Source organism: Bacteroides sp. OF03-11BH (assembly GCF_003604005.1).
Taxonomy (GTDB): Bacteria; Bacteroidota; Bacteroidia; order Bacteroidales; family Bacteroidaceae; genus Bacteroides; species Bacteroides ovatus.
Map to the genome: position 1 here is coordinate 1 of NZ_QTMW01000032.1, position 57,671 is coordinate 57,671.

Here is a 57,671-nt window from a genome sequence, read left to right on the forward strand (position 1 = left end):
TGTTGTATATAAAGGTTTAATACCTGTAGTTGGCCGAATACTTACCTATATTCTCCATTCACCGGAACTGAATAGCACGGATTACTTCTCGCCGGATCTTAATTATAGCGATCATAATCCGGTGGTGATGAGGGTAAAGTTGTAAAAGAAAAGCCGAACAGAGTATCTCTCTATCCGGCTTTTCTTTTATTGTTCCTTTTTATTGCCTCTTTTTAGAATATATATCTCAAGCCAAGCTGACATCTCCAACGAGAACTGATGTTTGAGATTTCTTTAAATGGATCATAATCGGCACCTTGTGTATATTGAAACGCTCCATTTCTTGCAGCTGTAATAGGAGTATATGAATTATTAGACATATAACTTTCTAACCCCCACTTTCTATTCAATAAGTTACCAACATTCATTATATCAACAGAGAATTGTAATGTATGCATATCCTTACCCACTTTAAACCTAAAGTCTTGTAAGAAACGAAAATCAAAATGATGCTCAAAAGACATACGGTCAGAGTTTCTTTCATAATATTCACCACGATGATCTTTCAGATACTTTGCATTACCTAAGAAAGCTTTCAGATCAGCCTTCTGTTGCTCAGGCTCCAAACCTCCCGATGCTGTAAATTGCATCGCATCAATCTGCTCGTCTGTAGGAATAAAAATCAGGTCGTTTCCATTACTACCATCACCATTCAAATCACCATAATAAGTAACATTATACGGAGCACCTGATTGTCCCGTGTACACCAAACTAACCGTTGACTTAAAATGTTTTGCATATTCTTTGCCATAAGAAAGAGAAGCCACAATACGATGAGGAATACTATAATCAGATACAGATAATTCTGGAGCATTAGGATTACCCTTTATTTCATTATATCTCCAATTTGAATAAGCTACAGAAGAAGATGCAGAGTTTATTGATTTACTCTCTCCGTAAGTATAAGCCGCCATTACGTCCAAACCAAAATTGAATGATTTCTCAAGCTTTAAAGATACATTATATGTATACCCCTTGCTCGTATTATCCAATAACATTATATCGGTATATCCACTGTTTTGTTTCTTAAACATGGGTCTGTTATCGAAGGAAAGCGATGAGTAAGTAGAACCCACAGTTGCATCACCATCCATTTCATAATTTAAATTACGATAGTATATATCATTCAGTGTTTTTGAATAAAGACCTTCCAATGTCATTCTTACATCTCCAGGGAGAGTATATTCAAAAGCTAAATTTGCACGAAGATTTTGGGCAAATTTAAAATCTTTAGAGAAAACATCGACTTCAGTAGTTGATGCTGTAGCATTTTGTAACATAGCTGCTTGCCCTTTAGGATCTACATTAAAATAGAAAGCATCACCTAAATCCCCAATAGCTTTACTATTCAAAGAATATTTCTCAAATTCAATACCTGTATTCGAAAAACTATTACTCAACCATACAAATGGAATACGTCCTGTGAAAACCCCAAGACCTCCTCGTAACAAAGCTTTGCCATCATCTGTCAACTTCCAGCGGAAGCCCAAACGCGGAGACCACAAAGGTGTACTACTCAATTTACGATTAGTATAAACACCATATTTCTTTGCCATGTCTGTATTATTAAAGTCATCATTCTTTGTAGGGGTATCTAAGAATATGGGAATATCCATACGAATACCATAGGTCAATGTAAAACGATCAGTAGCATTCCATGTATCCTGTGCATAAAGTCCTAACTGCATAGCACCAAAGCTTGGAGCCCAGTCATCTCTTCCTGTCACATCTACCTTTGAACGTCCATAATAATAGTTGTTAACGACTCCATTTTCAAGGTCATCAATACTATTAAAAGTATATGCACCATAGAGATTCTGAATGAATAGATTTTCAAATTGATACAACTCATTATGAGTACCAAATATTAATGAGTGGTTACCCAATAACACAGAAAAGTTATCCGATAATGTAAATATGTCCTGATCCAAACGATTCGCGCATGAAGAATATTCTGTTCCCAAAAGCATAGAAGAAGCCCCTTTTCTTACTGTGATAGCTGGGAATATATCACCTTGAGGTTCGCGATTATCTCGTACACGTACATATGAAATACGAGCTTCATTATTCATATTATCACCAATACGAGAATTTAATTCTGCAGTAAGTGAATGAGTCTTGTTAGAAAAGACAAAAGCAACGTCGGAAGCATTAAGCTTGGAAGCTGAACGAGAGAAATTGTAACGTTGTGCACCTACAAAACTATAGCGAGCCGTAAACTTATTACGATCATTTATGTTCCAGTCTACTTTTGCTCCTACTTTGTCCGAACGAGTATAAATATCTTTTGGATCGAAATTAGCATTATACTTACCATCTGTCTTACTCTTCAGAATGTCTAGCACACGTTTGGTTTCTTCAACTGTAAAATTAGAGCCGTCTCCAACATTATATGCAGTAGGATAAGATTTATCCGTTTTTTCATAATTAGCAAAAAAGAACAGTTTATCTTTAATAATAGGTCCACCAATCGTAACACCCCATTGATAATCATGTTGTTTATCCAATTTAGTGCGCTTCTGCCCCTCTTCCATTTTTCCTGCAGTAGTTCCAATTAATGCTTGTGTATTTCCAAAGAAATATGCCGAACCATGAAACTTATTTGTACCAGATTTAGTGATTGCATTAATTCCACCCCCTGTAAATCCTGACTGACGAACGTCAAATGGTGCAATATTTATTTGAATCTGTTCAATAGTTTCTAATGAAACAGGTTCAACACTTGCTTGACCACCGTTAGTTCCATTTGAAGTAAGTCCAAACACGTCATTATTCATTGCTCCATCAATTTGAAAACTATTATAACGATTATTAGCACCAGCAAATGAAATCGCACCATTAGAGTTTACTGTGGCTTGAGGAGTCAGGCGAGTGATATCATTCAAACTACGACTCATCGTTGGAACTGATTCTATATTCTTCAAAGAAAAACTTGTAGCAGCTCCCGTACGGCTAGCAGTAACACCTTTCTGTCCTGTAACAACAACTTCATCTAAAAGTTCTGACGATTCTTTCAACTCAACATCCAGTTGATAGGTTTCTCCTAATTGAAGAGATATTTTATTGAATATTGCAGTCTTATAACCGACATAGGAGACTTCTACTTTATAAGGACCACCGGCACGCATTCCCTGCATTGTAAACCGACCATCAATATTTGTTATGGCACCATAACGGGTACCAGAAGCTTCATGTACCGCCATTACGGTTGCTCCTATTATTGGCTCGTTTTGCGCTGTTACTTTACCTGCTATACTAGAGGTCGTAACTTGTGCATTTACACTAGCAATAAGCAATAACATTACTAGCACTAAAAAAGATCGCATTCTCTTTAACATAAATGTAGTTGATTAGTTAATATAAATTGTTTGCTTTTAAAAACTGTGCACAAATATAATTAATAATATTTAGAACTACATTACGATTATACTACATTTTTTTAAGAGAGATAAACGTTTTCCCCTGTTATAAAATGATAAAGGCTCCACAATATTTGCAGAGCCTTTTATTTTGAAACAGAAAGCATTAGAAATGCTTCAATCTATTACTTTATACTAGTCAGTCATTAACTTTCTATAACGAACACGTTTTGGTTCTTCATTTCCCAAACGTTTCATTTTATTTTCTTCATATTCTGAATAAGAACCTTCGAAGTAGAATACATTGGAGTCTCCTTCAAAAGCAAGGATATGTGTACAGATACGGTCGAGGAACCAACGGTCGTGCGAGATAACTACTGCACAGCCGGCGAAATCTTCCAAACCTTCTTCCAAAGCACGTAGTGTGTTTACGTCGATATCATTGGTAGGCTCATCGAGCAACAGTACATTACCTTCTTCTTTCAAAGCCATCGCCAAGTGTAAACGGTTTCTTTCACCACCGGACAGTACGCCGCAGAGTTTTTCCTGATCGCCTCCAGAGAAATTGAAACGGGAAAGGTATGCACGCGCATTCACATCACGTCCCCCCATACGGATCAACTCATTACCACCGGAAATTACCTGATATACACTCTTATTCGGATCAATATCTCTGTGCTGCTGGTCTACATACGCCACCTTTACAGTCTCTCCTACTTCAAATTCTCCTTTATCCACTGTTTCCAATCCCATAATCAGGCGGAACAATGTCGTCTTTCCCGCACCATTAGGGCCAATCACACCGACAATACCATTAGGAGGAAGCATAAAGTTCAAATCGTCAAACAGCAATTTATCACCGTATGCTTTAGCCACATGTTTGGCTTCAATGACCTTATTACCCAGACGGGGACCATTCGGAATAAAGATTTCAAGTTTCTCTTCTTTCTCCTTCACGTCCTCATTCAGCAATTTGTCATAAGAGTTAAGACGTGCCTTACCTTTCGCCTGACGGGCTTTCGGAGCCATGCGTACCCATTCCAACTCACGTTCCAGTGTTTTACGACGTTTACTGGCGGTCTTTTCTTCCATTTCCATACGTTTGGTCTTCTGTTCCAACCAGGAAGAGTAGTTACCTTTCCAAGGGATACCTTCACCACGATCCAGTTCAAGAATCCATCCGGCAACGTGATCGAGGAAGTAACGGTCGTGCGTCACAGCAATAACCGTACCTTCATATTGTTGTAGATGTTGTTCCAACCAGTCAATAGACTCTGCATCCAAGTGGTTGGTAGGTTCGTCCAGCAAAAGCACATCCGGTTTCTGCAGCAACAAACGGCAAAGAGCTACCCGGCGACGTTCACCTCCGGAGAGATTTTCTACCGGCTGATCTTCAGGCGGACAACGGAGAGCATCCATTGCACGCTCCAACTTGCTATCCAGATTCCATGCATCAGTTGCATCAATGATATCTTGCAATTCACCCTGGCGAGCAAAAAGAGCATCCATCTTATCCTGATCCTCATAATACTCCGGCAAACCGAATTTCTGATTGATTTCTTCGTATTCTGTCAGTGCGTCAACAATGGGTTGCACACCTTCCATCACTACTTCTTTTACTGTCTTTGTGTTGTCTAAATAAGGTTCCTGTGCCAAATACCCCACGGAATATCCCGGAGAAAACACGACTTCTCCCTGAAAGGATTTCTCCAAACCGGCGATGATCTTCAATAACGTTGATTTACCAGAACCGTTCAAACCGATAATACCGATTTTCGCTCCATAGAAAAACGACAGGTAAATGTCTTTCAGCACATTCTTATTAGGAGTGAAAGCTTTGCTCACTCCTACCATTGAGAAGATAATTTTTTTATCGTCAGCAGCCATAATGTATGATTATATATTGTTGATAATGGCACAAAGATAAGAAAAATGTTTGAATTCTTTTGGAGTTATAAAAAAATGTTCTACCTTTGCACCCGCATTCGAAAGAAAGCACTGAAGGACTGATTCGCTAGCTCAGCAGGTAGAGCACAACACTTTTAATGTTGGGGTCCTGGGTTCGAGCCCCAGGCGGATCACAAAACATAAAATTAATCCCTTGATAATCAGTCGTTATCAAGGGATTTTCTTTTAATATTCTTCACATATACTTATTCTACAAGCATAGAGCGACACGGTAATTCGATTATAAAAGTAGTACCTATCCCCAGTTGGGAATCGACTAATATCCGCCCGTTCATCTTCTCGACGATCAATTTGCAGATAGGTAAGCCCAAACCGGCCCCTTGAGCAAAGGAATCCAATTTCTCAAACCTTTCGAATATCTTTTCAAGCATATTCTGCGGGATGCCCCGACCGGTATCTTTAACACCGATTCTGACAGATTGGTGATCTACCTCATAGAAGATTTCCACGTGTCCGGTGGCAGTGTTCTTTAAGGCATTCGAAAGGAAATTACTCAAGATCTGTTTGATACGCAGTCTATCCAGTTCTACCAGAGAATCATGTGCCGGATAGTTAGTCAGAAGTTCAACGCCGGATGGTACTTGATGAGCATACTCCGCTACACTCTCGTCAAGAAGCTCGGTAAGATTAACCCAGTCCGGACGCAATTCCAGATAACCGGATTCTATTTTAGAAAGATCAATTACATCATTAATCAGATTTAATAATAGTTTGTTGTTATGTCCAATCAGAGAATTATATAGTTCCTTTTCCGCTGCATTTTCCGTACTAGTCAACAGGCTTGAAAAGCCGACAATAGCATTTAAAGGAGTACGGATTTCGTGACTCATATTAGCCAGGAAAGCAGACTTTAACCGATCGGACGCTTCAGCTTTATCACGTGCCTTGACAAGCATTTCTTCTGTCCTTTTCAGTTCTGTGATATCATAATTGATGCTGATAATTTCGATAATCCGGTCTTGCGGGGCATATTTCTTCACTAACAGATTGACATGCGTCCATGTGTATGTGCCATCCTCCCTAAGGACACGCATCTCTTTGCTAAGTTGGGTGGTAAGTCCATTTCGTGCGTCGTCCAGAAAACGAATCAACAAGGCACGGTCATCGGGGTGGAAATGCCGGTATGTGCCAAAGATGTCGGACAACGGAGTTTCATACGCTTCACCCACATTTCTGTACCAACTTTTTTGGGCATAGCCGTGTCCACTCAAAATATTGAAGTGGGCATAACCGACCTTGGCATAATCACCGACCAGTTCAAAGAACTCCTCAAACTCCTGAATCTTATTATAGGCTACCGTTGTTTCTGTCTTATCCGCATTAATCAATAGATAGTTTATTGGTTGGTGTTCGCTATCATATAATGTAGTCACTTTAGTCACTAAATCAATTGTGCCCTGTTTCTGGGTATTCTGATAATACGAACCAACCTTCGAGAAGTCATAACGGAAAGTAAAGTCGGCATCTTCATTTTTCTTCAGCCGTTCTTTCATTTCTTTCGGAAAAATAGGATTATCAAAAATATTGATACCCAATACATCTTCTTTCTTCTCTATATGAAACATTTCTAATTCCTTATCGTTCAGATCCACCAATACCCCATCCATATCGTATAATTCGATACCAATAGGCAAATACTTGAAAATGTTAGATAAAAGACGCTCACTGTATTGCAAAGCTTGGTAAGCAGATGCCATATCAGGACCATCTTGCACTTCGGATATACCATAGATGACTTCGTTTCCGTCTTCATCCGTTTCTTGAAAGCATACCTTGCTACGTACCCAAACAGATCCTTTCACCGTATCAAGCAAATACACCACCTCCGGCCATTGATACACACCAAAGGAATGAAAAGTTGCAGAATGTTGCTCCTCTTTCTGAATACGTTTATTGAAATCGTCAAAACTGATAACTCCGGTCTGATCCAGACCTAATAACTCTACTATAAAGTCAGAACATTCATAATTCGCAGTTGATAAATTGGCTTTCCACCATCCCATATTAGCGTTAGCCATCAACTGCGAGAAAAAGGTAAAATCTTGTAGTCTATTCATAACGCTATTTATCATTTTATTATTTTTCGGGCGCAAAAATACAGATTGGTAACAAATCTAACTTTCAGAAAGACACTTTTTTAGCATATTATAAGAAGATTATTTGTGATTAAACTAAGAAATTTCCGGTTAAAACTTTCTCTAAAAGAGATTATTTCAACCGGAAATTTTACAATCGTCAAGTTCCTTATTTTACTTTTTCAAGGACTGATAAACAGCTTTTGCCATCACTTTAGCCCCTTCTTCATTCGGATGGATCTTATCCGGAAACAATTGGGGCATTCCGTCCATTGCTGCGTGAAGATCGATGACAGACAAGTTATTTTTCTTGGCAACCTTCTTTATCATCGGAATGATTTGTTTAGAGATGATATCATCGTTGATATTATCACCGGTCTGATAGGCTTTAGAAGGATAACAAAGATAAATCTTCGGTTGAGCTGGCAACGCTTTGAAAGCATCGACCATTGTTTGCAGATCTTTCGTGAAGTCGGCCTTATATTTCCAGTTGAATGATTTACTGTCATTCGTACCCAACTTGATAACAACGATATTAGGATTGAAAGCCAGCGCATCCTGATAAGCTTTTTCATTCATATAAGGATGATCGCCCTTGTTCAGCAGAGTGCGGGCACTGACTCCGAAATTCTTTACCCAATAAGCCTCTCCCAACATACGGCTCAACACGGCTGGATAACTGTCACGATCACGATTCTTGATACGTGCTCCATACGTAATACTATTTCCAATGCAAGCTACACGGATAGCATCTTTATGAGGTACTTTGAAACTACGGAGCCAAGACGTCAGTTCGTCCAGCATTTCATTCTTATAGAGGAAACCCTCGCGAATTCCCCATCCATGTCCGCCGGAAGGGTAAATATGAAGCACTGAAGAAACATTGTTCTTGTTCAGCGCCAAATAATAATTAACTCCGTTAGCAGGCGGAACGACTTTATCATCATCACTATATACGATAAAAGCACGCGGTGTATCTTTCGTCACTTGCTTTTCATTAGAATATTCAAGTTCCAATTCAGCAGAAGCATCTTTTCCCAAAAGGTTGTCGTGAGAGCCCCTATGGGTATAAGATTTATCCATCGTAATCACAGGATAAAAAAGAATCTGAAAATTCGGACGAAGTTCGGGCTTAGCATGAGTGGCAATGGTAGAAGCCAGATGTCCACCGGCAGAAGAGCCCATGATACCAATGTCATTCGGGTTCAAATTCCAGACATCAGCACTGTCACGCACCAATTTCATTGCTGCTTCAGCATCCGAAATGGGTAATGTACGATCACCGTTCGGCATCCGGTATTTTAGCACAATCAATGCAATACCTTGTTTATTGAAATAGGGCGCCCAATCACAGCCTTCGTGTTCGAATGCCAAATGTGAATATCCACCTCCCGGACACGCAACCACAGCACGCCCCGTTGCCAGTTCCGGCGCAGGAAGGAATACGCGAAGTGAAGGTTGTTCAATATCAAAAGGTTTCGGAGCATTTTGCGCTACCACTCGTGAACCTGCTAAAAAGAGAAGCAGCAAGATAAAAATAGTAGAAAATTTCTGTTTCATAGTATCTATGTACTTTGATTAATGAATAATTAGATGCGCGAAGATAGTAATTTTGCGTATCTTTGCACCCCATTTTGATTAGAAAAATTATATGCAAGGAATAAAGAATCTGACACAAGGCCCTATCAACCGTCAACTGTTTAATCTGGCAATGCCGATCATGGCAACGTCGTTTATCCAAATGGCATATAGCCTCACAGATATGGCGTGGGTAGGACGACTGGGAAGTGAAGCCGTAGCCGCCATCGGTTCTGTCGGAATCCTGACCTGGATGTCCGGTTCTATCTCCTTATTAAATAAGGTGGGATCTGAAGTGAGTGTCGGACAATCCATCGGTGCGCAAAGCCAGGAAGATGCCCGCAGTTTCGCGTCTCATAACATCACGATTGCTTTGATTATTTCCATCTGTTGGGGCACACTCCTTTTTATATTTGCAGAACCTATCATACGCATCTATGAACTCGAGGATCATATTACGGCCAATGCCATCCAATATCTGCGGATTGTTTCTACCGGATTGCCTTTTATTTTCCTTTCCGCTGCTTTCACCGGAATTTATAATGCGGCAGGGCGCAGTAAAGTCCCGTTCTTTATCAGCGGCACAGGATTGATACTGAACATCATTCTGGACCCACTCTTCATTTTCGGTTTCGGGCTGGGAACCAATGGTGCGGCATACGCTACCTGGATTGCGGAAGCAAGTGTTTTCCTGATTTTCGTCTATCAGTTGCGTTGCCGGGATGCCCTGCTTGGCGGTTTCCCTTTCTTCACGCGGCTAAAGAAAAAATATACACGGAGAATCTTTAAACTGGGATTGCCCGTAGCTACTTTGAATACGCTATTTGCTTTCGTCAATATGTTCCTTTGCCGCACCGCCTCGGAACAGGGAGGACACATCGGACTGATGACTTTTACTACCGGAGGGCAAATTGAAGCAATCACCTGGAATACCTCACAGGGATTTTCCACCGCACTAAGTGCCTTCATCGCCCAAAACTACGCCGCCGGACGAGTGGAACGGGTACTTAGAGCCTGGTATACGACTTTATGGATGACGGGAATCTTCGGAACATTCTGCACATTACTATTCGTTTTCTTCGGGAATGAAGTTTTTGCCATATTCGTCCCCGAACAGGCGGCCTACGAAGCCGGAGGTGTGTTCCTCCGTATCGACGGATATTCGCAACTTTTTATGATGCTCGAAATCACCATGCAGGGAGTATTCTACGGCATCGGACGCACCATCCCTCCTGCCATTATCAGCATCAGTTGCAACTATATGCGTATTCCGCTTGCCATCCTGTTTGTACGGATGGGCATGGGAGTGGAAGGAATCTGGTGGGCAGTCTGCATCACCACGGTTGCCAAAGGGTTAATTCTTTTGAGTTGGTTCATTATTATTAAAAAGAAGTGTTTGAGTGTTCCTTCAACGATAAAAGGATAATTATCATTTCCCTTTATTAACAAACAAAGGGGCTCATCCGAGTTATTTTAACTTAAAAAGTACACGCTTGCCAAATAATATGTATCTTTGCATTGTTATTAATAATGCGAAGTGATTCGTATAAAAACATTTTTTATAAACCAATTAAAAAACATCAACATTATGAACAAGATGAAATTTATGGTTCTCTTCATGAGTATTGCCATGATATTTGGTAGCTGTGGAAGTATGAACAACACTGGTAAAGGTGCTGCTATCGGTGGTGGTTCGGGCGCTGCACTAGGTGCGATCCTGGGAGGTGTTATCGGTAAAGGTAAAGGTGCTGCTATCGGTGCTGCTATTGGTACGGCAGTAGGTGCAGGTACAGGTGCTCTTATCGGTAAAAAGATGGACAAAGCAGCAGCAGAAGCAAAACAAATTGAAGGCGCACAAGTAGAACAGATAACAGACAACAACGGATTGCAAGCCGTGAAAGTAACATTCGACTCGGGTATTCTTTTCACTACCGGTAATGCAAATCTAAGTGCTGCTGCTAAATCTGCTTTAAGCAAGTTTGCCAACAATGTGCTCAACCAGAACCGGGATATGGACGTGTCTATCTACGGATATACCGACAACCAGGGCTGGAAAAACAGTACTGCTGCACAAAGCCAGCAAAAGAACCTGAACTTATCACAAGAACGTGCGCAAAGCGTGTCCAGTTACTTGTTGAGTTGTGGTGTTTCCACCAATCAAATCAAGAGTGTACAAGGAATGGGTGAAAGCGATCCCGTTGCAAGCAATGACACTGCTGCCGGTCGCGAACAAAACCGTCGTGTAGAAGTATACATGTACGCAAGTGAACAAATGATTAGAGATGCACAAGCAGCTACTCATTAAAAAATTACTGCGCTATACGCGCAACCTGCTGATTTTCTTCTTTACATCAACACTACTGGCAGTGATTATTTATCGTTTCATGCCGGTTTATGTAACTCCATTGATGGTTATCCGAAGCGTTCAGCAAGTTTTTTCAGGAGATAAACCCACGTGGAAGCACACGTGGGTTTCTTTTGATAAGATATCTCCCAACCTGCCGATGGCGGTCATAGCCTCCGAAGACAACCGTTTTGCCGAACACAACGGGTTCGACCTCGTAGAAATCAAGAAAGCGATGAAAGAAAACGAAACACGCAAACGGAAACGGGGAGCAAGCACCATCAGTCAGCAGACAGCCAAGAATGTGTTCTTATGGCCGCAATCTTCGTGGGTACGCAAAGGGCTCGAAGTCTACTTTACGTTTCTCATCGAACTCTTCTGGTCGAAAGAGCGAATCATGGAAGTCTATCTCAACTCTATAGAAATGGGAAATGGCATCTACGGCGCACAAGCAACCGCAAAAAATAAGTTCGGAACAACAGCCGACAAACTGACCCGGGGACAATGTGCACTCATCGCCGCCACCCTCCCCAACCCGATACGATTTAACTCGGCGAAACCTTCGTCATACATACTAAAACGACAAAGTCAGATATTACGGCTAATGAATCTAGTTCCTAAATTCCCACCGGAAGAGAAGGCCGTTGAAAAGAAAAAAAGCAAAAAAAAGAAAAGCAAATAACAAGAAAGAATTTATAACCTAGTTTAATTTACGATTAGACGATTTACAATGTACGATTGAAATAACTATTGGAATCATAAGTACTTATCTTTGCATGAGTATTCCCTCATTCACAATTCAAACTTCAATCGTACATCGTAAATCATCTAATCGTAAATAAAATAGGTTATAAAAAAGGAAGGAGCAATGAGAATCTATCTTTTTGCTCCTTCTGCTAATAAACTTGTTTGTATGCGTTATCCTCATTTATACAAAATCTTTCAATTCCTGTTGTAAACGTTGACGTGTGAAGAATATGCGGCTCTTCACTGTGCCTAATGGTAATCCTAGTTTCTCTGCGATTTCGCGGTATTTAAAACCAGATACGTGCATAGAGAAAGGAATCTTATACTCCCGGGGGAGTCCGTTGACGATGCGGTGCATTTCTTTCAGGTCGTAAGCACCTTCCGTACTTTCAAATCCTGAATCTTGTGGCAGATTTAAGTGATAATAATTATCGGTTGTGTCAACAAAAGTTTGATCGCGTACTACTTTACGGTAGTTATTTATAAAGATGTTACGCATAATAGTGTACATCCATCCTTTGAAATTTGTGTCCGGAACATATTTTTCTTCATTATCTAATGCTTTTAAAGATGTTTCCTGCAATAAGTCATTTGCTTCTTCACGGTTGGCCGTCAATTTATAAGCAAAACGAAGCAACTCTTCCTGTACTCCAATTAAATCTTTTCTGAAACTTAAACTTTTCATACTTTAATGGTTTTATGGTTAATATTTCGTTTTTCTCGATGTTTGCAAGTTTAAAGGTATTTTGCTTATCAAGCAGGGTAGGATCCGTTATTTTTTAGGGTGAAATTCTATCAATTGACAGATTTTGGGTGCTTTCTGACAGTTTTTAGGTGGTATTAGCGAAATTTACCCCCTACTACTTGGTTAAAAGAACCAAATAGATTACTTTTGATTTTATATTATTAAATAAAACAAAAAGCTATGACCATACTTATTATTGTAGGGATTATTGTATTGCTGGGCATCTTCTTTGCTTCCATGTACAACTCATTAGTGAAATTGAGAAACAATCGTGAAAATGCGTTCGCCGACATCGATGTACAGTTGAAACAACGCCATGATCTCATTCCCCAACTGGTAGACACCGTGAAAGGATATGCCGCACACGAAAAGGAAACGCTCGACCGGGTGATTCAGGCACGTAACGGTGCAGTCAGCGCAAAAACGATTGATGATAAGATAGCTGCCGAAAACCAGTTAAGCTCTGCTCTTGCAGGATTGAAAATCACTCTCGAGGCTTATCCCGATTTGAAAGCTAATCAGAATTTCCTGCAATTACAGGAAGAAATTGCTGATGTAGAGAATAAACTGGCTGCTGTCCGCCGTTACTTCAACTCGGCAACTAAAGAATATAATAACGCCGTACAGACATTCCCATCGAATATAGTAGCAGGAATGACCGGATTCCAAAGAGAAATCATGTTCGACCTAGGGAAGAATGAACGTGCGAATCTGGATCAAGCACCTAAAATAAGTTTCTAAACTCATTATTCACACCGTCCACTCAATTACAAAAGTTGAACACGCATGCAATACGTCGGAATCCAAACACAGCAGAGCCGGAATAATCTGCGCTCTGCGTTTCTACTGTTCCTGTTTCCCTGTCTCGTGGCAGCACTCCTCTATTTATCCTGCTACCTGTTGGTTCTTTTTGGATACGGAAAGAGTATGGAAATAGAAATAATGCCAATGGTCAATCATTTCTTCCTCTCTTCATTGCCATACACCATGGGAATCGTAATCATCTGGTTTCTGATTGCCTACTGGGCCAACACAAGCATTATCAATTCTGCCACCGGTTCCAAACCGCTGGATCGTATAGAGAATAAACGCGTTTACAACCTGGTAGAAAACCTATGCATGTCGCAAGGCATGAAGATGCCGAAAATCAATATCATCTATGACAGTTCTCTGAATGCATTTGCAAGCGGCATCAATGAACGTACATACACTGTTACCCTCTCGGAAGGTATCATCAAAAAACTGAATGATGAAGAACTGGAAGCAGTGATTGCGCATGAGCTAAGTCATATCCGCAACCGTGACGTGCGCTTGCTGATAATATCCATCGTCTTTGTCGGTATCTTCTCCATGCTGACAGAAATCACATTATATACCATCACGCACATACGTGTACGCAGCAACAGCAAAGGTAGTGGCGGTATTTTTCTTTTCATTCTACTCGCTTTAGTGATAGCCGCCATCGGTTATCTTTTCTCAAGTCTGATGCGTTTTGCCATTTCACGCAAACGCGAATACATTGCAGACGCGGGATCGGCAGAAATGACGAAGAATCCGTTGGCACTGGCCAGCGCTCTCCGCAAAATATCGGCAGATCCTGCCATCGAGGCAGTAGAAAGGAAAGACGTGGCGCAATTATTTATACAGAATCCTAAAAAGAAATCGAGAAGTATATTCAGCGGAATCAACGGATTGTTTGCCACTCATCCTCCCATTGAAAAACGAATTGAAATACTGGAACAGTTCTAAAAGCCTGTTCTAATTTTCTTCCCAAGCGTTTTTATTCAAAAGTTGATTATGCCCTTAATTGGTCTAAACTTATAAATAACAGGGATTTCTGTTTAATTTTCATTAAAGGAAACAGAACTATCCCTGTCTTTTTCTTATATTTGGTTGTTATACATATATACATCAACCTAAATACAACTGATATGAGAACGAAGAAACAAATCTTTATGCTGTTACTAGCCTTGCTAGTGGGCATCCCTACCCTTTCGGCTCAAAGTAAAAAGGAAAAGAAAGAACAGAAGAAAGAAGCCGTAAAGAAGCTGATTGAATCTGAAAACTACAAGATAGATGTCAACACCGCCATGCCGATGCGCGGACGCTCCATCCCTTTGACATCTTCCTACTCACTGGAAATCAGAAACGATTCGGTCATTTCTTATCTGCCTTATTATGGACGGGCTTACAGCATCCCCTATGGCGGAGGCGACGGGCTAAATTTTAAAGCTGTGCTCAAAGAATACAGTATGAAAATGGATAAGAAAGGAAATGCCGTCATCGAGTTTATCGCACGCAATCCCGAAGACAGGTATGAATACAGAGTCAAAGTATTCCCCAATGGTTCGGCAAGCATTGATGTCAATATGCAAAACCGTCAGTCCATTAGTTTTCAGGGGGAGCTGTATATAAAGGAAGAGAAGTAAGTAAGAAACAAAAACAAGTAAGAGAAACGGGCTAAATAATTTTGTATTATTAGGTGTGGATTGCACGGATTACACGGTTTTTAGAATGATGATTACCATACAGCAACCGTGTAATCCGTGCCTAATTTTATAATATAAACTATTAATTCTTAGCTATCCGATAGAAACAATATGAACACATTCACTCGGGCAATATCTTTTTTATTCTTCCGGCTCTTCCCCACCTTTTAATATAGGCAGGCAAATGTGATATTTCACAGCTAAGATGCGAGTCAGAAATACGGCTGATCCGCCAATCAACTGACAAGCGTAGGACTCCATACCTGCGAGATCGCAAATCCAATATGCAATACCGCCTACGACACAAGCCATTGCGTAAATCTCCTTTCGGAAGATAAGAGGTATTTCATTGATAAATACGTCACGAATGACCCCACCGGCCGCTCCCGTAATGCTACCCATGATAATCGCCACCCAGAAAGGATAACCCAAAGCAATGCTCTTGCCTACACCTACCACGGTAAACAGTGCCAGACCGATGGTATCGAAAATGAAGAAAGTATTATTGAGCCGGATGAGCCAGCGTCCGAAACAGATGACCCATAACAAAGCCAGTCCTGTACAAATCAGATAGATAGGGTCGGTCATCCATCCCGGTGTCACGTCGAGCAGTACATCACGGATAGTACCGCCGCCGATAGCCGTAGCAAGTCCTACCACATAAGCGCCGAACCAGTCGAAACGTTTCGCCGAAGCTAGTCGGATACCACTAATAGCAAAGGCAAATGTGCCTATAAAATCAAGAATTTGAACGAATGTGGGCATATATTTGTTATTTTGTATGCAAAGTAACGAATAAATTCCGTAAGAAAATGTACTTTTGCTTCACGAATTAAACCGAATTAGGTAGAAACAATATGAAAATAACAATTGTTGCGGGGGCACGCCCCAATTTTATGAAGATAGCTCCCATTACACGCGCTATTGAAGCCGCACGGGCGCTGGGTAAAAGTATCTCTTACCGACTGGTTTATACAGGAAGGAAAGATGATACAAGTCTGGATGCTTCTCTCTTTTCGGATCTCGATATGAAAGCTCCCGATGTGTATCTGGGAGTGGAAAGCAGTAATCCAACGAGTTTGACAGCCGGAATCATGGTAGCCTTCGAACAAGAACTGACGGAGAATCCGGCACACGTAGTCCTTGTGGTAGACGACTTGACCGCAACCATGAGTTGTGCCATCGTTGCCAAGAAACAAGGCATCAAGGTAGCACATCTCGTAGCCGGAACCCGTTCTTTCGATATGAAAATGCCGAAAGAAGTCAACCGCATGATTACAGACGGACTATCCGACTATCTGTTCACAGCCGGCATGGTTGCCAACCGCAACCTGAACCAGACGGGAACGGAAAGCGAAAACGTATATTATGTAGGTAACATTCTGATTGATGCCATCCGCTATAACCGGAACCGCTTGCTCAAACCGATATGGTTCTCCGTCTTGGGACTGCAAGAAGGAAATTATCTCCTATTTACTCTCAACCGTCGTGTATTACTCGGCAATAAGGAGAATCTGCGTCAGTTGATGAAAACAATCATCGACAAGTCCGCCGGTATGCCTATCGTTGCACCGCTACATACCTACGTACGTAATGCCATTAAAGAGTTGGACATCGAAGCTCCGAATCTCCATATCATGCCGCCGCAGAACTACCTGTTCTTCGGTTATCTGATAAACAAGGCGAAAGGAATCATAACAGATTCGGGAAACGTAGCCGAAGAAGCGACCTTCCTGGGTATTCCTTGTATCACACTCAACACGTATGCCGAACATCCGGAAACGTGGCGCATGGGAACCAACGAACTTGTCGGAGAAGATCCTGCCCTGCTTGCCAAAACAATGGATACACTGATGCACGGTGAATGGAAACGTGGCGAACTTCCCGAACGTTGGGACGGACGTACCGCAGAGCGTATTGTACAGATACTTACGAGCAAATAACATTTACCCGGCATGTTCCATTCCGTTTCCCGGCATGGGACTGTTAGTTTCACGCCTTGAAACTAATAGTTTCACACCGAGAAACAAAGTGTTTCACACCGAGAAACCAACAGTTTCATGCCGGGAAACAAAAAGTTTCAAATGTCGAAACAAAAAGTGCCCTACAACGGGAGCAAAGGTTTCAAATACCGAAACTGGGAGAACGAAATGCGGAAATGCCCTTATCAAAAGGATTAACAGCGGGATGTTCCTTGAATTATCGGACGATATATGCTTGTAAACAACCAAAAACGATGGGTAAAAAAAGTTATATATTCTGTTATCCTTAGAGTTATTTGTTAACTTTGCAGCCCTACTACGAACGTTATGATACAACGATATAACAAAATACTTATACTGTTCTTACTCGTATTGGTAGCTTCCAATGCTTTTGCGCAGCAAATTAAAGGGGTAGTCACTGATTCGATTACCCACGAGCCATTGATGTATATCTCTGTTTACTACCAAGAAAAGAGAGATATGGGTACCATCACCAATATTGACGGAGAATACAGTCTTGACACCCGCAGAAACGGAGGAACACTGGTGTTCTCCGCTGTAGGTTATATCAGTAAAACGGTTCGGGTTGGTTCCAACAATCAGACAGTGAACGTTAAGTTAGCTCCGGATAATGTGCTCCTGAACGAGGTTGTCGTGAAACCTCAAAAGGAGAAATATTCCCGCAAAAACAATCCGGCAGTGGAATTCATGAAGAAGGTAATCGAACACAAAAAGGCACAAGTCCTCGAAGTGAACGAGTACTATCAGTACGACAAGTACGAGAAGATGAAAATGTCTATCAACGACCTCACACCGGAAAAGCTTGAAAAAGGTATCTACAAAAAATATTCATTCTTAAGAGACCAAGTGGAAGTGTCGGAAACAACCAATAAGTTGATTCTCCCAATTTCCGTACAGGAAACGTCCTCGCAAACCATCTACCGCAAAAATCCCGAAAACAAGAAAACGATTATCAAAGGAAAGAACTCCAATGGTATAGAAGAATTTTTCTCTACGGGAGATATGCTCGGTACCGTATTGAAAGACGTATTTGCCGACATCAATATCTACGATGATGATATCCGGTTGCTTCAGCAGCGTTTCGTCAGTCCGATCGGTAACAATGCCATCTCATTTTATAAATATTATCTGATGGATACATTGATGGTAAACAAACGCGAATGTGTCCACCTTACTTTTGTTCCGCAAAACTCGCAGGACTTCGGATTCACCGGCCATCTGTATGTATTGAATGATTCTACATACGCCGTTCAGAAATGTACAATGAACCTGCCTAAAAAGACCGGAGTCAACTTTGTCAACCGCATGGACATCACGCAACAGTATGAGCAACTGCCCAACGGCAACTGGGTGTTGGCGGATGATGACATGACCGTAGACCTTTCCTGGAATTCCAACAAAACAGCAGGTGGATTGCAGGTGGAACGAACCACGAAATATAGTAACTATAAATTCGATCCTATTGAACAACGACTGTTCCGGTTGAAAGGCAGCGTGATAAAAGAAGCGGATATGCTCTCGAAAAGCGATGAGTACTGGGCGAGTGTCCGTCAAGTACCATTGACAAAGAAAGAAAGTTCGATGGATGTATTCGTCAACCGTCTCGAACAGATTCCGGGATTCAAATACATCATCTTCGGAGCGAAAGCACTGATTGAGAACTTTGTAGAAACAGGAAGCAAAGAGCATCCGAGCAAAGTGGACATCGGCCCTATCAACACCATGATTTCGAGCAATTACATTGATGGTACCCGTTTCCGGTTGAGCGGTATGACTACGGCTCATTTCGACAAGCACTGGTTCTTGAGCGGATACGGAGCGTACGGTCTGAAAGACGAACGCTGGAAATATAGCGGAACGGTGACTTATTCGTTCAACAAACGCGATTATGTGGTCTGGGAGTTCCCGAAACATTATCTTTCGGCAACGTACAGTTATGACGTAATGTCTCCGATGGACAAATTCCTGTTTACGGATAAAGATAATATCTTCCTGTCGGTCAAAACAACGACAGTAGACCAAATGTCGTATATGCGCGACGCCACCATTAATTATGAACTCGAAACGCTGACCGGATTCGGAGTGAAAGCCATGTTGCGACACCGTAACGACGAACCGACCGGCAAACTGGAATATCTGCGTAATGATGCCGCACAAACCCGTGTGCACGATGTCACAACTTCCGAAGCAAGTCTGACGCTGCGCTATGCGCCGGGCGAATCATTTGTCAATTCCAAGCAACGCCGCGTGCCTGTGTCGCTGGACGCTCCTATCTTTACGCTCACTCATGCCATGGGTTTCAAAGGCGTATTGGGTGGAGATTACAACTTTAACCGTACGGAAGCAAGTGTGTGGAAACGTTTCTGGCTCCCGGCTTCCTGGGGAAAGATTGATTGCAGCGTGAAAGCAGGTGCAGAATGGAACACAGTTCCTTTCCCGTTGTTAATCCTGCCGGAAGCCAACTTGTCCTACATCACCCAGCGCGAAACGTTCAACTTGATTAATAACATGGAATTCCTGAACGACCGTTACGCTTCCATGTCATTATCCTACGACATGAATGGAAAACTCTTCAACCGTATTCCTCTTATCAAGAACCTGAAATGGAGGGAAATGTTCCGTGTACGTGCTTTGTGGGGAACATTGACGGACAAGAACAATCCGTTCAAGAGCAACAATCCCGATTTGTTCCGTTTCCCGACACGTGACGGTAAGTTCACCAGTTTCGTGATGGACCCGAAAGTGCCGTATGTCGAAGCAAGTGTAGGTATCTACAACATTTTCAAGTTGCTGCACGTTGAGTATGTACATCGTTTCACTTATCGTGATAATCCGGGTATCAACAAAAACGGTATCCGCTTCATGGTATTAATGGTATTCTAAAAAATTATGCAACCACTAGCAGAACGGTTACGGCCAAAGACTTTGGATGATTATATCGGTCAGAAACATTTAGTTGGACCGGGGGCTATCTTGCGGAAAATGATTGACGCAGGACGCATCTCTTCGTTTATTCTCTGGGGACCTCCCGGAGTGGGTAAAACAACCCTTGCGCAAATCATTGCCAACAAACTGGAAACACCTTTCTATACGTTAAGTGCCGTGACTTCCGGTGTGAAGGATGTGCGCGAAGTGATAGAACGTGCCAAGAGCAACCGCTTCTTTTCACAGTCCAGCCCGATTCTGTTTATCGATGAAATCCATCGGTTCAGCAAGTCGCAGCAGGATTCTCTGTTGGGAGCGGTAGAGAACGGAACAGTCACACTGATTGGCGCAACAACGGAGAATCCGTCGTTTGAGGTCATCCGCCCTCTCCTGTCCCGCTGCCAGCTTTATGTGCTCAAATCTTTGGAAAAAGAAGATTTGCTGGAACTTCTGCAACGTGCCATCACCACAGATGCCATACTGAAGGAACGAAAAATTGAATTGAAAGAAACAACAGCTATGTTGCGCTTCTCCGGTGGAGATGCCCGCAAGCTGCTTAATATATTGGAACTTGTTGTGCAATCGGAGACGGAGGAAACAGTTGTCATCACCGATGAAATGGTGACCGAACGCTTGCAACAGAATCCACTGGCTTATGACAAGGATGGAGAGATGCATTATGACATTATCTCGGCTTTCATCAAGTCTATCCGCGGCAGCGATCCTGACGGAGCGATCTACTGGCTTGCCCGTATGGTGGAAGGAGGCGAAGATCCGGCTTTCATTGCCCGCCGACTGGTGATCTCGGCTGCCGAGGATATTGGTCTGGCAAACCCGAATGCATTGCTTCTCGCTAATGCGTGCTTTGATACATTGATGAAAATCGGTTGGCCCGAAGGACGGATTCCTTTGGCTGAAACAACGATTTATCTGGCTACCAGTCCAAAAAGTAATTCGGCATACAGTGCGATTAACGATGCATTAGAGCTAGTCCGGTCAACCGGTAATCTGCCTGTGCCCTTGCATCTGCGCAATGCTCCGACCAAACTGATGAAACAGTTGGGATACGGACAGGAATATAAATATGCGCACAGCTATGAAGGTAACTTTGTCAAACAGCAATTTCTTCCGGACGAGCTGAAAGACAAACGGATATGGCAACCGCAAAACAATCCGGCAGAACAGAAACATGCCGAGCGAATGATACAGTTGTGGGGAGACAAATTTAAGAAATAAGCGTTCCTAAAATAAGTCACTCCCTTCTGTAAGAAAAGCTAAAAGCACAATAAAGCAGTAGGAAACATTATAACATACTAATAATATTGAAATTGAAATGAAGATTGTAGTTTTAGACGGCTATGCCGCCAATCCCGGAGATTTATCCTGGGAAGGTATGAAGGTGCTTGGAGAATGTACAATTTATGATCGTACAGCTCCGGAAGAGGTATTAGAACGTGCAGCCGGTGCAGAAGCAATTCTGACTAACAAGGTAATCATCAATGCAGACCACATGGCTGCACTGCCCGAACTGAAATATATCGGTGTGTTGGCTACCGGATACAATGTGGTAGACACAGCTGCTGCAAAAGAACGGGGAATCGTCGTTACTAATATTCCTTCATACAGCACTGCTTCCGTTGCTCAAATGGTATTTGCGCATATCCTGAACATCACTCAACAAGTGCAACACCACTCTGAAGAAGTGCATAAAGGTCGTTGGGCTAATAACAAGGATTTCTGTTTTTGGGATACTCCATTGATGGAACTACGGGAAAAGAAAATCGGTCTGGTAGGACTGGGAAATACCGGATATACCACAGCGCGCGTTGCTATCGGTTTCGGTATGCAAGTGTATGCATTGACTTCTAAATCTCACTTCCAGTTGCCACCGGAAATCAAGAAGATGGATTTAGATCAGTTGTTCAGCGAATGTGATATTATCAGTTTGCACTGCCCGCTTACTCCGGAGACACGCGAAATGGTAAATGCACGCCGTTTGGGTATGATGAAGCCGACAGCTATTTTAATCAACACCGGTCGCGGCCCGCTTATCAACGAACAAGACCTTGCAGACGCTTTGAACAGTGGCAAGATTTATGCAGCCGGAGTAGACGTGCTTTCTACTGAACCACCTTGTGCCGACAATCCATTACTTACTGCAAAGAACTGCTACATCACTCCGCACATTGCCTGGGCAACCATCGAGGCTCGTGAACGTCTGATGAATATTGCAATCAGTAACCTTCAGGCTTACATTACCGGAAAACCGGAGAATATAGTCAATAAATAAAAAGCGATATATCCGAAAAGATAGAAAAGGCTTATATATAAAACTCCCCTCATTTAACTTCTCTACCATGACATAAAGAATTAAATAAGGGGAGTTTATTTGTTCCTACAAGAATCTCAATTCGAAATTCTATGTGGACAAAGTATTAATATGAGTGTCCTCCTTCATCCATTTCTTTCTCGGTAATTTTGTGACGATCGATACTACGCCAAGCATAGAAAATATATGCAATTACGAATGGAACAAGAATAGAGACATAGGCCATTGTCTTTAGTGTAAATTCGCTGGAACAGCTATTGGCTAAAGTTAATGAGCTTTGCAGGTCTGTATATGACGGATAATAAGCGGTATTGTTGTACCCTGCTACCAGCAATAAAGATAAAACAGTCAGTACCGTACCGATTCCCGTAAACCAGATTCCTTTATCAAACGTCTTTTTAAGCAATGTCTTTCCAATGCCGAAAAGAACCAGTACCACACCAATCAGGAATAAAGCCAGCACTACCGGCATTTCGATAAAGTTAGTGAAATACTTGTATGGCTGCATATAAATTTCCTGTGTATCCGGATTAACGGCAAAACCATCAGATACCAATGTACGAATGACAAATGCTAAAAAGAATACAAGGAACAAAACTGTATTATTTCGTACTGCACGACGACATTTATCGGTCAGCTCTTTATCATCAATATTATTAATGAAATAGAGAGATCCCAACACACGGGCAAGGAAGAAGACAGCCAATCCAAGAATAACATTCCAAATGTTGGTCAGTGCATCCAATCCGTGCCAGCCATTTCCCCAATGACTGATTACCGGCATAATGGTATCTGTCATATTGGTCTTATTAATATAGAAATCAGAACCGGTAAAGAAAGTAGCCACTGCCCCACCAAGTAACACAGGACCTACCACTCCATTAATCACCAAAAAAGTCCGGTATGTCTTTTTACCTAACAGATTTCCGGCTTTACTCTGAAACTCATAACTGACAGCCTGCAATACAAAACTGAAAAGTATAATCATCCAAAGCCAATATGCACCGCCGAAACTGGTACTGTAAAACAAGGGGAAAGAAGCGAAGAAAGCTCCTCCAAATGTAACCAATGTAGTAAACGTAAACTCCCACTTACGTCCGGTAGAATTCACCATCATCTTACGATGTTCCTCGGTTTTACCCAAGCAGAACAACAAAGAATTACCTCCTTGTACAAACAATAAGAACACGAGTATGGCTCCTAACAAGGAAACGACAAGCCACCAATATTGTTGCAAAAATATATACATATAGCTAAAATATTAAGTAATGAGTAATAGGTAATTATCAATTCTCCGGTCCTTTTTTAATAGCCTTTACCATAATTCCGACACCTGCAATCAGCATCACTGTAAACAGGAGCAGGAAGATAAAGAAAGTCGTTTGTACAGAGCTTACATCCAGTTTGGAGATGGCAGCCATTGTCGGCAGCATATCACGGATAGCCCACGGTTGACGCCCACATTCGGCAACCACCCATCCGGCTTGTCCGGCGATGTATCCCAAAGGAATTGTCAGCAGAGCAATCCAGTGCATCCAACGCATCTGGCTTAAATCTTTCTTATAGATAAAGAAGAGAACGACAATAAAGAACAGGATGAAGTATCCGCCCAAGATTACCATTACACGGAATGCATAAAAGTTCAGAGGAACATTCGGAACCAGTTGGTTCACATCTTTGATATATCCGTAACCGAAATATGGAATATTTTCCTGTAATACTTTATATGCAATTTGAGCATCTTCCTCATGTCCTGCACTCTTTGCTGCACGATAGGCAGCCAATGCACCGATAGCCGTTTTTCCACGTTCTATCTTCTCGGCAGCAGAAAGAGCTGTCGATCCGTCTTTCTGTTGATAACCACCCTCGATGATATTTGTAATACCAGGAACGTAGCCGTCTACATTACGTTCTGCAAGGAAAGAAAGCATGCTGGGGATTTCAAAACGGAAGAGAAAAGGATCTTTCCCATCGTTGTAAGTCTTCTTTTCCGGGTTCAACACTCCTATTCCAACCAGACCTACATTAGTGCCGCCTTCATACAGACCTTCCACAGCAGCCAGTTTCATCGGTTGCGTCTGGGCAATCTGATAACCGGAACCATCACCTGTCCAAACAGAAAGCAACGATGCTACTAATCCAAAAATCGCCCCAATCTTGATGCTGGCAAGCGCAAACTCACGATTACGTTTCTTCAGCAGATACCAACAACTGATGCCGACTACAAAAATAGCACCCAACACCCAGCCGGACAATACCGTATGGAAGAATTTATTGACCGCTACAGGTGACGTAGCCACTGCCCAGAAATCTACCATCTCATTACGAACTGTATCAGGATTGAATTCCATGCCTACCGGATGCTGCATCCATGCGTTGGCTACGAGAATCCACCAGGCAGAAATCGTAGCTCCCAAGCCTGTGAGCCAGGTAGAAGTCAAATGGAAACGTTTACTTACTTTGCCCCACCCAAAGAACATGACGGCGATAAATGTGGCTTCCATAAAGAATGCCAAAATTCCTTCAATAGCCAACGGAGCACCGAAGATATCTCCTACAAACCACGAATAATTGCTCCAGTTCGTACCGAACTCAAACTCCAGAATCAAACCGGTTGCCACACCAATGGCAAAGTTTATACCGAAGAGTTTCATCCAAAACTGGGCAGTCTTTTTCCAAAATTCATTGCCTGTTTTATAATACAGCGTCTCCATGATTCCCATCACCACTGCCAGTCCGAGTGTGAGAGGAACAAAAATCCAGTGGTACATGGCTGTCATCGCAAATTGGGCTCTCGACCAATCGATCAGCGAGGTGTCAATACTTTCAATCATAATCCTATGTAGTTTAAGAGTTAAAAATCAGTAGATTTACCGGGGATGGCACGTTCTATCAGTTCGTTTCCCACGTATGTTCCCTTGTCGTCATCCGTAGGATGGTCACGGAGGAAATCAGGGAAAAAGAACATTTTGAGGATGAAGAACATAACGAATAATTTCAGCAGAATGATAACCCACAGGGTACGCCCCAAGGTCATACTACGGAAGCCCTCCAAATAGAAGTTCCAGATCGTAAGCAGTGTATTCTTCATATGTTGACGTTATAATTTGTAATGAGTACAAATATACATTTTTTATAATTAAAACAAACAACTAGTCAAAAAAGTTGTGTGATTTGTTGTGTTTTTCTTCAAAAACCTGCCTATCGACAGAAAAAAAACATTTAACGGCGAAATTACGTCATCCGTCTATCGTTTTTGCGGCATATATAATATGTACGTACCTTCGCTAACAGTAAATCAATAGAAGTATGAATATGATAAATGTAAGAAGATTGACAGTGATGACATTTCTTGAAGCAGGTATGCTGTCCGGCATATCTGCCCAAGTTTCTCCGCTGCAAGTCGATACGCTGAAAGAAACGAAAATTCCGGCTCAATGGGATTTGCAGTCATGCATCGACTACGCAAAAGAGCAGAACATCACGATTCGCAAGAACCGGATCACTGCGGCCAGCACGCAGATTGATGTAAAGACAGCTAAGGCTGCCTTGTTTCCCAGTCTTTCGTTCTCTACCAGCCAGCAGGTGGTGAATCGTCCGTATCAGGAGACGAGTAGTCGGGTAAGCGGCAGCGAAATTATCAGTAGCAATAGTAAAACGAGCTACAATGGTAATTATGGACTGAATGCGTCGTGGACTCTATATAATGGTAATAAAAGACTGAAAACCATCCAGCAGGAAAAGTTGAACAATCAGGTAGCCGAACTGGACGTAGCGACTTCCGAAAATAACATTCAGGAATCTATCGCCCAAGTGTATATCCAGATTCTTTATGCAGCCGAGTCTGTCAAAGTAAACGAAAGTACCCTGCAAGTCTCTATTGCGCAGCGTGACCGCGGACAGGAACTTCTGAACGCCGGAAGTATTGCTAAAAGCGACTTCGCCCAACTGGAAGCGCAGGTGAGCACAGACCGATACCAACTTGTCACAGCGCAAGCCACTCTTGAAGATTACAAATTACAACTGAAACAATTGCTCGAACTGGATGGGGAGAATGAAATGAACATCTACCTCCCTGCCCTGTCCGACGAAAATGTACTGGCTCCGTTGCCTACCAAAAAAGATGTGTACATTAGTGCATTGAGTCTTCGCCCGGAGATTGAAGCTAGCAAACTTAATGTAGAGGCTTCCGAACTGGGTATCGGTATTGCCAAATCAAGTTATTTGCCCACAATCAGCCTTAGCGCAGGAATCGGAACCAACCACACCAGCGGCAGCGACTTCACTTTCGGAGAGCAAGTGAAAAACGGATGGAACAATTCGATCGGATTGTCTGTCAGTGTGCCGATCTTCAATAACCGTCAAACTAAAAGTGCCGTACAGAAAGCAAAATTGCAATACGAGACGAGCATGTTATCCTTGCTTGACGAACAAAAAACTCTGTACAAGACCATCGAAGGACTCTGGCTGGATGCTAACAGTGCACAGCAACGTTATGCAGCAGCAAACGAGAAGTTGAAGAGTACACAAATCAGCTATGAGTTGATTAGCGAACAGTTTAATCTGGGAATGAAGAATACCATAGAACTTCTTACTGAAAAGAACAACTTGCTACAAGCACAGCAGGAACAGCTTCAAGCCAAATATATGGCCATACTGAATACGCAGTTGCTGAAGTTCTATCAGGGAGATCAATTAGCATTATAAATAAAAGCATAATAAACGAATGAAAACGAAAAAGATTATCTTAATCGCTGTGGCAGTCGTTGTGGTAGCAGGTGCAGGAATCTGGTTCTTTGCAGGTTCACCGGCCAAGCACAAAGTCACCTACGCCACTGCCTACGTGAGCAAAGGCGATATTTCAAATTCGGTCACTGCTACCGGAACCATCGAACCGGTGACGGAAGTAGAAGTCGGTACGCAGGTTTCCGGTATCATCGACAAGATTTACGTAGATTACAACTCGGTAGTAACCAAAGGACAGTTGATTGCCGAAATGGACCGTGCCACATTGCAAAGTGAATTGGCATCACAACAGGCAACGTACGATGGTGCAAAAGCCGAATATGAATATCAGAAGAAGAATTATGAACGTAGCAAAGGCTTACACGAAAAGTCACTGATTAGTGATACGGATTTCGAACAGGCCCTCTACAACTATCAGAAAGCGAAAAGTAGCTATGATAGCAGTAAGGCATCGCTCGCAAAAGCAGAACGTAACCTGGCTTATGCTACTATCACCTCACCGATTGACGGAGTAGTCATCAGCCGTGATGTGGAAGCAGGACAAACCGTTGCTTCCGGATTCGAAACTCCGACACTGTTCACTATTGCTGCCGACCTGACACAGATGCAGGTAGTAGCCGATGTGGATGAAGCTGATATAGGCGGTGTAGTAGAAGGCCAGCGTGCCAGCTTCACGGTAGATGCTTATCCGAATGATGTATTCGAAGGCGTAGTTACACAAATTCGTCTGGGAGATGCAAGCAGTACGAGCAGTACAAGCACCACCACTACAGTAGTTACTTATGAAGTTGTAATCTCTGCTCCCAACCCTGATTTGAAACTGAAACCTCGTTTGACAGCTAATGTCACGATCTATATTCTTGATAAAAAGGATGTGTTGTCTGTCCCGAACAAAGCACTGCGATTCACACCTGAAAAACCGTTAATCGGTAATAATGACATCGTAAAAGATTGCGAAGGCGAACATAAACTCTGGACTCGTGAAGGAACCACATTCACCGCTCATCCGGTAGAAGTAGGAATCAGCAACGGTATATCTACAGAAATTATCAGTGGCATTTCCGAAGGAACAAAAGTAGTGACCGAAGCTACCATAGGAGCAATGCCCGGTGAAAATGTGGCTGCTGAAGGAAATCAGGAAAGTGGCGGAGAAAGAAGTCCGTTCATGCCTGGCCCTCCGGGAAGTAAGAAGAAAAAATAATTATTCAATGTGCCAATCCGTTATTGGCACATTAACACATTATTTACGATGAAAAAAGTAATTGAAATACAAAATATCAAACGTAACTTTCAGGTAGGCGACGAAACCGTCCACGCATTGCGGGGCGTTTCGTTCAATATCAATGAAGGAGAGTTTGTTACCATCATGGGGACTTCCGGTTCGGGAAAATCCACGCTGCTTAATATATTAGGCTGCCTGGACACCCCGACCAGTGGAGAATATCTGCTCGACGATATTCCCGTACGTACGATGAGCAAGCCTCAACGTGCAGTACTAAGAAACCGGAAGATTGGCTTCGTGTTCCAAAGCTACAACTTGTTACCTAAAACGACGGCTGTAGAAAATGTGGAACTACCGCTTATGTACAACTCTGCCGTGAGCGCTTCCGAACGCCGTCGCCGCGCCATCGAATCCCTACAGGCTGTAGGATTGGGGGACCGTCTGGAACATAAATCCAACCAGATGTCCGGTGGACAGATGCAGCGCGTTGCCATCGCACGCGCATTGGTCAACAATCCGGCAGTGATTCTTGCCGACGAAGCGACCGGAAACCTCGATAGCCGTACCTCTTTCGAAATACTTGTACTGTTTCAAAAGCTTCATGCAGAGGGACGTACGATTATCTTTGTAACACATAATCCCGAACTTTCGCAATATAGCAGCCGGAATATCCGTCTGCGTGACGGTCAGGTTATAGAAGATACAACCAATCCGAAAATTCTGTCTGCTGCCGAAGCGCTGGCCGCATTGCCGAAAAACGACGAGGATTAATAATTATTCAATGTGCCGATATACTAATGTGCCGATTGCTGTACAATAAACAGGTTGGGTGACTATACCTTCAGGAAATTGCCCCATTAGTATATAGACAAATTAGCAAATTATTCATTATGAATGGAACTAATTTATTTAAGATAGCTCTCCGGGCATTGGCGAACAATAAGCTGCGTGCTTTTCTCACCATGCTCGGTATCATTATCGGTGTTGCTTCTGTCATCACGATGCTGGCTATCGGACAAGGTTCGAAGAAAAGCATCCAGCAGCAGATTTCCGAAATGGGATCGAACATGATTATGATTCATCCGGGAGCCGATATGCGTGGAGGTGTCCGCCAAGACCCGTCTGCTATGCAAACCTTGAAGCTTGCCGACTACGAAGCCTTGCGTGATGAGACAAGTTTCCTGTCCGCCATCAGTCCCAATGTTTCATCATCGGGGCAACTCATTGCCGGAAACAACAACTACCCAGCTTCCGTGAACGGTGTCGGAACAGAATACCTCGACATCCGCCAGCTGACTGTTGAAAACGGAGAGATGTTCACAGAGGCCGACATACAGAGTTCGGCGAAAGTATGTGTGATTGGAAAGACTATAGTAGACAATCTTTTTCCGGACGGAAGTGATCCGGTAGGTAAGATTATTCGTTTCAGTAAAATACCGCTTCGTGTGGTAGGTGTGCTTAAAGCCAAAGGCTACAACTCCATGGGACAAGACCAGGATGCAGTAGTGCTTGCACCATACACCACAGTGATGAAACGTCTGCTTGCCGTCACGTATTTGCAGGGAGTGTTTGCCTCTGCCCTTACCGAAGATATGACGGATTATGCTACTGACGAAATCAGTACGATCCTCCGTCGCAACCATAAGCTGAAAGCCTCGGATGACGATGATTTTACCATCCGTACCCAACAGGAATTGAGTACAATGCTCAACTCAACCACCGATTTGATGACAACCCTGCTGGCTTGTATCGCAGGTATTTCATTGGTAGTAGGTGGTATCGGAATTATGAATATCATGTATGTATCCGTTACGGAACGTACCCGTGAAATCGGTCTGCGTATGTCTGTCGGTGCACGTGGAGTCGATATTCTAAGCCAATTCCTTATCGAGGCCATCATGATTAGTATCACGGGAGGTATCATCGGAGTGATTATCGGTTGCGGGGCTAGCTGGATTGTCAAGAGCGTAGCGCATTGGCCTATCTATATCCAGCCGTGGAGTGTATTCCTTTCCTTCGCAGTATGTACCGTTACGGGCGTCTTCTTCGGATGGTATCCGGCTAAGAAAGCAGCTGATTTAGACCCGATAGAAGCCATCAGATACGAATAATTGATTGACAACCGTCGGTTGTCAATTAAAAAAATTATCTTTGTCTTTATGAAACAAACCTTTACATCCGCACGTCGTCCCCTGGAGATACTGATACACATTATCAGCTGGGGGATTATGTTCGGTTTCCCGTTCTTCTTCGTTGAACGTGGAAACGGGAACATTAACTGGATGGCCTATATACGCCATCTTGCTGTACCACTCTCTTTTATGATTGCGTTCTACGTGAATTATTTCATTCTTGTTCCTCGTTATCTGTTTCAGAGTCAGGCCAAAAGATATATCGTCTACAACATTATCTTTTTATGTGTCATCGGCATTTTGTTACATCTCTGGCAAAGCCTGACATTCGATCCGTCATTTGCACCCAAAGCCAAAAGACCGGGTATGCCTCCGGGATGGCTATTCTTCCTTAGAGATATGTTGAGCCTCGTATTTACTATCGGCCTAAGTGCCGCTATCCGTATGAGCGCGCGATGGACGCAAAATGAAGCTGCCCGCAAAGAGGCGGAACGAAACCGTGCGGAAGCGGAACTGAAAAATCTGCGAAACCAACTGAACCCTCACTTTCTGCTGAATACCCTGAATAATATCTATGCACTGATTGCATTTGATTCGGACAAAGCGCAACAAGCAGTTCAGGAGTTGAGCAAACTGCTTCGTTATGTGTTATATGATAACCAACAAACGTACGTTCCTCTCTGTAAAGAGGTTGATTTTATCCGAAATTACATTGAACTGATGCGCATCCGCCTGTCGGCCAATGTACAGATGATTACTAAATTTGATATTCAGCCTGACAGTCAGACGCTTATTGCTCCGCTTATCTTTATCTCATTGATAGAGAATGCTTTCAAGCATGGCATCTCCCCTACTGAATCGAGTTTCATCAGTATTCATCTTTCGGAGAATGATAAGGAAGTGATTTGCGAAATTCGCAACAGTAATCATCCAAAGACAGTGGAGGATAAAAGTGGCTCGGGTGTGGGACTGGAGCAAGTCAGCCGCCGGTTGGAGATTCTTTATCCCGGGGCTTATACCTGGTCGAAAGGTATCTCAAAAGATGAAAAAGTATATGAATCGAAATTAAGTATCAAGATCAGAGAGTAGATTTCAAAACATTGAATATAAAAACTTTAGATATAAAATAGTATGATGTTACGTTGTGCAATTGTTGACGATGAGCCGTTAGCTCTTAGCTTGTTAGAGAGTTACGTGAATAAAACCCCGTTCCTGCAACTCGTAGGAAAGTATTCCAGTGCGGTTCAGGCAATGAAAGAATTGCCTGGCGAAGAGGTCGATCTCCTGTTTCTGGACATCCAGATGCCGGAGCTTAATGGTTTGGAGTTTTCGAAGATGGTAGATCCGCACACCCGCATTGTGTTTACTACCGCTTTCGGACAGTATGCCATCGACGGTTATCGTGTCAATGCACTCGATTACCTGCTGAAACCAATCTCCTACGTCGATTTCCTGCAAGCTGCCAACAAGGCCCTTCAATGGTTCGAACTTGTACAGAAACCGGAAGAGATAGACAGTATTTTTGTGAAAAGTGACTACAAACTGGTGCAAGTGGACTTGAAGAAAATCATGTATATCGAAGGACTGAAAGATTATATTAAAATATATACGGAAGATGCTTCCAAACCTATTCTATCACTGATGAGTATGAAAGCAATGGAGGAACTTTTACCTTCCAGCCGTTTCATACGCGTGCACCGCTCATTCATCGTACAAAAAGATAAGATACGTGTGATCGATCGCGGGCGTATTGTTTTTGACAAGACATATATTCCTATCAGCGATAGTTACAAGCAAGTTTTTCAGACTTTTCTTGACGAAAGGAGCTAATTATTCATGAATTTATCGGTAAAAAAGTGAATTTTGTCGATTATAGTTTGTCAAAACCCGTTTTATATCTACCTTTGCAACGAACAGAAAGGGATTGTGAAATTCCAAGAATAGAATAGTTTAGTTAAGTCTAGTTTAGTTTTTGTGTTAATAGCTCCCTCGTCGGCGGACGAACTAGGGAGCTATTTTTTTTATTTATTACAGGAATATAATTGCACAAAATATACATATTTTCCATAACTTTGCAGCGACAAAGGATCACACAAATGGAATATAGCGTAGAAGAACTAAAAAGTGCATTAATAGAGAAATGCGAGAGTGAAGGTATCCTGTATGCAACGGTTGCAATGGACCGTCGTACTAAAGAAATGATTCTTCCTGATACTTTACAAGGAGCTCTGAAACATCCGGAATTCTTCGTATGTACCTGCAAGAAAGTAAAAGACCAATATGTAGTGGAGGAGATTACTAAAGTGTAATACTCCCCCAGTCTTTTATTTTTTATTCGCCCAGTTCACCTAGCAAATCGTAGGAAGGAGCAAAGAAAAGTGTTCCCGTAACTGCTGTACTAAAGTCCAGTAAACGGTCGGTATTGCCTACCGGATTGCCAATAAACATACTTTCCAACATCTGCCGGGTAGTAGTGAACGTACTTGCATAGCCGATGAAGTAAGTACCATATTCTCCCTTAGACGTATTGGCGAACGGCATATTGGCACGCACTATTTTCAGGTCATCACCAATATTAGTGACGGCATTATGCGCATTTTGAGGTTTCTCCTCGTCAGACAGTTCGACATCGTTAAACTTACGACGCCCGATCACTTTCTCCTGTTCTTCCACAGGTAAGGAGTTCCACGCAACCATATCGTGAATATACTTCTGCACAAAGACATAGCTGCCTCCTGCAAAATCAGCATCTTCCTCTCCTACAACTGCAAAATGATAGGGATTTTCATCAACCGCCGGATTCTCCGTTCCATCCACAAAGCCGATAATGGCCTTGCCATCCATATATCTGAAACCGTGAGTTTCGTCGACAGGTTCAACCACGCCTTGAAGTTTCTCATCGATGATAGATGCAAACTCAAAACATAATCCCATCTGTTTTGCACGGATGTGAAACAATAAGTCGCCCGGAGTAGAAACTGCCGTATGCTTCTCGCCTTTTATCTCTTCGAAAGTTTTCAGTTCTTTGGGTTTTCCCTGTTCCGGGAAAAGACGGCTCCAGGCATCGGCTCCAAATCCCATGGTACAACTGAACATCATATCAGGAAAACGGTTACGCATACTGCGAATCAGGGCCGAGAAATTGGCACACACATCTTTTACTTTGTCAAGAGTTTCAGGCGAATCTTTTAAAGTATAAACAATAAAAATAACATTTTCGCCTTGTTTCCCCGCTACGTCTTGTGGGATATTACCACCAAATGAATGTTGATAAGGATTCATATTTTTCTTTTTTTTCTATTAGTTTCGTCAATGAAATAGTTCTGTTCTAACTCATCTTTTTATTAGGATCTTCAATATATGCGGCAGCCCCTTTATCCATAAACAGTTCTACATTTTGCGCATGATGAGCCACATAGGCTGCGGGACCAGTGTCTCCCGAATTACAGATTTCTTCTACTACATCGGCTTTGTTTTTTCCGGTAATCAGGAAAATGACATAGCGGGCATTCTGAATGGGGTATCCCGTCATTGCGATACGCTTCTGCCCGTTACGGGGATGTGCACTGACCACATAAATAGAGTTTGAAGTCAGCAAATCTTCTTGCCCGGGAAAGATCGAAGAAGTGTGTCCGTCATCTCCGGCTCCCAACAGTATAATATCGAATTCCGGCCAACCACGCTTAAACGGCACTTGCTGCCGGACTAACTCCGAATAACGAACCGCCTCTTTCGCAGGCTTTGCCTCTCCACGGATACGGAATACATTCTCATAGAGAATAGGAGTGATACCCAAAAGAAGGTTGCGCATCATTCCGTAATTACTGTCCGAATCATCGGGAGGCACACAACGTTCATCCACCCAATAAATCCGCATACGGTCCCAAGGAGTAATTTCCATATATTCATTCGCCCATAAATCGAACATCAGAGCAGGGGTATTACCACCACTAACTGCGATATTGAACACTCTGTCTGGCTCTTCATTCATGATTTCCACCAGGCGGAGTATCAATGCTCGTGAAGTTTCAATTGATGAGGGAAAAACTGATAGTTTCATAATTCACAATATTGATCTGTATTTGTCAAATTCTTACAAGGATTCGTCCAGTCAGCCCCATGTTCGTGCGTCATTGCTTCGCTTTCCAAAGGTCCCCACGTACCTGCGGGATAACCGTAAAGAGGCGCATCAGGGTTATCTTTCCAATAGCGGAGCACCGGATCGAAGAATTTCCATGAGGCTTCTACTGCATCACTTCGAGTAAATAAAGTCGGATCGCCCTGGATACAATCATCTATCAGACGGGCATAAGCGTCACCACTAGGCACACCGCCCAACTGTGCATAACTGAAATCCATCGTCACCTGGCGGACTTCGAAACCTGCACCGGGGACTTTCATTCCGATTTTGAGCACAATTCCTTCATTCGGTTGCAAACGAAGGATCAATTTATTAGCCCGTGGACAGTTGCCACTAGCACAATGAAACATCTGGTGAGGTGTTTCCCGGAAATGCACAACGATTTCCGTTACTTTCGTCGGCATTTGTTTACCTGTACGAATGTAGAACGGAACGCCACTCCAGCGCCAGTTACTAATGCCCAGTTTCATGGCAATATAAGTTTCCGTACGCGAATCGGGAGCCACTCCTTTTTCTTCACGGTATCCTTTTTTACTACCGGAGGCTGTATATTGTCCGCGAACAATATGTTCGTTCAAATCTACATCATTCAATGGAGTAAGAGATTCGTAGACCTTCACCACTTCATTACGGAAATTGTCTGCATTGAAAACAGCAGGCGGTTCCATAGCCGTAAGGGCCACGAGCTGTATCAGATGATTCTGCACCATATCCCGCAGCGCACCTGCCGTTTCATAGAACCCGCCTCGTTGCTCGATACCCAGATTTTCTACGGCTGTAATTTCTACGTAGTCAATATAGTTACGATTCCAAAGAGGTTCGAAGATACCGTTGGCAAAACGGAAAGCCAGTACATTCTGGGCCGTTTCCTTACCGAGAAAATGGTCGATACGGTAAATCTGATGCTCATTGAAAACAGAGGCATACGTTTTATTCAGTTCAAGTGCCGACTCGAGATCATAGCCGAAAGGTTTCTCAACGATGATGCGCGAGTGGGGAGTGTTAAGTCCGGCAGCTTTCAAATAGATGGGCACTACTCCGTAAAGTGATGGCGGAGTGGCAAGATAGAACAGCAGATTGTCTGGATCTACCTCGTTAGTCAATTCAACCAGACGTTGGCGGAGTTGCGGGTAACCTTCTTCTTTTGCCGGGTCCATCGGTAAATAGTAGAGATGGAAGACAAATGAAGCCATAAGAGCTGTGTCCTGTTCTTCAGACTTGACGAACTGTTGCAGTTCTTCTAATATATAGGAACGGTAGTTATCGTCAGAATAGATCGTACGCCCGATACCCAATATGGAAAACTCTCCGGTCAACCGTTTTTCACGGTAGAGGGAGTAAAGGGCAGGCATCAGCTTACGCTTGGTCAAATCACCTGACGCACCGAAAATTATCATTGCAAATTTATCCACTTTATTAATTTCTAAATATGAATTATAGGTTTACTCAAACATTATAGGTGCCCGATTTCGTATCTCCTCCGTGGCCTGTCCAGTTCTCATGAAAGAACTGTCCGCGCAACTCATCCTTACGCTCAAAAGTGTGCGCACCAAAATAATCGCGTTGTGCCTGTACAAGGTTGGCGGGCAGATCGGCAGAAGTGAGCGAATAGAAATAGTTGAGGGCAGAGGAGAAAGCAGGAACGGGAAGTTCTTCTTTCATGGATTCCGCCACCAGGCTCTTCCATCCGGGAAGCAATGTCTTCATTTCTTCTTTAAAATAAGGAGCCAACAACAAGTGTTTAGGCTTGTCGGTGGCTTCGAAGGCAGCAGCAATATCGTTCAGGAATATACTGCGGATGATGCATCCCCCACGCCACATACGTGCAATGGAAGCCAGGTCGAGATGCCAGCCGAAAGCGTCGGAAGCACGTTGCAACACGGCGAATCCCTGGGCATAAGAGACGAGTTTGGAAGCATAAAGAGCAGAAAAAATATTCTTTACGAGTTCCGCCTTATTATATATAGGTTGTGTATGTTGACACTGGAATTGCTTGGAAGCCAAGTGACGCAAGTCTTTCTGTGAAGAAAGGCTTCGTTCGAATACCGCCGTGGCAATTAGCCCTAACGGCATACCGAGTTCCATCGCATTGATAACCGACCATTTACCGGTTCCTTTCTGTCCGGCTGCATCCAGAATTTTATCAATGAGATAACCTCCGGATTTGTCTTTATGCCGCAGAATGTTGGCGGTGATTTCAATCAGATAACTGCGAAGTTTGCCTTCGTTCCAACGGGCAAAGACATCAGCCATTTCCTCATTGGTCAGATCAAGCAACTTTTTCATCACCCAATAGGCTTCGGCAATCAGTTGCATATCACCATATTCGATACCGTTGTGAATCATCTTCACAAAATGACCGGAGCCGGCAGGACCCACCCATTGGCAACAAGGAGTGCCGTCCGGAGCTTTTGCCGCAATACTCTGAAGAATCGGTTTCACTTCCGGCCATGCTTTTTCCGAACCGCCGGGCATAATAGAAGCGCCATTCAAGGCTCCCTCCTCACCACCGGACACACCGCTACCGACGAAAAGAAATCCCTTTGATTCCGCCAGTTGGACACGACGGTTGGTATCTTCGTAATTAGAATTACCGCCATCAATAAGAATGTCTCCCGGTGAAAGCAACGGGAAAAGCTGATCCATCAGTTCGTCTACCGGACTTCCGGCACGAACCATCATCATAATCTTACGGGGAATAGCTATCGAATCTACAAATGCCTTTATATCCGTGAATCCTTCGATGTTTTTACCTTTTGCACGACCATTCAGGAAGCGCTCTACCACCCCCTCTTCTACTCCGGGAACAGTACGGTTATATACCGACACGTGCCATCCCTTACTCTCCATGTTTAAAGCAAGATTCTCGCCCATCACAGCCAAGCCGATAAGTCCGATATCTGTTTTATTCTGATTTGCCATAACTTGTATATTTTGAATATTCTTTATCTTAGTAACATTTAAAATGCACATTTGTTCGCAAGATTTTAGATTAAAACATTATTTTTGTAGTCTACAAATAAAATCAAGGATGAAGAAGATCAAAATCGGTTTGTTGGCACGCATCGTTATCGCCATCATTTTGGGTATTGCCATCGGCACAGTTTTCCCGGCTCCGCTAGTGCGAATATTTGTTACGTTCAATGGTATTTTCAGTGAATTTCTCAATTTCTCTATCCCATTGATTATCGTCGGGCTGGTCACTGTGGCTATTGCCGACATCGGGAAAGGTGCAGGAAAAATGCTGCTCCTGACTGCTTTGATCGCTTACTTCGCTACTCTTTTTTCCGGCTTTCTCTCCTACTTCACAGGAGTCACAATATTTCCCTCACTTATCGAACCGGGTGCACCACTTGAAGAAGTAAGCGCAGCGCAGGGAATCCTCCCCTACTTCTCCGTTTCCATTCCGCCACTGATGAACGTGATGACAGCCCTGGTTTTAGCTTTCACACTGGGGTTAGGACTGGCGTCACTCAACAGCGACGCATTGAAAAATGTGGCACGTGATTTTCAGGAAATTATCGTACGAATGATAAGTGCCGTCATTCTGCCTTTGCTGCCGCTTTATATTTTCGGCATATTCCTCAACATGACACATTCGGGACAAGTATATTCTATCCTGATGGTGTTTATTAAAATTATCGGAGTCATCTTCGTTCTTCATATTTTCCTGTTGGTTTTTCAGTATTCCATTGCGGCATTGTTTGTGCATAAAAATCCATTCAAATTGCTTATCAAAATGCTGCCGGCTTACTTCACGGCATTGGGCACACAATCATCCGCAGCCACCATCCCCGTGACGCTGGAACAGGCCAAAAAGAACGGAGTATCTGCCGAAGTGGCCGGATTCGTGATTCCGCTATGTGCCACCATCCATCTATCGGGCAGCACATTGAAAATCGTAGCCTGCGCACTGGCATTGATGATGATGCAGGGAATGCCGTTCGACTTCCCCCTGTTCGCCGGGTTTATCTTTATGCTGGGTATCACAATGGTAGCCGCTCCGGGAGTTCCGGGTGGAGCAATCATGGCTTCCCTGGGGATTCTGCAATCCATGCTCGGTTTCGACGAATCGGCACAAGCTTTGATGATTGCGCTTTACATCGCCATGGACAGTTTCGGCACTGCCTGCAATGTGACGGGAGACGGAGCTATCGCTTTGATTATCGACAAAATAATGGGAAAAAGCCGTGCTGAATGACTGTGCTGAAAAATAATTGGAAAGTCACTTGGCTGGGTCACAAAAAATGCCGACATTTGCACCCACATTTTCAATTATATAAATAATTAGCGTATGAAAAAAGCCCTAATTTCAGGCATCACCGGGCAAGATGGTTCTTATCTTGCCGAATTTCTATTGCAAAAAGGTTACGAAGTACACGGTATACTCCGTCGTTCTTCTTCGTTCAATACAGGACGTATTGAACATTTGTATTTTGACGAGTGGGTGCGCGACATGAAACAGAAACGTACGATTAATCTGCATTATGGGGATATGACAGATTCTAGTTCGTTAATTCGTATTATTCAACAGGTGCAACCGGATGAAATCTACAATCTCGCAGCTCAAAGCCACGTGAAGGTTTCGTTCGACGTTCCGGAATACACTGCCGAAGCAGATGCTATCGGCACGTTGCGTATGCTCGAAGCTGTACGCATCCTGGGACTGGAAAAGAAAACCCGCATCTATCAGGCTTCTACTTCCGAATTGTTCGGTAAGGTGCAGGAAGTTCCACAAAAAGAGACAACTCCATTCTATCCCCGTTCTCCGTATGGGGTAGCCAAACAATATGGTTTCTGGATTACTAAAAACTACCGCGAAAGCTATGGTATGTTTGCAGTAAACGGTATTTTGTTCAATCACGAGAGCGAACGCCGTGGTGAGACGTTCGTTACCCGTAAAATTTCGCTTGCTGCCGCACGTATCGCACAGGGCGAACAGGACAAACTGTACCTGGGTAATCTGGATTCTCTTCGCGACTGGGGATATGCCAAGGATTACATCGAATGTATGTGGCTGATCCTGCAACATGATGTTCCCGAAGATTTCGTTATTGCTACTGGAGAAATGCACACGGTGCGCGAATTCGCAACGTTAGCATTCAAAGAAGCAGGGATCGAGCTTCGTTGGGAAGGTGAAGGCGTAAATGAAAAAGGTATCGACGTAGCTACCGGAAAATCTCTGGTAGAAGTTGATCCGAAGTATTTCCGTCCATCGGAAGTAGAACAATTGCTGGGCGACCCGACTAAAGCTAAAACACTGTTGGGCTGGGATCCACGTAAAACATCATTCGAAGAACTGGTAAGTATCATGGTTCGCCACGATATGGAGAAAGTGAGACGAATGATTGCTACCAAACATTAAAACTTGCTTTACTAATAGAATGGAAAAGAATGCAAAGATATATGTAGCAGGACACCGCGGACTTGTGGGATCTGCTATCTGGAAGAATTTGCAGGATAAAGGATACACCAATCTGGTAGGCCGCACTCACAAAGAGCTTGATCTGCTGGATGGCACGGCTGTCCGTAATTTTTTCGATGAAGAACAACCGGAATATGTATTCCTTGCTGCTGCCTTTGTGGGTGGTATCATGGCGAACAGCATCTACCGTGCCGACTTTATCTATAAGAATCTGCAAATTCAACAGAATATCATCGGAGAGAGCTTCCGTCACCATGTAAAGAAGTTGCTCTTCCTTGGTAGCACGTGTATTTATCCACGCGATGCCGAACAGCCGATGAAAGAAGATGTATTGCTTACTTCACCGTTAGAATATACCAACGAGCCGTATGCAATCGCCAAAATTGCCGGACTGAAAATGTGCGAGAGCTTCAACCTGCAATATGGAACGAACTACATCGCTGTGATGCCGACAAACCTTTACGGACCGAATGATAATTTCGACTTGGAACGCAGTCATGTACTGCCTGCCATGATCCGAAAGATTCATCTGGCACACTGTCTGAAAGAAGGAAACTGGGAAGCTGTACGCAAGGATATGAATCTGCGTCCGGTGGAAGGTGTAAATGGCGACAGTCCGAAAGAAGAAATCCTGGCTATTCTGCAAAAATACGGAATCAGCGAAACAGAAGTCACTCTTTGGGGGACAGGTACTCCACTCCGCGAGTTCCTTTGGAGCGAAGAAATGGCAGATGCCAGCGTCTTCGTAATGGAGCACGTAGACTTCAAAGATACCTATAAAGAAGGCAGCAAAGATATCCGCAACTGCCATATCAACATCGGCACCGGTAAGGAAATCACCATCCGTCAGCTGGCCGAACATATTGTAGAAACTGTAGGGTATCAAGGAAAACTGACCTTCGACAGCAGCAAACCGGACGGCACTATGCGCAAGCTGACCGATCCTTCGAAACTGCACTCTTTGGGGTGGCACCATAAAATTGAAATCGAGGAAGGCGTACAAAGAATGTACGAATGGTACTTGAAATAAGAATTTAAAGAATCAATCAATATGCTATGAGCAGAATTATTTTTGCTTATAGCATATTTTTTTTTGATTATAGCATAATGATTTTTGGTTATAGCATAATGAAATTAGCTATAAGCATAATCTTTCCTCCTACCAGCCTGTCGCAATCTCACTACATCGCCCTTCCCCCATTTCCAAAAATTCTTCCCTCTTAATTCTTCATTCTTAATATAATTGCTATATTTGCACAAATTAATACCAAATGTGCAAAACAATGGAACAAAGTTTTATAGCCTACATTGAGAATAGTATCAAAAATAATTGGGACCTGGATGCCCTGACCGATTATAAAGGTGCAACTTTACAGTATAAAGACGTAGCTCGCAAGATCGAAAAACTCCATATCATTTTTGAAGAAAGTGGAATCCGCAAAGGAGATAAAATCGCTGTTTGCGGAAGAAACAGCTCTCATTGGGGAGTCACTTTCCTTGCTACACTGACGTATGGGGCAGTTGTTGTACCCATCCTCCATGAATTTAAAGCGGACAATATACATAACATCGTCAACCATTCCGAAGCAAAATTACTGCTTGTAGGAGATATGGTATGGGAAAACCTGAATGAGTCGGCAATGCCGCTACTGGAGGGTATCCTGATGATGAATGACTTCACCCTGCTAGTGTCACGCAGCGAACGACTGACTTATGCACGCGAGCATCTGAACGAAATGTTCGGCAAAAAATATCCGAAGAATTTCCGCACAGAGCATATCGCTTATCATAAGGATGAACCGGAAGAACTGGCTGTTATCAATTATACTTCAGGAACAACAAGTTACTCGAAAGGAGTAATGCTCCCCTATCGCAGTCTGTGGTCGAATACCAAATTTGCTTTTGAAGTGTTAGACCTGCAAGCCGGAGATAAGATCGTATCCATGCTCCCTATGGCACACATGTACGGACTGGCTTTCGAATTCCTTTATGAGTTCTCCGTGGGTTGCCACATCTACTTCCTTACTCGCATGCCGAGTCCGAAAATCATTTTCCAGGCTTTCGAAGAGGTGAAACCTAATCTGATTGTTGCCGTACCGCTTATCATCGAAAAAATCATCAAGAAGAGCGTACTTCCGAAACTGGAAACTCCTGCAATGAAGATCTTACTAAAAGTACCTATCATCAATGACAAGATAAAAGCAACGGTACGCGAAGAAATGATTAAAGCATTTGGCGGAAACTTCAAAGCTGTTATTGTAGGAGGTGCTGCTTTCAATCAGGAAGTAGAACAGTTCTTGAAAATGATTGATTTCCCTTATACAGTAGGATATGGAATGACGGAATGTGGTCCGATTATCTGTTACGAGGATTGGAGAAGATTCAAACCAGGTTCATGCGGAAAAGCTGTACCACGTATGGATGTGAAAGTGTTGTCATCTGATCCCGAGAACATTGTTGGCGAAATCGTATGTAAGGGTCCGAATGTGATGTTGGGATATTACAAAAACGAAGAAGCCACCCAGAAAGTTATCGACAAAGACGGATGGCTGCATACAGGTGACCTGGCTTTGATGGATGCTGAAGGAAATGTTACGATCAAAGGACGCAGCAAGAACCTGTTATTGAGTGCTAGCGGACAGAATATCTACCCGGAAGAAATTGAAGATAAATTGAACAACCTGCCATACGTGGCTGAAAGTATTATCGTTCAGCAAAACGAAAAACTTGTCGGACTTGTTTATCCTGATTTTGACGACGCTTTCGCTCATGGCCTGAAGAATGAAGACATCGAGCAAATAATGGAAGAAAACCGTGTGGCACTGAATGATACGCTACCGGCTTACAGCCAAATATCCAAGATGAAAATCTATCCGGAAGAATTCGAAAAGACACCGAAGAAGAGCATCAAACGTTATTTATACCAGGAAGCAAAAGGCTAATATAAAGTTAGTTGCATAGAGATATTACTTAAACCGAAAAGAGAAAGGAATGAAGATAAAGAAAACAATATTCACGGCAGCTATACTAATGGCTGCCGTTTGTTTACCGGCACAGAACAAGAGTGCAGGTATTAATATATCTATCTGGAAAGATATTTGTACGCAACCGCATGACAGTACACAGACGACTTATGTGAACATCGGCCTCCTGTCTACAATGAATCGCTTGAACGGTGTGGGTATCAATGCATTGGGGAGTGTGGTACATGGTGACATGAACGGAGTACAAATCACCGGATTAGCCAATCTAGCAGGTGGAACAATGAGGGGTGTCCAGCTGGCCGGTATCAGTAATATCAGTGGTAACAACACCGTAGGACTTTCTGCTGCCGGACTGGTAAATATCACCGGCGACAGAACTCAGGGAGTAATCATATCCGGTTTAACCAGTATCGGAGGAGATAATACCTCGGGGTTAATGATTAGCGGTTTCATGAATGTGACGGGCAATATGGCTTCGGGACTACACTTTTCCGGAGCGGCAAATATTACAGGACAGAGTTTCGGCGGCTTGATGGCTTCCGGACTTTTGAATGTAGTAGGCGAACACATGAACGGCTTGCAGATTGCAGGAATTGCCAACATAACTGCATCGAAACTGAATGGGGTGCAAATAGCATTATGTAATTATGTAACGCAGGCTCGCGGACTTCAAATTGGCCTTGTCAATTATTACAAAGAAGATATGAAGGGATTCCAACTCGGATTGGTTAATGCGAATCCTGATACAAGAGTGCAGATGATGGTGTATGGTGGAAATGCTACGCCTGTCAATATAGGTGTACGCTTCAAGAACCAATTGTTTTATACCATTCTGGGAGTCGGCTCCATGTATCAGGGGTTGAATGATAAGTTTTCGGCAAGTGCATCCTATCGTGCCGGTTTGTCCTTCCCTCTTTACAAAGGCTTATCCATCAGCGGAGACCTTGGCTACCAGCATATCGAGGCGTTCGATAACAAAGACGAGGTGATTCCGAAACGCTTATATGCATTGCAGGCACGTGCCAATCTGGAATATCAATTTACCAGGAAGTTCGGCATCTATGCAACAGGTGGTTATGGGTTAACCAGATTCTATAATAAATCAAGCAATTACGATAAAGGAGCGATTATAGAAGCAGGCATTGTTCTTTTCTAAATAAAATTACAATGAACGTTGAGATGAACATAACTACAATTAGAGAATACCAGCCAACAGATAAGAATGCTGTAATAGATTTAATCAGACAGAACACGCCTGCATATTTTGCACCGAAAGAAGAAGCTGATTTTAGTAACTATCTGGATAGCGAACGTGAACTTTATTTTGTTCTATTACTCAACAAGAAGGTTGTAGGCTGTGGCGGAATAAATTTTACAAAGGATAAAGCCAGCGGAAAAATAAGTTGGGATATCATACATCCCCAGTACCAAGGCAAATCGTTAGGAGCACAATTATTAAAATATAGAATTGAAATATTAAAGTCCATTGATGGTATTCAAAAAATAACCGTTAGAACTTCACAATTAGCCTATAAATTCTACGAAAAGCAAGGATTCACTGAAAGAAATCCAAAGAGACTATTGGGCCAAAGGCTTTGATATGTATAGTATGGAATATAGCGGGCATTAATAATAAAAGTGCAATTCAAAATAAATAATGAATTGCACTTTTTCCTTATATATCAAGTAAATAAAGACACTATATTTTAAGCATTACTTAAGCTATCAAATGATGAATGATGGCTTTAAGCCCTTATCATTTCGATCTATCATATCTTTTCCTTTATCAGACCAGTACGATAAGCAACAAGGAGTTTCTTCAAATCCTGTATTTGAGTCACCAGTTCTTTTCCCTTATCGGTATCTTTCACCATCATTCGTTGCGAATTAAATTCGAGAACGAAGTTGGTCGATTTGATATCAAGCCCCTCTTCAATGGCTTTCTGACGAGACTGGAACGGTTCGTGCTGTACGAGTTGCATACCATGAGAATGATAAACAAGCGTATATCCCGCAATTCCCGTTTCCGGCTGATAAGCTTTTGAAAAACCACCATCAATAACGAAAAGCTTGCCATTGGCTTTCATAGGTTGTTCTCCCTGAATCGTCTTCACAGGCACATGACCGTTGATTATATGCGAATGAGGCCCTGAAGCTCCAAACTCTGTCAAAATCTGGTCACAAATATCTTCCCGGTTACGCAATGTGTAATAATAGCCTTTCTTTTCTTTATGTAACTCTTTATCTTCTACAAAATAGCGCTCAAAAGTCGCCATCTTATCTTTATCGAACAAAGGAGCTTCCGGACCACACCACATATACCAGATATAATCCATAGCAAATTCCTTATCCTCCTCTCCTTCTTCATCGAAATAAGCGGTACGGATCAATTGATCGGCTTTATCCAGCAATTTATGTCCCCAGTATTCCTTACCACGTATTTTGACATGTTTAAAGCTGCCATCCTCATTCAGAGGAACAGAAGCATGATAAAGAAGATTCGAGTTTGAAACCAGATACATACCGCCATAGGTAAACAGACAACGCATGTGCTTCTTCAATTTCTCACTATTCATAAATGAATAATGAATCTTTTCTACCAATTCGCGTTCTTCTTCAGTCAGTCGGTAAGGATCTGCCGGGTCTACAGTCGGGAAGTTGGTATCACGCAAAGCATATTCTTTTCCTTCATATACAAAGACGCCGCGTTCAAAATCAATCTTCTCCAGAAGTTTACGATTAGCCATTCCGAATTCCGGACGGCGGTCGATGATTTCAGCTTCCAGCTTAAACTGGATAATGGTAATGGCTTTATGCATTTGAGTAATCAAACGCAAAGTCTTCTCATTATAATGAGCATCGGCAAAGTTCATTTTCGGCATGAAGATTGCGCAAGGATCATCGGCATACGTATCCATTGCAAAAGTAGCCAATGGAAGCAAATTGATTCCGTATCCGTCTTCAAGTGTACCCAGATTACCATAGCGCATGGACATACGTATCACGTTAGCGATACAACTATCATTACCGGAAGCTGCTCCCATCCAAAGAATATCATGATTTCCCCATTGAATATCGAAATTGTGGTAATTACACAATGTATCCATAATGATATGCGCACCGGGACCACGGTCGTAAATATCACCTACGATATGAAGAGAATCAATAGTCAAGCGCTGAATCAGATTACACATAGCGATAATGAAATCGTCGGCACGCTTCGTAGTGATAATTGTGCTGATAATTACATTAATATAAGCATGCTTATTCGGTTCGATAGACGATTCGTGCAATAACTCCTGAATGATATAAGAGAATTCGGCAGGCAGTGATTTACGAACCTTCGAACGAGTATATTTGGAAGACACGTTCTGACAGACTTTCACCAGTTGGTTCAGCGTAATCAGATACCAATCATCCAGATCCTTTTCACGGGCCTTCACCAATTGCAGTTTCTCTTCGGGATAATAAATCAAAGTACAGATTTCTTTCTTTTCAGCTTCACGAAGAGTGTTGCCGAATATTTCATTTACTTTACGTTTTACCGCACCGGAAGCATTTTTCAGTACATGCTGAAAAGCTTCATATTCTCCATGAATATCAGTCAGGAAATGCTCCGTCCCTTTAGGTAGATTTAAGATAGCCTCTAAGTTGATTATTTCCGTACTGGCATCGGCAATGGTAGGAAAACTTCGGGAAAGCAGTTGTAGGTAACGGAGATCACTCACAATGCTTTCAGGAGTTATGTTACTTTGAGCAGTCATTCTATTTACAATTTTACTATTTACAATTATTTCTCAATTCAACAAGAACATTAACAACACTTGAGCGATAATTACCCGCAGAAACATACACAGCGGATAAACGGTCGCATAGGCCACGGATGGGTTGTCGCCGGGAATTGTATCGTTTACATAGTTCAGTGCCATCGGATTTGCCATACTTCCGCACAACATGCCAGATACAGTACCGAAATCAATCTTCATCATCTTGAAAGCCACAAAACCCACCAGTACGGTTGGAACAATAGTCAATCCGGCTCCTAAAGCGATCCATAACAAACCTTCCGGACGGAATACGGTGTCGAAAAAATGAGCTCCGGCATCCAGTCCCAGACAAGCAAGGTACATGGAAAGTCCCAAGGCACGTAACATCAGATTCGCACTACGGGTGGTATAAGTAATCATGTGTATCCGTGGTCCAAAAGTTCCCAGAAGGATACCAACGATAATCGGTCCACCCGCTAATCCCAGCTTCACAGGAGTACTGACACCCGGAAAAGAGAAAGGAATCGCCCCCAATGCCAAACCGAGTACGATGCCGATAAACACAACAACCAGATTGGGTTCTTTCAAACTTTTTACAGCATTTCCAAGTACTTTCTCCACATTCTGAATAGCAGCAGCCTCTCCCACTACCGTCAGGCGGTCTCCTAATTGAAGTACCAATCCCGGAGTAGCAAGCAACTGTACACCCGACCGGTAAACGCGACTAATGTTAATCCCATAATGATTTCTCAACCGGAGTGAACCGAGTTTCTTACCATTCAGTTCAGGGCGGGTAACGACAATACGTTGCGAAATCAATTCACTATCAATCGCATTCCAGTCAATGTCCTCTTTATTCCAATCCGTATTTTCCTGTTCACCAAAAAGCACGGTCAAGGCCAAAGCATCTTTCTCCGCAGCTACCACCAGTAAACGGTCACCTTCCTTCAATATCTTGTCAGAAGTCGGAATACTTACATGTCCGTCACGCCATAAGCGGGAGATGACAAACTTCGGGTAACTCATGCGAGCTATATCCTTGATGCTTTTATTGAAAATAGCAGGATTGTGTACTTGAAACGCTGCAATGTAGGTTTTGTTCGCATCATCTTTCTCTTTTATCTCCAAGTCTTCTTTGTGAACCAGCACTTTGCGAATTAATAAAACGGCAAGGATTACACCAACTACCCCCATCGGATAGGCTACCGCACATCCTAAAGCAGGAGTACTGCTGTCCATTCCCATCTGTTTCAATGTTTGTTGTGCGGCTCCCAACGCTGGAGTATTCGTCGTTGCTCCACAAAGGATACCGACCATATCAGGAAGAGAGACACCTGTTGCATAACTAGCCACCACGGTCAACAACGTTCCCAACAGAACAACTCCCAATGCCAGCATATTCAATGTTACCCCTCCTTTGCGGAAAGAGCTAAAGAAACCGGGACCGACTTGCAAACCGAGAGAATAAACGAAAATGACCAGTCCGAAACTTTCTGCGTAGTTCAACATCTGCGGATCGACCGAAAGCCCGAGATGGCCGGCGAGGATGCCTGCAAAAAAAACAAAAGTGACTCCCAGGGAAACTCCCCAGAAATGCACTCTTCCCAAGCCCAGACCAATGGCAGAAATCAATGAAAGTACCACAACAGCCTGTAAGGCAGAATGTTCGAGAAATAGACTATATAACCACTCCATGTATATAAAAACTAATAGGGCGCAAAGATAAAAACTATTTAGTCCGGTTCAAAACTTTTAAGCTTTCATTTCGCGCCCTATTTATACCCTGAATCATATATCTTGAAATCTTATTGATTACCCTTTTACTCCGTTACCTATTATTTTGTTCCTAATAACTATCCTATTTCTATCTTAACTATCTTATCCTTCTCTTTTCACCTGCATCTTGTTATCCCTCAAACGATCTTTTTCCCTCTGTTTCTTTCCGTTTTATCTTTCATCATTTCCCCTGAAACTCCACAAAGTTATTTCGTCCGTCCAGATAACCGCTTAACCTGTTTCCACCGATGTACACATCATCCAGGTATGAAACATCATTCGGTCCGTATGACATACGAATGGAAGTCTGCGCATAATTCTCCCAGCTCCAACGGAAATTATATTCATACTGCTCTACTGTCCCGTTAGGATATTCCACCCGTATATAGTCAATTCCCGTACGATCTAAAAAGAAATCCAGTTCCTGACGGCAATAGTTACCGTCCATGTCCCGGTAGAAACTAACCCAGGTACGGCTACACAAATCAGCCGAACGATTATAGTATCCTGCACCATTATTATCATCATCATAGAAACTGTCTATTTCCACTTCGCAAGAGGTAAAACTTACCATCAATATAGCCATCAAAGCCAAACCGAAGTATTTAAATGTGTTCGTTTTCATATTCCTTTATTTTTAACGGTTCTCTAATTATTATCTATCATTTATCTTTCGATAGAACAAAAGTAGAGAATGAATTTTCCTTATGAAACTGAAAACTCCTACTTATCGGGAGGAAATTGCCTAAATCTAGGGGTAAATCCCCCCAATGAAGTCTATTTCAAAGAATTCTTGTATCTTTGCCTCCTGTTAACAACACATGAAATCATCTGTCGCATGAAGTCAATCAAATCCCATATCACCCAACTGCTGAAATCCCTCAATGAGGGAGTATTCGAAAAAGAACATACCATCGCACTCTCCCTATTATCTGCCATGGCAGGTGAAAGTATCTTTCTATTGGGCCCTCCGGGAGTAGCCAAGAGCTTAGTGGCGCGCAGGCTCAAACTGGCTTTTAAAGATGCGGATGCTTTTGAATATCTGATGTCTCGTTTCAGTACACCGGATGAAATATTCGGCCCCGTCTCCATCTCAAAATTGAAAGATGAAGATACATACGAACGTATTACAAAAGGATACTTGCCGACAGCATCGATTGTCTTCCTGGATGAAATATGGAAAGCCGGTCCTGCTATCCAAAATTCTCTTTTGACAGTAATCAATGAAAAGATATATCGCAACGGACAATTTACGGTGCGTGTTCCTCTGAAAGCGCTGATTGCCGCGTCCAACGAACTACCCGCAAAAGGTGAAGGACTGGAAGCCCTATACGACCGTTTCCTGATCCGCCAGTTTGTCGGATGCATTGAACAGGAATATGCTTTCGACCAGATGATTTCTTCTACACGGGAAGTAGAACCTGAAATCCCGGCAAAACTCCAGGTAGACGATGAATTATACAATCAAATACAAGCTGAAAGTGAGAAAGTAGGTATCCACTATACCATCTTCGAGCTGATTCACAATATCAAACGAGAAATCGAACAATATAATACAGGGCGGGATGAAAACACCCCTCCGATCTATATATCCGACCGCCGTTGGAAAAAAATAGTAGGTCTGCTCCGCACCTCGGCCTATCTGAACGAATCTCCGGGAATTCACTTCTCCGACTGCTTGCTGATGAGTGCCTGTCTGTGGGATGAAGTTTCGCAGCTCCCCATCATCGAAAACATAGTGGAACAGTCGATTGCACGGGGAATCAATACATATTTATTGGGAGAAAAACGACTGGAACAGAAACTGGATACATTGAAAGAAAACATGAAGTCCGAACACAGCCTACGGGAACTTAGCGATCCGGGAATCCAGGTCGTAGATACCTTCTATCATCGCATAGAAGGTTACCACATTGCCGGAAATTTACTCATCTTTGCTTCGGATTACCAGTCTTTGAGGAAAGACAGCAACCGGTTGTTTTATATCCAACAGGATAAATTCCGTCCGGTCAACAAAATCCTGAAAGCCTACGATTTCGTAAAGAACAGGAATATCGCACAAAAGAATATTTATTCCCTCCGAAAAGGGAAACGATCTGTTTTCGTCAACAATCAGGAGTATCCACTACTATGTTATGATAATTGCGAACCTTTGCCAACACAGCAGGACGGCAGTACTCCGTTCGAATTTACATTGCAGGAAGTGATAGATTTACTTCATCAAATGGAGGTAGAATATAAAACAATCTCCGAGCGGGAAACAGCATATACAAAGGAACATTTTTTCTTAAGTTCATCGCAAAAAAGCAAAATTAAGCGAATCTTAGGGGAAACTGCACATATCATAGAGAACTACCGGAACGAACTTCGCATCATCGCTCATGCCCATGAACAAGAGAACAGAGAGTATTAGGCTCAAGCACCTGCAAGACATTTATTACGAAAAATTGCAGGGAATAGCCTATGATGTGTACGACGAACAACTACACAATCTGATTATCCGTCCCGAAGAACTGGATGCGGACATTCATCTGTATTTTCGTCACACACAACCCTCCCTGCAAGATTTCTACTCCCGTTATGCATCGCAATGGGAATACTTTCATGAAATGAATGAAGCATCGGACGCAAAGTTTCTTCAATTCCTGAAAAACAGCGCATACCCCTTCTCCATGAAATATCACCTGGTAGACCTCAACGTAAAATACTACCTCCAACGTTTTAATGCAATCAGCCCGCGTTCCAAAGAATGGAAAGCGTTGCGGACTCTTTTTTTCGACAAGTGGCATACGCTACTCTCGAACAATGAGTTCAACTATCAGATGGAACATATCGAGCAACTCTGTGAGGATTTCTACCGTATTCAACTGGCATTAGCCAAAAATCTTCCGGTACGCGGTGGCTCACGCCTCGTCTGGCTACTTCGCAATCATAAACAGATAGCGGAACAGATTTTAGAATACGAAGAAACGATCAAACGAAATCCCGTTATCCGCGAACTGGTAGAAATCTTAGGCAAAAAACACCAAAGTAGCCGGAAACGTTTCAAAATGACCGCAGGTATTCACCGGGAACAAATTATATCTCATGCCACCCGAAGTGATATTGCAGGCATTTGTGAAGGAAACGATTTGAATAGTCTTCTCCCTCTGGAATATTGTTATCTGGCGGAAAAGAACCTGCAACCCATATTTTTCGAGCGTTTCATAGAGAAGAGACTACAAGTCATCGATTATCAATCGCACGAGAAACAAACCATCAATGATAAGAAAACAGTAGGAAATGAAGTTTCCGAAGAAGCTGAAGGCCCTTTCATCGTTTGCCTGGACACTTCCGGTTCTATGGCAGGCGAACGGGAAAGAATCGCAAAATCTACTCTACTTGCCATTGCCGAATTGACAGAAGTACAACATCGGAAATGTTACGTCATCCTCTTCTCCGATGATATCGAGTGTATTGAAATAACCGATTTAGGGAGTAGTTTCGATCGCCTTGTCGATTTTCTAAGCCAATCTTTTCATGGTGGCACAGATATGGAACCAGTCATCACACATGCTTTGCGAAAGATCAGCGAAGAAGGATATATGGAAGCAGACATCATCACCGTATCGGATTTTGAGATGCGTCCAGTCGATAAACTGCTATCCCGGACCATAGAACATGCAAAAGCAAAACAGACAAAAATGTATGCCATTTCTTTAGGAGGCAAAAGTGCCGAGACCAGTTATCTGAAATTATGTGATAAATATTGGGAATATAGTGTTCAAAACGCTGAAAGTCTTAATAAAAATAGAATTGAAGAATCAAATATTTAATCAATGTTATAAAACATCTCTTTTTTCTTGTTTTATTTGCAAATTCGACAGAAGTCCGTATATTTGTACTGTGTTTTTCATAGTATTAGATTTAAGGTTAACAAAAGATTGGCTGTCTGGGATAGATAGCCTTTTTTTATGTTCTTTTCTCACGTCAAATATACCGTCACTATCCCATCCGGATGTTTACCCTATCCCATGAAGATACCGTCACTATAATAAGCGGATAGCGTCAATATGTTTCAAGTTCCCATTCCATCGATAAAAATTAAAAGCTTTCGAAAAAAATTTCTTCCGTTTAACATTTGAAACATAGCAGGTTATCTCATTTCACAAAAAACAGGTAAAAAAAATCTTGCTAAAAGATTTGCGTAGTCCAAAAGTTCCCCCTATATTTGCACCGCATTTGAGAGAGAATGCGGGTTCAAGGAAGTTTGGGTGAGTGGCTGAAACCACCAGTTTGCTAAACTGACGTACTCGTAAGGGTACCGGGGGTTCGAATCCCCCAGCTTCCGCAAAATCTCAAAATAAAAAGAGCTAAGTTTTATAGACTTGGCTCTTTTTAAATCTATCAAACTCCGGTGGGTTCGTCTAACGGTTAGGACACATGCCTCTCACGCATGTAATACGAGTTCGATTCTCGTACCCACTACCAAAGAAAAAAGAGGAAATGCAGTTTAACTACATTTCCTCTTTTTCTTTATAGATCTCGAAATAAGATTCCTTATCAATCCTCAACCGGACTCTATCCTCCCTTTTCTGTCCTGCCAGATTCACAAACAGATTGAAATACAGTTGGCTGAAAGAAAGGTTGGAACGATCATAAGTAATATCAAATGTCCAGGTTCTACGAAAAGAATCGAACGTTGCATACGATTGCTCACCCCCTTTACACATAAACACTTCCGGGAAAGACGTAGGAGGATAAGGCTGGAATAAACCCGCTAATTGAGCATAAATATAGTCAATCATCCATTCGTCTCCTGTTAAAGTCAATTCTCCCTTTAAACGAAGTTTAATGGCATAACTGGCAGTCACGTCGGACGAAGTATAAACAGGAACCTGGCTTTCTGCCGGATAGTTGCCGTCTTTATATCCAAGACTCATCGTTAGTTTGGATAGACCGACACCATTAAAGCCACTCACCTCCTGATCTGCCAACCGGTTTTTCAGACTGACCATGAATGTCAGTTTACCAAGCGTCGGATCACCCGGATATTGCGCAAGCGTGTCCAGCACATAATCTTCGGTATTGTAACTACGGGTTATTAAATCACCCTTTCCAGCCTCCAAAGCCGGACCGCCTCTTTCCACATCTACGTTGCCAACCGGATAATAAATAGCATCATTATCCCTTACGCAACCACTCAAACAGAACAGCAACACTGCCAAGCCTATTATCTTATTCATTATCATCTTACCTCTTGATTTTGCGGACAAAGATACATCTTTTTTATACCACACTTGATTTATGTCAACCGTTTTTAGTATTTTTGCACACATCAAGACAGAAAAGACATGGATACATTATTAAGAGAGACTGTAAATGCTGTTGTAAATTCCCGCTTTCCGGAAATGAGTATAGAAGGAAGACGACAGATAGAAAGTATACTGATTCGTGAAGAATTTCCCAAAGGAGCAATAGCGCTGAATGAAGGAGAAGTAGCTCATGAAATCGTATTTGTCGGCAAAGGGATGCTTAGGCAGTACTATTACAAGAATGGGAAAGACGTGACCGAACATTTCTCATACGAAGGATGTATCGTGATGTGCATTGAGAGTTTTCTGAAACAAGTACCCACCCGGCTAATCGTGGAAACCCTCGAACCTTCCATTATCTACCTGTTCCCTCGCGACATGATACAAAAATTGGCAAAAGAGAACTGGGAAATCAATATGTTCTACCAAAAGATACTGGAATACTCCTTGATTGTGTCACAGATTAAAGCAGACTCCTGGCGCTTTGAATCCGCCCGCGAACGCTATAACCTCCTGCTCGAAACACATCCGGAAATTATCAAACGTGCACCTCTGGCACACATTGCCTCTTATCTTTTGATGACACCGGAAACACTAAGCCGTGTGCGCTCCGGTGTTCTATGATTTTAGCGGCTTTTCCGGTATTCTTTAGGAGACATACCAGTGTAATGCTTGAAATACTTTCCAAAGAACGACTGGTTGGCAAAATTCAGCCGATCGGCAATCTCTTGTATATTCATACTTGAAGAATTCAGAAGTGCTTTCGCTTCCAGAATCACCAGTTCGTCTATCCACTCCCCCACCGTTTTTCCGCTGACCTCTTTTACTACTCCCGAAAGATGCTTCGGCGTCAGACACAACTGGTCAGCATAGAATTTCACGCTCCGTTCAGACTGGTAAGACTCCACTAAAGACTCATAAAAACGTTCGAAAATATATTCTTTCCGGCTTTTATTTTTCATGGTAGTAGCATTGGCTGGCACATGATTGGTAAAGATATTACAAAGTTCAAAAAAGAACCCTTGCATCAAGCCCATTACCACTTCTTTACGATATAAAGCCTCCTTATTCTTCAACCGTTTTCTGATAAATGCATGATATTCCTTCACAGTCTCCTGCTCCTGCGGTGTAAGATTGAAACACGGGTAATCTTTCAGATAAAAGAATAAGGAAAGCACATTACTGATCTTAGGCAATGTCTCCAACAAGTTCTTCGACACAGCAAAGAATATCGCTTTAAAGTCGGAACTGAAACACCGCTGTTCGACAATCTGATTAGGCAGCGCGATCACCATTAATCCGGGGAACAGTTGGAACTCACGTAAACTAATATTAAAAGTACCAGTACCTTCCAGGCAAAGACCTACCGTCAACACCTCCAGTTTAGTCGGTCCATTATACAACGATATAATGCTCTCCGTATCGAAGAGCGCTATATCATTATCAACAACATCAATGTTGCCAGAATCTATATGTTTAGAATGAACTACCGAAGAAATACCTACTTTGGGAACATTTTGAATATACATACTCTCTCTTTTTTGCGACAAATATACCAGCATTTAATCAGATATACAAGCCGTTCAAGAGTATTATCAGACATAATGAACACTTTTAGTTACTTATTGAACAGACCGGAATAAATATACAGAATCACGTTGGGCAGCCGGCACTGTCCATTTCTCCGGAACAAACTTCCACTGATTCAGGGCTTTGGGGTTCATCGTACCTTTCTTTTCGATATAATTCATCAAATAGAAACGAAGATCTTTATCTGTAGAGAAAATTATGCGGTCCTTCAAATCCTCCTGCGGAATACCCGATCCTTTCGTCAACAGTTCTCCACCACCATTACCACGATAAGAATTTAAGGCCACTTTATATATCTTATCCATACGGAAAGGAGAACCGTCCGCCATGCTCGTAATCGTAATCTTTTCTCCCTTCGGTTTTGTCACGTCCACCGTATAAATAATGCCGGAAGCCGAGTCGAAATTAAAACTGAAGTTCTGGAAAGAAGCCCTGTCTTCCGCACCTTCCCGAGGTTTCTTCTTGAACCAGAGCAGATGATCTTCCGGTGACTTCATCTGGTTCGTCCACATATAATAAGACATCTCCAGAAAATCCTTAATCTCCTTTCCGGACAACGTCATCACATACAGCATATTCTCATACTTATACAAGTTGAACATATCACTGACAAACACATCCCCTTTCTTTATCTCCGCATCAAACGAAAGCGGAGCGGCAAAAGAGATGTCAGCTCCGGTTATATCGAGCTGTAAAGTATGTATCAAATCAATAAAAGCAGAAGGACCGAAGAAAGCAGGATGAGTAGAGATACTCTCGGTAAAAGTGCCGATCTTCTTGGATACAAACTTCTGCACCGTCTCATATTGCGGAGCAAAACGCTTCATGAAATCCTCGCTGATTCCGTAAGCTTCCGTTTCTGTCAACTCCCCTTTGACGTCCTTGCTCTGCACCTTTCCATCTTTCAGTTTCAAGGTCACATCGACATTAGACAATACAATTCCATTGCTGGCCGGATCGATAATCAACACCGAATCTCCGGCTACATTCATCACCTTCTTACATTCGCGGGCATGATCGTGCCCCATTAACACGATATCGAATCCCGGCACATTCTTCGCTACGTTAAGAGAAGCATTCTCATTGTATTTGCCCGACATTTTGAAAGCCTCCTGTCCGGCATGAAAAAACCCGATCACCAAATCCGGATTCTCTTTTTCACGGATAATCTTCATCCATTTGCGTGCCGTCTCTTCCATATCGTCGAAACGCAAGCCTTTCCACAGATTTTCAGAAAGCCATGCAGGGATGGCAGGAGTAATCATACCCAATACCACAATCTTCACGCCATCACGTTCCAACACCTTATAAGGAGCCAGATGGGGTTTTCCCGTAGACGTATCAATGATGTTGGCACCCAACACAGGGAAGTCACAAGTGGCTATCCAACGGTCGAACACAGCACGTCCCGTTTCCACATCATGGTTCCCCATATTACCGGCATCATATTTCATGAAATTCATCATTTCCGAACAAAGATGAGGAGACACCGTATCTATATAATTATAGTAATAGGCAGTAGGCTGTCCCTGCAAAATATCACCATTATCCAGCAATATCAGATTCTCTTTATACTGTTCACGCTCTTTCTGCACGAAAGAATAAATACGTGCCAGACTACCCTTCCACTCGTGGCGGGTTATAAAATTGTAAGGATAATAATTACCATGTACGTCACTCGTTTCCACAATCTTCAGCTTCACCACCTTTTCCTGCGCCGCAACAGACAGTACGAGACAGAAAAGCAAGCCATAAATAAATCCTATTCGTTTCATTCTTTTTCTATATTTAGCGGATGCGAAAATACGAACCGTGCCCCACCGGTATAGTCAGGATCGATCCATATACTTCCTCTCCATTTATGCACAATCAATTTACAGATAGACAATCCCAATCCGGTTCCCTGGGCGTACTCATTCAGCTTTTCAAAACGCTCGAACACAAGTCCCTGTTTTTCTTTCGGGATACCGCATCCGGTATCCGTTACCGAGAA

At 42.7% G+C, this 57,671-nt stretch carries 45 protein-coding genes, 3 tRNA genes and 1 pseudogene (1 of these 49 running past the window's edge); 29 read left to right on the forward strand and 20 right to left on the reverse strand.

All coding sequences use genetic code 11. The features are described 5' to 3' along the window. Nucleotides 1-212 precede the first annotated feature (212 nt). The gene (locus DXA54_RS19445) at nucleotides 213-3,377 is read right to left on the reverse strand and encodes a TonB-dependent receptor domain-containing protein (RefSeq protein WP_120080451.1); all 3,165 of its coding nucleotides are present in this window, start codon (nucleotides 3,375-3,377) and stop codon (nucleotides 213-215) included. Nucleotides 3,378-3,593: 216 nt separating this feature from the next. Continuing rightward, nucleotides 3,594-5,285, reverse strand: a complete 1,692-nt coding sequence (ettA, locus tag DXA54_RS19450; protein WP_004311592.1) for an energy-dependent translational throttle protein EttA — start codon at nucleotides 5,283-5,285, stop codon at nucleotides 3,594-3,596. A gap of 121 nt (nucleotides 5,286-5,406) precedes the next feature. Between ettA and DXA54_RS19455 the strand changes: the two genes are divergently transcribed. After that, a tRNA-Lys gene (locus DXA54_RS19455) sits at nucleotides 5,407-5,479 on the forward strand. Nucleotides 5,480-5,551: 72 nt separating this feature from the next. On the opposite strand, the gene DXA54_RS19460 is transcribed toward DXA54_RS19455, so the two are convergent. Together DXA54_RS19460 and DXA54_RS19465 are read right to left on the reverse strand one after the other, a co-directional pair. Further along, nucleotides 5,552-7,423, reverse strand: a complete 1,872-nt coding sequence (locus DXA54_RS19460; RefSeq protein ID WP_120080453.1) for a PAS domain-containing sensor histidine kinase — start codon at nucleotides 7,421-7,423, stop codon at nucleotides 5,552-5,554. Between the two features lie 192 nt (nucleotides 7,424-7,615). After that, a complete protein-coding gene (locus DXA54_RS19465) occupies nucleotides 7,616-9,001 on the reverse strand; it encodes a GDSL-type esterase/lipase family protein (RefSeq protein WP_120080455.1) in 1,386 nt (461 codons plus the stop codon). 91 nt (nucleotides 9,002-9,092) lie between these two features. Here DXA54_RS19465 and DXA54_RS19470 point away from each other — a divergent pair, with 91 nt between their 5' ends. The 3 genes from DXA54_RS19470 to mtgA all read left to right on the forward strand — a co-directional run bounded on the left by DXA54_RS19470 (nucleotide 9,093) and on the right by mtgA (nucleotide 12,045). Next, nucleotides 9,093-10,445 carry an MATE family efflux transporter gene (locus DXA54_RS19470; protein ID WP_049702952.1) on the forward strand — a complete coding sequence of 451 codons (1,353 nt, stop codon included), beginning with the start codon at nucleotides 9,093-9,095 and terminating at the stop codon, nucleotides 10,443-10,445. Between the two features lie 162 nt (nucleotides 10,446-10,607). Beyond that, nucleotides 10,608-11,324: an OmpA family protein gene (locus DXA54_RS19475; RefSeq protein ID WP_008017353.1), complete on the forward strand. Its 717-nt coding sequence runs from the start codon at nucleotides 10,608-10,610 to the stop codon at nucleotides 11,322-11,324. Next, nucleotides 11,302-12,045, forward strand: a complete 744-nt coding sequence (mtgA, locus tag DXA54_RS19480) for a monofunctional biosynthetic peptidoglycan transglycosylase (RefSeq protein ID WP_120080457.1) — start codon at nucleotides 11,302-11,304, stop codon at nucleotides 12,043-12,045. The genes DXA54_RS19475 and mtgA overlap by 23 nt, the downstream gene beginning before the upstream one ends. Nucleotides 12,046-12,291: 246 nt before the next feature. On the opposite strand, the gene DXA54_RS19485 is transcribed toward mtgA, so the two are convergent. Continuing rightward, the gene (locus DXA54_RS19485) at nucleotides 12,292-12,795 is read right to left on the reverse strand and encodes an RNA polymerase sigma factor (protein ID WP_008022098.1); all 504 of its coding nucleotides are present in this window, start codon (nucleotides 12,793-12,795) and stop codon (nucleotides 12,292-12,294) included. A 240-nt stretch (nucleotides 12,796-13,035) separates the two neighbouring features. Between DXA54_RS19485 and DXA54_RS19490 the strand changes: the two genes are divergently transcribed. The 3 genes from DXA54_RS19490 to DXA54_RS19500 all read left to right on the forward strand — a co-directional run bounded on the left by DXA54_RS19490 (nucleotide 13,036) and on the right by DXA54_RS19500 (nucleotide 15,284). Next, nucleotides 13,036-13,596 carry a LemA family protein gene (locus DXA54_RS19490; RefSeq protein WP_120080459.1) on the forward strand — a complete coding sequence of 187 codons (561 nt, stop codon included), beginning with the start codon at nucleotides 13,036-13,038 and terminating at the stop codon, nucleotides 13,594-13,596. A gap of 45 nt (nucleotides 13,597-13,641) precedes the next feature. Then, nucleotides 13,642-14,604, forward strand: a complete 963-nt coding sequence (locus DXA54_RS19495) for a M48 family metallopeptidase (RefSeq protein WP_120080461.1) — start codon at nucleotides 13,642-13,644, stop codon at nucleotides 14,602-14,604. A 182-nt stretch (nucleotides 14,605-14,786) separates the two neighbouring features. Beyond that, nucleotides 14,787-15,284 (forward strand): DUF4251 domain-containing protein, encoded by a 498-nt coding sequence (locus DXA54_RS19500; RefSeq protein WP_117683736.1) that lies wholly within the window; start codon nucleotides 14,787-14,789, stop codon nucleotides 15,282-15,284. Nucleotides 15,285-15,485: 201 nt separating this feature from the next. Here DXA54_RS19500 and DXA54_RS19505 read toward each other — a convergent pair whose 3' ends face one another. Next, on the reverse strand, nucleotides 15,486-16,109 hold the full coding sequence (locus tag DXA54_RS19505; protein ID WP_004311582.1) for a trimeric intracellular cation channel family protein: 624 nt from the start codon (nucleotides 16,107-16,109) through the stop codon (nucleotides 15,486-15,488). A 92-nt stretch (nucleotides 16,110-16,201) separates the two neighbouring features. On the opposite strand from DXA54_RS19505, the gene wecB reads away from it, so the two are divergent. The 4 genes from wecB (at nucleotide 16,202) to DXA54_RS19530 (ending at nucleotide 22,562) form a co-directional block, all read left to right on the forward strand. Then, nucleotides 16,202-17,287, forward strand: a complete 1,086-nt coding sequence (wecB, locus tag DXA54_RS19510; RefSeq protein ID WP_004311581.1) for a non-hydrolyzing UDP-N-acetylglucosamine 2-epimerase — start codon at nucleotides 16,202-16,204, stop codon at nucleotides 17,285-17,287. A 366-nt stretch (nucleotides 17,288-17,653) separates the two neighbouring features. After that, on the forward strand, nucleotides 17,654-20,230 hold the full coding sequence (locus tag DXA54_RS19520) for a DUF5686 and carboxypeptidase-like regulatory domain-containing protein (RefSeq protein ID WP_004311580.1): 2,577 nt from the start codon (nucleotides 17,654-17,656) through the stop codon (nucleotides 20,228-20,230). Nucleotides 20,231-20,236: 6 nt separating this feature from the next. After that, nucleotides 20,237-21,508, forward strand: coding sequence for a replication-associated recombination protein A (locus tag DXA54_RS19525; protein WP_004311579.1), 1,272 nt, complete (start codon nucleotides 20,237-20,239; stop codon nucleotides 21,506-21,508). A gap of 97 nt (nucleotides 21,509-21,605) precedes the next feature. Beyond that, nucleotides 21,606-22,562, forward strand: coding sequence for a D-2-hydroxyacid dehydrogenase (locus DXA54_RS19530; protein WP_008647223.1), 957 nt, complete (start codon nucleotides 21,606-21,608; stop codon nucleotides 22,560-22,562). Between the two features lie 145 nt (nucleotides 22,563-22,707). Here DXA54_RS19530 and cydB read toward each other — a convergent pair whose 3' ends face one another. From cydB to DXA54_RS19545, 3 genes are read right to left on the reverse strand one after another with little or no spacing between them, the layout of a single operon-like run. After that, nucleotides 22,708-23,850, reverse strand: coding sequence for a cytochrome d ubiquinol oxidase subunit II (gene cydB, locus DXA54_RS19535; RefSeq protein WP_008647221.1), 1,143 nt, complete (start codon nucleotides 23,848-23,850; stop codon nucleotides 22,708-22,710). Nucleotides 23,851-23,887: 37 nt separating this feature from the next. Next, nucleotides 23,888-25,435: a cytochrome ubiquinol oxidase subunit I gene (locus DXA54_RS19540; protein ID WP_004300335.1), complete on the reverse strand. Its 1,548-nt coding sequence runs from the start codon at nucleotides 25,433-25,435 to the stop codon at nucleotides 23,888-23,890. Nucleotides 25,436-25,455: 20 nt separating this feature from the next. Then, the gene (locus tag DXA54_RS19545; protein ID WP_004300334.1) at nucleotides 25,456-25,692 is read right to left on the reverse strand and encodes a DUF4492 domain-containing protein; all 237 of its coding nucleotides are present in this window, start codon (nucleotides 25,690-25,692) and stop codon (nucleotides 25,456-25,458) included. 218 nt (nucleotides 25,693-25,910) lie between these two features. Between DXA54_RS19545 and DXA54_RS19550 the strand changes: the two genes are divergently transcribed. From DXA54_RS19550 to DXA54_RS19580, 7 genes are all read left to right on the forward strand, one after another. Continuing rightward, nucleotides 25,911-27,308 (forward strand): TolC family protein, encoded by a 1,398-nt coding sequence (locus DXA54_RS19550; RefSeq protein ID WP_008647218.1) that lies wholly within the window; start codon nucleotides 25,911-25,913, stop codon nucleotides 27,306-27,308. A 19-nt stretch (nucleotides 27,309-27,327) separates the two neighbouring features. Beyond that, nucleotides 27,328-28,548, forward strand: coding sequence for an efflux RND transporter periplasmic adaptor subunit (locus DXA54_RS19555; protein ID WP_008647214.1), 1,221 nt, complete (start codon nucleotides 27,328-27,330; stop codon nucleotides 28,546-28,548). 48 nt (nucleotides 28,549-28,596) lie between these two features. Further along, complete coding sequence (locus DXA54_RS19560) at nucleotides 28,597-29,340, forward strand: ABC transporter ATP-binding protein (protein WP_004300330.1); 744 nt, start codon at nucleotides 28,597-28,599, stop codon at nucleotides 29,338-29,340. 119 nt (nucleotides 29,341-29,459) lie between these two features. Further along, on the forward strand, nucleotides 29,460-30,680 hold the full coding sequence (locus DXA54_RS19565) for an ABC transporter permease (protein WP_004300329.1): 1,221 nt from the start codon (nucleotides 29,460-29,462) through the stop codon (nucleotides 30,678-30,680). 48 nt (nucleotides 30,681-30,728) lie between these two features. Then, nucleotides 30,729-31,790, forward strand: a complete 1,062-nt coding sequence (locus DXA54_RS19570; protein ID WP_004306368.1) for a sensor histidine kinase — start codon at nucleotides 30,729-30,731, stop codon at nucleotides 31,788-31,790. 42 nt (nucleotides 31,791-31,832) lie between these two features. Then, the gene (locus DXA54_RS19575; RefSeq protein WP_004300327.1) at nucleotides 31,833-32,531 is read left to right on the forward strand and encodes a LytR/AlgR family response regulator transcription factor; all 699 of its coding nucleotides are present in this window, start codon (nucleotides 31,833-31,835) and stop codon (nucleotides 32,529-32,531) included. Between the two features lie 266 nt (nucleotides 32,532-32,797). Continuing rightward, entirely contained in the window at nucleotides 32,798-33,010 is a 213-nt protein-coding gene (locus DXA54_RS19580) for a hypothetical protein (protein WP_004310918.1), read from the forward strand. Between the two features lie 22 nt (nucleotides 33,011-33,032). Here DXA54_RS19580 and DXA54_RS19585 read toward each other — a convergent pair whose 3' ends face one another. From DXA54_RS19585 to gnd, 4 genes are read right to left on the reverse strand one after another with little or no spacing between them, the layout of a single operon-like run. Continuing rightward, nucleotides 33,033-33,983, reverse strand: a complete 951-nt coding sequence (locus tag DXA54_RS19585; RefSeq protein ID WP_008647212.1) for a Dyp-type peroxidase — start codon at nucleotides 33,981-33,983, stop codon at nucleotides 33,033-33,035. A 46-nt stretch (nucleotides 33,984-34,029) separates the two neighbouring features. Next, nucleotides 34,030-34,761, reverse strand: coding sequence for a 6-phosphogluconolactonase (gene pgl / locus DXA54_RS19590; RefSeq protein WP_004297828.1), 732 nt, complete (start codon nucleotides 34,759-34,761; stop codon nucleotides 34,030-34,032). Then, nucleotides 34,758-36,254: a glucose-6-phosphate dehydrogenase gene (gene zwf / locus DXA54_RS19595; protein WP_120080463.1), complete on the reverse strand. Its 1,497-nt coding sequence runs from the start codon at nucleotides 36,252-36,254 to the stop codon at nucleotides 34,758-34,760. The genes pgl and zwf overlap by 4 nt, the downstream gene beginning before the upstream one ends. Nucleotides 36,255-36,288: 34 nt before the next feature. Beyond that, a complete protein-coding gene (gene gnd / locus DXA54_RS19600) occupies nucleotides 36,289-37,764 on the reverse strand; it encodes a decarboxylating NADP(+)-dependent phosphogluconate dehydrogenase (RefSeq protein ID WP_032846467.1) in 1,476 nt (491 codons plus the stop codon). A gap of 109 nt (nucleotides 37,765-37,873) precedes the next feature. Between gnd and DXA54_RS19605 the strand changes: the two genes are divergently transcribed. The 6 genes and pseudogenes from DXA54_RS19605 to DXA54_RS19630 all read left to right on the forward strand — a co-directional run bounded on the left by DXA54_RS19605 (nucleotide 37,874) and on the right by DXA54_RS19630 (nucleotide 44,881). Then, nucleotides 37,874-39,043 (forward strand): dicarboxylate/amino acid:cation symporter, encoded by a 1,170-nt coding sequence (locus DXA54_RS19605; RefSeq protein WP_120080465.1) that lies wholly within the window; start codon nucleotides 37,874-37,876, stop codon nucleotides 39,041-39,043. Nucleotides 39,044-39,136: 93 nt separating this feature from the next. Further along, nucleotides 39,137-40,207: a GDP-mannose 4,6-dehydratase gene (gene gmd, locus DXA54_RS19610; RefSeq protein ID WP_004297836.1), complete on the forward strand. Its 1,071-nt coding sequence runs from the start codon at nucleotides 39,137-39,139 to the stop codon at nucleotides 40,205-40,207. A 19-nt stretch (nucleotides 40,208-40,226) separates the two neighbouring features. Beyond that, nucleotides 40,227-41,297, forward strand: coding sequence for a GDP-L-fucose synthase family protein (locus DXA54_RS19615; RefSeq protein ID WP_120080467.1), 1,071 nt, complete (start codon nucleotides 40,227-40,229; stop codon nucleotides 41,295-41,297). A 253-nt stretch (nucleotides 41,298-41,550) separates the two neighbouring features. Beyond that, nucleotides 41,551-43,209, forward strand: coding sequence for an AMP-binding protein (locus DXA54_RS19620; protein WP_120080469.1), 1,659 nt, complete (start codon nucleotides 41,551-41,553; stop codon nucleotides 43,207-43,209). A 49-nt stretch (nucleotides 43,210-43,258) separates the two neighbouring features. After that, entirely contained in the window at nucleotides 43,259-44,407 is a 1,149-nt protein-coding gene (locus DXA54_RS19625; protein WP_117512272.1) for an LA_2272 family surface repeat-containing protein, read from the forward strand. Between the two features lie 11 nt (nucleotides 44,408-44,418). After that, nucleotides 44,419-44,881, forward strand: a pseudogene (locus DXA54_RS19630) (GNAT family N-acetyltransferase). A 139-nt stretch (nucleotides 44,882-45,020) separates the two neighbouring features. On the opposite strand, the gene DXA54_RS19635 reads toward DXA54_RS19630, so the two are convergent. The 3 genes from DXA54_RS19635 to DXA54_RS19645 form a co-directional block, all read right to left on the reverse strand. Then, nucleotides 45,021-47,015, reverse strand: coding sequence for a fructose-1,6-bisphosphatase (locus tag DXA54_RS19635; protein ID WP_120080471.1), 1,995 nt, complete (start codon nucleotides 47,013-47,015; stop codon nucleotides 45,021-45,023). A 33-nt stretch (nucleotides 47,016-47,048) separates the two neighbouring features. Then, the gene (locus DXA54_RS19640) at nucleotides 47,049-48,713 is read right to left on the reverse strand and encodes a putative transporter (protein WP_120080473.1); all 1,665 of its coding nucleotides are present in this window, start codon (nucleotides 48,711-48,713) and stop codon (nucleotides 47,049-47,051) included. A 262-nt stretch (nucleotides 48,714-48,975) separates the two neighbouring features. Further along, nucleotides 48,976-49,419 (reverse strand): hypothetical protein, encoded by a 444-nt coding sequence (locus DXA54_RS19645; RefSeq protein ID WP_004306378.1) that lies wholly within the window; start codon nucleotides 49,417-49,419, stop codon nucleotides 48,976-48,978. Between the two features lie 213 nt (nucleotides 49,420-49,632). Here DXA54_RS19645 and DXA54_RS19650 point away from each other — a divergent pair, with 213 nt between their 5' ends. The 4 genes from DXA54_RS19650 to DXA54_RS19665 all read left to right on the forward strand — a co-directional run bounded on the left by DXA54_RS19650 (nucleotide 49,633) and on the right by DXA54_RS19665 (nucleotide 53,264). Continuing rightward, nucleotides 49,633-51,207: an AAA family ATPase gene (locus DXA54_RS19650; RefSeq protein ID WP_120080485.1), complete on the forward strand. Its 1,575-nt coding sequence runs from the start codon at nucleotides 49,633-49,635 to the stop codon at nucleotides 51,205-51,207. Beyond that, entirely contained in the window at nucleotides 51,182-52,609 is a 1,428-nt protein-coding gene (locus tag DXA54_RS19655) for a VWA domain-containing protein (protein ID WP_207903515.1), read from the forward strand. The genes DXA54_RS19650 and DXA54_RS19655 overlap by 26 nt, the downstream gene beginning before the upstream one ends. 428 nt (nucleotides 52,610-53,037) lie before the next feature. Next, nucleotides 53,038-53,124: transfer RNA gene (locus tag DXA54_RS19660), tRNA-Ser, on the forward strand. Between the two features lie 65 nt (nucleotides 53,125-53,189). After that, a tRNA-Glu gene (locus DXA54_RS19665) sits at nucleotides 53,190-53,264 on the forward strand. 26 nt (nucleotides 53,265-53,290) lie between these two features. Here the strand turns inward: DXA54_RS19665 and DXA54_RS19670 are convergent. After that, nucleotides 53,291-54,112: a DUF3845 domain-containing protein gene (locus DXA54_RS19670; RefSeq protein ID WP_008647192.1), complete on the reverse strand. Its 822-nt coding sequence runs from the start codon at nucleotides 54,110-54,112 to the stop codon at nucleotides 53,291-53,293. Between the two features lie 15 nt (nucleotides 54,113-54,127). Here DXA54_RS19670 and DXA54_RS19675 point away from each other — a divergent pair, with 15 nt between their 5' ends. After that, nucleotides 54,128-54,712 carry a Crp/Fnr family transcriptional regulator gene (locus DXA54_RS19675; protein ID WP_004306385.1) on the forward strand — a complete coding sequence of 195 codons (585 nt, stop codon included), beginning with the start codon at nucleotides 54,128-54,130 and terminating at the stop codon, nucleotides 54,710-54,712. A 2-nt stretch (nucleotides 54,713-54,714) separates the two neighbouring features. Here DXA54_RS19675 and DXA54_RS19680 read toward each other — a convergent pair whose 3' ends face one another. From DXA54_RS19680 to DXA54_RS19690, 3 genes are all read right to left on the reverse strand, one after another. Next, the gene (locus tag DXA54_RS19680; protein ID WP_120080477.1) at nucleotides 54,715-55,617 is read right to left on the reverse strand and encodes a helix-turn-helix domain-containing protein; all 903 of its coding nucleotides are present in this window, start codon (nucleotides 55,615-55,617) and stop codon (nucleotides 54,715-54,717) included. A gap of 93 nt (nucleotides 55,618-55,710) precedes the next feature. After that, a complete protein-coding gene (locus DXA54_RS19685) occupies nucleotides 55,711-57,453 on the reverse strand; it encodes a bifunctional metallophosphatase/5'-nucleotidase (protein ID WP_120080479.1) in 1,743 nt (580 codons plus the stop codon). After that, nucleotides 57,450-57,671 carry the 3' portion of a sensor histidine kinase gene (locus DXA54_RS19690; RefSeq protein WP_120080487.1) on the reverse strand. It continues 1,707 nt past the right edge of the window, so only the last 222 of its 1,929 coding nucleotides appear in the window; the start codon falls outside the window, past its right edge — the gene reads right to left on this strand; it ends in the stop codon at nucleotides 57,450-57,452. The genes DXA54_RS19685 and DXA54_RS19690 overlap by 4 nt, the downstream gene beginning before the upstream one ends.

Excerpts from the sequence above, each read along its gene's own strand:
- DXA54_RS19445 (WP_120080451.1), bottom strand. The coding sequence starts at position 3,377 with ATGTTAAAGAGAATGCGATCTTTTTTAGTGCTAGTAATGTTATTGCTT.
- ettA (WP_004311592.1), bottom strand. The coding sequence starts at position 5,285 with ATGGCTGCTGACGATAAAAAAATTATCTTCTCAATGGTAGGAGTGAGC.
- DXA54_RS19460 (WP_120080453.1), bottom strand. The coding sequence starts at position 7,423 with ATGAATAGACTACAAGATTTTACCTTTTTCTCGCAGTTGATGGCTAAC.
- DXA54_RS19465 (WP_120080455.1), bottom strand. The coding sequence starts at position 9,001 with ATGAAACAGAAATTTTCTACTATTTTTATCTTGCTGCTTCTCTTTTTA.
- DXA54_RS19470 (WP_049702952.1), top strand. The coding sequence starts at position 9,093 with ATGCAAGGAATAAAGAATCTGACACAAGGCCCTATCAACCGTCAACTG.
- DXA54_RS19475 (WP_008017353.1), top strand. The coding sequence starts at position 10,608 with ATGAACAAGATGAAATTTATGGTTCTCTTCATGAGTATTGCCATGATA.
- mtgA (WP_120080457.1), top strand. The coding sequence starts at position 11,302 with ATGCACAAGCAGCTACTCATTAAAAAATTACTGCGCTATACGCGCAAC.
- DXA54_RS19485 (WP_008022098.1), bottom strand. The coding sequence starts at position 12,795 with ATGAAAAGTTTAAGTTTCAGAAAAGATTTAATTGGAGTACAGGAAGAG.
- DXA54_RS19490 (WP_120080459.1), top strand. The coding sequence starts at position 13,036 with ATGACCATACTTATTATTGTAGGGATTATTGTATTGCTGGGCATCTTC.
- DXA54_RS19495 (WP_120080461.1), top strand. The coding sequence starts at position 13,642 with ATGCAATACGTCGGAATCCAAACACAGCAGAGCCGGAATAATCTGCGC.
- DXA54_RS19500 (WP_117683736.1), top strand. The coding sequence starts at position 14,787 with ATGAGAACGAAGAAACAAATCTTTATGCTGTTACTAGCCTTGCTAGTG.
- DXA54_RS19505 (WP_004311582.1), bottom strand. The coding sequence starts at position 16,109 with ATGCCCACATTCGTTCAAATTCTTGATTTTATAGGCACATTTGCCTTT.
- wecB (WP_004311581.1), top strand. The coding sequence starts at position 16,202 with ATGAAAATAACAATTGTTGCGGGGGCACGCCCCAATTTTATGAAGATA.
- DXA54_RS19520 (WP_004311580.1), top strand. The coding sequence starts at position 17,654 with ATGATACAACGATATAACAAAATACTTATACTGTTCTTACTCGTATTG.
- DXA54_RS19525 (WP_004311579.1), top strand. The coding sequence starts at position 20,237 with ATGCAACCACTAGCAGAACGGTTACGGCCAAAGACTTTGGATGATTAT.
- DXA54_RS19530 (WP_008647223.1), top strand. The coding sequence starts at position 21,606 with ATGAAGATTGTAGTTTTAGACGGCTATGCCGCCAATCCCGGAGATTTA.
- cydB (WP_008647221.1), bottom strand. The coding sequence starts at position 23,850 with ATGTATATATTTTTGCAACAATATTGGTGGCTTGTCGTTTCCTTGTTA.
- DXA54_RS19540 (WP_004300335.1), bottom strand. The coding sequence starts at position 25,435 with ATGATTGAAAGTATTGACACCTCGCTGATCGATTGGTCGAGAGCCCAA.
- DXA54_RS19545 (WP_004300334.1), bottom strand. The coding sequence starts at position 25,692 with ATGAAGAATACACTGCTTACGATCTGGAACTTCTATTTGGAGGGCTTC.
- DXA54_RS19550 (WP_008647218.1), top strand. The coding sequence starts at position 25,911 with ATGAATATGATAAATGTAAGAAGATTGACAGTGATGACATTTCTTGAA.
- DXA54_RS19555 (WP_008647214.1), top strand. The coding sequence starts at position 27,328 with ATGAAAACGAAAAAGATTATCTTAATCGCTGTGGCAGTCGTTGTGGTA.
- DXA54_RS19560 (WP_004300330.1), top strand. The coding sequence starts at position 28,597 with ATGAAAAAAGTAATTGAAATACAAAATATCAAACGTAACTTTCAGGTA.
- DXA54_RS19565 (WP_004300329.1), top strand. The coding sequence starts at position 29,460 with ATGAATGGAACTAATTTATTTAAGATAGCTCTCCGGGCATTGGCGAAC.
- DXA54_RS19570 (WP_004306368.1), top strand. The coding sequence starts at position 30,729 with ATGAAACAAACCTTTACATCCGCACGTCGTCCCCTGGAGATACTGATA.
- DXA54_RS19575 (WP_004300327.1), top strand. The coding sequence starts at position 31,833 with ATGATGTTACGTTGTGCAATTGTTGACGATGAGCCGTTAGCTCTTAGC.
- DXA54_RS19580 (WP_004310918.1), top strand. The coding sequence starts at position 32,798 with ATGGAATATAGCGTAGAAGAACTAAAAAGTGCATTAATAGAGAAATGC.
- DXA54_RS19585 (WP_008647212.1), bottom strand. The coding sequence starts at position 33,983 with ATGAATCCTTATCAACATTCATTTGGTGGTAATATCCCACAAGACGTA.
- pgl (WP_004297828.1), bottom strand. The coding sequence starts at position 34,761 with ATGAAACTATCAGTTTTTCCCTCATCAATTGAAACTTCACGAGCATTG.
- gnd (WP_032846467.1), bottom strand. The coding sequence starts at position 37,764 with ATGGCAAATCAGAATAAAACAGATATCGGACTTATCGGCTTGGCTGTG.
- DXA54_RS19605 (WP_120080465.1), top strand. The coding sequence starts at position 37,874 with ATGAAGAAGATCAAAATCGGTTTGTTGGCACGCATCGTTATCGCCATC.
- gmd (WP_004297836.1), top strand. The coding sequence starts at position 39,137 with ATGAAAAAAGCCCTAATTTCAGGCATCACCGGGCAAGATGGTTCTTAT.
- DXA54_RS19615 (WP_120080467.1), top strand. The coding sequence starts at position 40,227 with ATGGAAAAGAATGCAAAGATATATGTAGCAGGACACCGCGGACTTGTG.
- DXA54_RS19620 (WP_120080469.1), top strand. The coding sequence starts at position 41,551 with ATGGAACAAAGTTTTATAGCCTACATTGAGAATAGTATCAAAAATAAT.
- DXA54_RS19625 (WP_117512272.1), top strand. The coding sequence starts at position 43,259 with ATGAAGATAAAGAAAACAATATTCACGGCAGCTATACTAATGGCTGCC.
- DXA54_RS19635 (WP_120080471.1), bottom strand. The coding sequence starts at position 47,015 with ATGACTGCTCAAAGTAACATAACTCCTGAAAGCATTGTGAGTGATCTC.
- DXA54_RS19640 (WP_120080473.1), bottom strand. The coding sequence starts at position 48,713 with ATGGAGTGGTTATATAGTCTATTTCTCGAACATTCTGCCTTACAGGCT.
- DXA54_RS19645 (WP_004306378.1), bottom strand. The coding sequence starts at position 49,419 with ATGAAAACGAACACATTTAAATACTTCGGTTTGGCTTTGATGGCTATA.
- DXA54_RS19650 (WP_120080485.1), top strand. The coding sequence starts at position 49,633 with ATGAAGTCAATCAAATCCCATATCACCCAACTGCTGAAATCCCTCAAT.
- DXA54_RS19655 (WP_207903515.1), top strand. The coding sequence starts at position 51,182 with ATGAACAAGAGAACAGAGAGTATTAGGCTCAAGCACCTGCAAGACATT.
- DXA54_RS19670 (WP_008647192.1), bottom strand. The coding sequence starts at position 54,112 with ATGTGTGCAAAAATACTAAAAACGGTTGACATAAATCAAGTGTGGTAT.
- DXA54_RS19675 (WP_004306385.1), top strand. The coding sequence starts at position 54,128 with ATGGATACATTATTAAGAGAGACTGTAAATGCTGTTGTAAATTCCCGC.
- DXA54_RS19680 (WP_120080477.1), bottom strand. The coding sequence starts at position 55,617 with ATGTATATTCAAAATGTTCCCAAAGTAGGTATTTCTTCGGTAGTTCAT.
- DXA54_RS19685 (WP_120080479.1), bottom strand. The coding sequence starts at position 57,453 with ATGAAACGAATAGGATTTATTTATGGCTTGCTTTTCTGTCTCGTACTG.